Origin of the sequence: Rothia kristinae NBRC 15354, from assembly GCF_001570865.1 — a bacterium.
In the GTDB taxonomy this organism is placed as follows: Bacteria; Actinomycetota; Actinomycetes; order Actinomycetales; family Micrococcaceae; genus Rothia; species Rothia kristinae.
In genome coordinates this window covers 1-56,878 of the sequence record NZ_BCSM01000015.1, presented here as the reverse complement: position 1 = coordinate 56,878, position 56,878 = coordinate 1, and the positions used below count along the sequence as shown (strand labels likewise).

General features: G+C 72.3%; 50 protein-coding genes and 1 riboswitch (1 of these 51 cut by a window edge). Of the genes, 28 read left to right on the top strand and 22 right to left on the bottom strand.

Annotated elements, in window-relative coordinates:
* On the top strand, nt 1-1,654 hold the 3' portion of the coding sequence (locus tag KKR01S_RS09260; protein WP_280513757.1) for a thiamine pyrophosphate-binding protein. Its footprint begins 107 nt before the window's first position; 1,654 of the gene's 1,761 nt are visible here — the last part of the coding sequence; the start codon falls outside the window, past its left edge; its stop codon occupies nt 1,652-1,654.
* 118 nt (nt 1,655-1,772) lie between these two features.
* On the opposite strand, the gene KKR01S_RS09255 is transcribed toward KKR01S_RS09260, so the two are convergent.
* Together KKR01S_RS09255 and KKR01S_RS09250 are read right to left on the bottom strand one after the other, a co-directional pair.
* The gene (locus KKR01S_RS09255) at nt 1,773-3,824 is read right to left on the bottom strand and encodes a phosphatase PAP2 family protein (RefSeq protein ID WP_131800609.1); all 2,052 of its coding nucleotides are present in this window, start codon (nt 3,822-3,824) and stop codon (nt 1,773-1,775) included.
* A 200-nt stretch (nt 3,825-4,024) separates the two neighbouring features.
* Nucleotides 4,025-5,458, bottom strand: coding sequence for an MFS transporter (locus KKR01S_RS09250; RefSeq protein ID WP_081101680.1), 1,434 nt, complete (start codon nt 5,456-5,458; stop codon nt 4,025-4,027).
* A gap of 175 nt (nt 5,459-5,633) precedes the next feature.
* On the opposite strand from KKR01S_RS09250, the gene KKR01S_RS09245 reads away from it, so the two are divergent.
* From KKR01S_RS09245 to KKR01S_RS09220, 6 genes are all read left to right on the top strand, one after another.
* Nucleotides 5,634-7,241 (top strand): fumarylacetoacetate hydrolase family protein, encoded by a 1,608-nt coding sequence (locus KKR01S_RS09245; RefSeq protein ID WP_061225847.1) that lies wholly within the window; start codon nt 5,634-5,636, stop codon nt 7,239-7,241.
* Complete coding sequence (locus KKR01S_RS09240; RefSeq protein WP_081101679.1) at nt 7,220-7,951, top strand: GntR family transcriptional regulator; 732 nt, start codon at nt 7,220-7,222, stop codon at nt 7,949-7,951. The genes KKR01S_RS09245 and KKR01S_RS09240 overlap by 22 nt, the downstream gene beginning before the upstream one ends.
* An 11-nt stretch (nt 7,952-7,962) precedes the next feature.
* Nucleotides 7,963-9,489: an aldehyde dehydrogenase gene (locus KKR01S_RS09235; protein WP_061225846.1), complete on the top strand. Its 1,527-nt coding sequence runs from the start codon at nt 7,963-7,965 to the stop codon at nt 9,487-9,489.
* Between the two features lie 100 nt (nt 9,490-9,589).
* Complete coding sequence (gene hpaD / locus KKR01S_RS09230; protein WP_061225845.1) at nt 9,590-10,699, top strand: 3,4-dihydroxyphenylacetate 2,3-dioxygenase; 1,110 nt, start codon at nt 9,590-9,592, stop codon at nt 10,697-10,699.
* A gap of 9 nt (nt 10,700-10,708) precedes the next feature.
* Nucleotides 10,709-11,494, top strand: coding sequence for a 2-keto-4-pentenoate hydratase (locus KKR01S_RS09225; protein ID WP_061225844.1), 786 nt, complete (start codon nt 10,709-10,711; stop codon nt 11,492-11,494).
* Nucleotides 11,479-12,315: an HpcH/HpaI aldolase family protein gene (locus tag KKR01S_RS09220; protein ID WP_081101678.1), complete on the top strand. Its 837-nt coding sequence runs from the start codon at nt 11,479-11,481 to the stop codon at nt 12,313-12,315. The genes KKR01S_RS09225 and KKR01S_RS09220 overlap by 16 nt, the downstream gene beginning before the upstream one ends.
* 224 nt (nt 12,316-12,539) lie before the next feature.
* Here KKR01S_RS09220 and KKR01S_RS09215 read toward each other — a convergent pair whose 3' ends face one another.
* Both KKR01S_RS09215 and KKR01S_RS09210 read right to left on the bottom strand, forming a co-directional pair.
* The gene (locus tag KKR01S_RS09215; protein ID WP_061225843.1) at nt 12,540-13,487 is read right to left on the bottom strand and encodes a VanZ family protein; all 948 of its coding nucleotides are present in this window, start codon (nt 13,485-13,487) and stop codon (nt 12,540-12,542) included.
* An 18-nt stretch (nt 13,488-13,505) separates the two neighbouring features.
* Nucleotides 13,506-13,721: a hypothetical protein gene (locus KKR01S_RS09210; protein ID WP_061225842.1), complete on the bottom strand. Its 216-nt coding sequence runs from the start codon at nt 13,719-13,721 to the stop codon at nt 13,506-13,508.
* Nucleotides 13,722-14,128: 407 nt separating this feature from the next.
* Here KKR01S_RS09210 and KKR01S_RS09205 point away from each other — a divergent pair, with 407 nt between their 5' ends.
* Complete coding sequence (locus KKR01S_RS09205; RefSeq protein WP_058731178.1) at nt 14,129-15,664, top strand: APC family permease; 1,536 nt, start codon at nt 14,129-14,131, stop codon at nt 15,662-15,664.
* Nucleotides 15,665-15,675: 11 nt separating this feature from the next.
* On the opposite strand, the gene KKR01S_RS09200 is transcribed toward KKR01S_RS09205, so the two are convergent.
* A complete protein-coding gene (locus KKR01S_RS09200; protein WP_061225841.1) occupies nt 15,676-16,413 on the bottom strand; it encodes a TetR/AcrR family transcriptional regulator in 738 nt (245 codons plus the stop codon).
* A 117-nt stretch (nt 16,414-16,530) separates the two neighbouring features.
* Between KKR01S_RS09200 and KKR01S_RS09195 the strand changes: the two genes are divergently transcribed.
* The 4 genes from KKR01S_RS09195 to KKR01S_RS09180 all read left to right on the top strand — a co-directional run bounded on the left by KKR01S_RS09195 (nt 16,531) and on the right by KKR01S_RS09180 (nt 21,874).
* Nucleotides 16,531-17,976, top strand: coding sequence for a flavin monoamine oxidase family protein (locus tag KKR01S_RS09195; protein WP_061225840.1), 1,446 nt, complete (start codon nt 16,531-16,533; stop codon nt 17,974-17,976).
* Complete coding sequence (locus KKR01S_RS09190; protein ID WP_058731174.1) at nt 17,973-18,872, top strand: universal stress protein; 900 nt, start codon at nt 17,973-17,975, stop codon at nt 18,870-18,872. The genes KKR01S_RS09195 and KKR01S_RS09190 overlap by 4 nt, the downstream gene beginning before the upstream one ends.
* A 75-nt stretch (nt 18,873-18,947) precedes the next feature.
* Nucleotides 18,948-20,291: a 4-aminobutyrate--2-oxoglutarate transaminase gene (gene gabT, locus KKR01S_RS09185; RefSeq protein ID WP_061225839.1), complete on the top strand. Its 1,344-nt coding sequence runs from the start codon at nt 18,948-18,950 to the stop codon at nt 20,289-20,291.
* A gap of 74 nt (nt 20,292-20,365) precedes the next feature.
* Complete coding sequence (locus KKR01S_RS09180) at nt 20,366-21,874, top strand: amino acid permease (RefSeq protein ID WP_232238553.1); 1,509 nt, start codon at nt 20,366-20,368, stop codon at nt 21,872-21,874.
* A gap of 21 nt (nt 21,875-21,895) precedes the next feature.
* Here the strand turns inward: KKR01S_RS09180 and KKR01S_RS09175 are convergent, their stop codons facing one another.
* The 5 genes from KKR01S_RS09175 to KKR01S_RS09155 form a co-directional block, all read right to left on the bottom strand.
* Nucleotides 21,896-23,077, bottom strand: coding sequence for an ABC transporter permease (locus KKR01S_RS09175; RefSeq protein WP_061225838.1), 1,182 nt, complete (start codon nt 23,075-23,077; stop codon nt 21,896-21,898).
* A 177-nt stretch (nt 23,078-23,254) separates the two neighbouring features.
* A complete protein-coding gene (locus KKR01S_RS09170) occupies nt 23,255-23,887 on the bottom strand; it encodes an arsenic metallochaperone ArsD family protein (protein ID WP_061225837.1) in 633 nt (210 codons plus the stop codon).
* Nucleotides 23,888-23,902: 15 nt separating this feature from the next.
* A complete protein-coding gene (gene hchA, locus KKR01S_RS09165; protein WP_061225836.1) occupies nt 23,903-24,778 on the bottom strand; it encodes a glyoxalase III HchA in 876 nt (291 codons plus the stop codon).
* Nucleotides 24,779-24,914: 136 nt separating this feature from the next.
* A complete protein-coding gene (locus KKR01S_RS09160) occupies nt 24,915-26,414 on the bottom strand; it encodes an alanine/glycine:cation symporter family protein (protein WP_061225835.1) in 1,500 nt (499 codons plus the stop codon).
* 177 nt (nt 26,415-26,591) lie between these two features.
* A complete protein-coding gene (locus tag KKR01S_RS09155) occupies nt 26,592-27,062 on the bottom strand; it encodes a MarR family winged helix-turn-helix transcriptional regulator (RefSeq protein WP_311197652.1) in 471 nt (156 codons plus the stop codon).
* Nucleotides 27,063-27,164: 102 nt separating this feature from the next.
* On the opposite strand from KKR01S_RS09155, the gene KKR01S_RS09150 reads away from it, so the two are divergent.
* Both KKR01S_RS09150 and KKR01S_RS09145 read left to right on the top strand, forming a co-directional pair.
* Nucleotides 27,165-27,404 (top strand): hypothetical protein, encoded by a 240-nt coding sequence (locus KKR01S_RS09150; RefSeq protein WP_217995745.1) that lies wholly within the window; start codon nt 27,165-27,167, stop codon nt 27,402-27,404.
* A 153-nt stretch (nt 27,405-27,557) separates the two neighbouring features.
* Nucleotides 27,558-29,153, top strand: coding sequence for a Na+/H+ antiporter (locus KKR01S_RS09145; protein ID WP_058730936.1), 1,596 nt, complete (start codon nt 27,558-27,560; stop codon nt 29,151-29,153).
* Nucleotides 29,154-29,216: 63 nt separating this feature from the next.
* Here KKR01S_RS09145 and KKR01S_RS09140 read toward each other — a convergent pair whose 3' ends face one another.
* From KKR01S_RS09140 to nhaA, 4 genes are all read right to left on the bottom strand, one after another.
* Entirely contained in the window at nt 29,217-29,930 is a 714-nt protein-coding gene (locus KKR01S_RS09140) for a hypothetical protein (RefSeq protein ID WP_058730937.1), read from the bottom strand.
* Entirely contained in the window at nt 29,927-33,262 is a 3,336-nt protein-coding gene (gene lysX, locus KKR01S_RS09135; RefSeq protein WP_081101677.1) for a bifunctional lysylphosphatidylglycerol synthetase/lysine--tRNA ligase LysX, read from the bottom strand. The genes KKR01S_RS09140 and lysX overlap by 4 nt, the downstream gene beginning before the upstream one ends.
* A gap of 83 nt (nt 33,263-33,345) precedes the next feature.
* Nucleotides 33,346-34,518 (bottom strand): alpha/beta hydrolase, encoded by a 1,173-nt coding sequence (locus KKR01S_RS09130; RefSeq protein ID WP_058730938.1) that lies wholly within the window; start codon nt 34,516-34,518, stop codon nt 33,346-33,348.
* A gap of 216 nt (nt 34,519-34,734) precedes the next feature.
* A complete protein-coding gene (gene nhaA, locus KKR01S_RS09125; protein WP_058743535.1) occupies nt 34,735-35,988 on the bottom strand; it encodes a Na+/H+ antiporter NhaA in 1,254 nt (417 codons plus the stop codon).
* A 271-nt stretch (nt 35,989-36,259) separates the two neighbouring features.
* Between nhaA and KKR01S_RS09120 the strand changes: the two genes are divergently transcribed.
* The 6 genes from KKR01S_RS09120 (at nt 36,260) to KKR01S_RS09095 (ending at nt 42,116) form a co-directional block, all read left to right on the top strand.
* Nucleotides 36,260-36,820, top strand: a complete 561-nt coding sequence (locus KKR01S_RS09120) for a MarR family winged helix-turn-helix transcriptional regulator (RefSeq protein ID WP_058731611.1) — start codon at nt 36,260-36,262, stop codon at nt 36,818-36,820.
* Nucleotides 36,821-36,887: 67 nt separating this feature from the next.
* Nucleotides 36,888-37,331 (top strand): DoxX family protein, encoded by a 444-nt coding sequence (locus KKR01S_RS09115; protein ID WP_061225834.1) that lies wholly within the window; start codon nt 36,888-36,890, stop codon nt 37,329-37,331.
* 1,085 nt (nt 37,332-38,416) lie between these two features.
* Nucleotides 38,417-38,512: riboswitch (TPP riboswitch) on the top strand.
* Entirely contained in the window at nt 38,503-39,630 is a 1,128-nt protein-coding gene (thiM, locus tag KKR01S_RS09110) for a hydroxyethylthiazole kinase (protein ID WP_081101676.1), read from the top strand. It overlaps the preceding riboswitch by 10 nt.
* Nucleotides 39,627-40,352 (top strand): thiamine phosphate synthase, encoded by a 726-nt coding sequence (gene thiE, locus KKR01S_RS09105; protein WP_061225833.1) that lies wholly within the window; start codon nt 39,627-39,629, stop codon nt 40,350-40,352. The genes thiM and thiE overlap by 4 nt, the downstream gene beginning before the upstream one ends.
* Complete coding sequence (thiD, locus tag KKR01S_RS09100; RefSeq protein ID WP_061225832.1) at nt 40,349-41,263, top strand: bifunctional hydroxymethylpyrimidine kinase/phosphomethylpyrimidine kinase; 915 nt, start codon at nt 40,349-40,351, stop codon at nt 41,261-41,263. Before thiE ends, thiD begins: the two co-directional genes overlap by 4 nt.
* 148 nt (nt 41,264-41,411) lie before the next feature.
* Nucleotides 41,412-42,116, top strand: coding sequence for a TenA family protein (locus KKR01S_RS09095; protein ID WP_061225831.1), 705 nt, complete (start codon nt 41,412-41,414; stop codon nt 42,114-42,116).
* A 116-nt stretch (nt 42,117-42,232) separates the two neighbouring features.
* Here the strand turns inward: KKR01S_RS09095 and mmuM are convergent, their stop codons facing one another.
* A complete protein-coding gene (gene mmuM, locus KKR01S_RS09090) occupies nt 42,233-43,252 on the bottom strand; it encodes a homocysteine S-methyltransferase (protein ID WP_061225830.1) in 1,020 nt (339 codons plus the stop codon).
* A 206-nt stretch (nt 43,253-43,458) separates the two neighbouring features.
* Between mmuM and KKR01S_RS11495 the strand changes: the two genes are divergently transcribed.
* Together KKR01S_RS11495 and KKR01S_RS09085 are read left to right on the top strand one after the other, a co-directional pair.
* Nucleotides 43,459-43,983 carry an amino acid permease gene (locus KKR01S_RS11495; protein ID WP_217995744.1) on the top strand — a complete coding sequence of 175 codons (525 nt, stop codon included), beginning with the start codon at nt 43,459-43,461 and terminating at the stop codon, nt 43,981-43,983.
* Nucleotides 43,956-44,993 carry an amino acid permease gene (locus KKR01S_RS09085; RefSeq protein WP_217995743.1) on the top strand — a complete coding sequence of 346 codons (1,038 nt, stop codon included), beginning with the start codon at nt 43,956-43,958 and terminating at the stop codon, nt 44,991-44,993. Before KKR01S_RS11495 ends, KKR01S_RS09085 begins: the two co-directional genes overlap by 28 nt.
* A gap of 22 nt (nt 44,994-45,015) precedes the next feature.
* Here KKR01S_RS09085 and KKR01S_RS09080 read toward each other — a convergent pair whose 3' ends face one another.
* Both KKR01S_RS09080 and KKR01S_RS11490 read right to left on the bottom strand, forming a co-directional pair.
* Nucleotides 45,016-45,408, bottom strand: coding sequence for an AzlD domain-containing protein (locus KKR01S_RS09080; RefSeq protein ID WP_061225829.1), 393 nt, complete (start codon nt 45,406-45,408; stop codon nt 45,016-45,018).
* Entirely contained in the window at nt 45,405-46,157 is a 753-nt protein-coding gene (locus KKR01S_RS11490; protein ID WP_081101675.1) for an AzlC family ABC transporter permease, read from the bottom strand. Before KKR01S_RS11490 ends, KKR01S_RS09080 begins: the two co-directional genes overlap by 4 nt.
* Nucleotides 46,158-46,279: 122 nt before the next feature.
* Here KKR01S_RS11490 and KKR01S_RS09070 point away from each other — a divergent pair, with 122 nt between their 5' ends.
* From KKR01S_RS09070 to KKR01S_RS09060, 3 genes are all read left to right on the top strand, one after another.
* Nucleotides 46,280-47,974, top strand: a complete 1,695-nt coding sequence (locus KKR01S_RS09070) for an AbgT family transporter (RefSeq protein WP_318247408.1) — start codon at nt 46,280-46,282, stop codon at nt 47,972-47,974.
* Between the two features lie 291 nt (nt 47,975-48,265).
* On the top strand, nt 48,266-48,739 hold the full coding sequence (locus KKR01S_RS09065) for a hypothetical protein (RefSeq protein ID WP_131800608.1): 474 nt from the start codon (nt 48,266-48,268) through the stop codon (nt 48,737-48,739).
* A 126-nt stretch (nt 48,740-48,865) separates the two neighbouring features.
* Nucleotides 48,866-49,495, top strand: a complete 630-nt coding sequence (locus KKR01S_RS09060; protein WP_058731487.1) for a superoxide dismutase — start codon at nt 48,866-48,868, stop codon at nt 49,493-49,495.
* 231 nt (nt 49,496-49,726) lie between these two features.
* On the opposite strand, the gene KKR01S_RS09055 is transcribed toward KKR01S_RS09060, so the two are convergent.
* A complete protein-coding gene (locus KKR01S_RS09055; protein ID WP_244884136.1) occupies nt 49,727-50,653 on the bottom strand; it encodes an NUDIX hydrolase in 927 nt (308 codons plus the stop codon).
* Nucleotides 50,654-50,660: 7 nt separating this feature from the next.
* Nucleotides 50,661-50,978, bottom strand: a complete 318-nt coding sequence (locus KKR01S_RS09050; protein WP_058731489.1) for a putative quinol monooxygenase — start codon at nt 50,976-50,978, stop codon at nt 50,661-50,663.
* 70 nt (nt 50,979-51,048) lie between these two features.
* Between KKR01S_RS09050 and KKR01S_RS09045 the strand changes: the two genes are divergently transcribed.
* Together KKR01S_RS09045 and KKR01S_RS09040 are read left to right on the top strand one after the other, a co-directional pair.
* Nucleotides 51,049-51,570, top strand: coding sequence for an SRPBCC family protein (locus KKR01S_RS09045; RefSeq protein WP_058731490.1), 522 nt, complete (start codon nt 51,049-51,051; stop codon nt 51,568-51,570).
* A gap of 36 nt (nt 51,571-51,606) precedes the next feature.
* Complete coding sequence (locus KKR01S_RS09040) at nt 51,607-52,554, top strand: phosphoglycerate dehydrogenase (RefSeq protein ID WP_058731491.1); 948 nt, start codon at nt 51,607-51,609, stop codon at nt 52,552-52,554.
* Nucleotides 52,555-52,800: 246 nt separating this feature from the next.
* Here the strand turns inward: KKR01S_RS09040 and KKR01S_RS09035 are convergent, their stop codons facing one another.
* The 3 genes from KKR01S_RS09035 to KKR01S_RS09025 all read right to left on the bottom strand — a co-directional run bounded on the left by KKR01S_RS09035 (nt 52,801) and on the right by KKR01S_RS09025 (nt 56,190).
* On the bottom strand, nt 52,801-54,237 hold the full coding sequence (locus KKR01S_RS09035) for an MFS transporter (RefSeq protein ID WP_318247409.1): 1,437 nt from the start codon (nt 54,235-54,237) through the stop codon (nt 52,801-52,803).
* 134 nt (nt 54,238-54,371) lie between these two features.
* Entirely contained in the window at nt 54,372-55,040 is a 669-nt protein-coding gene (locus KKR01S_RS09030; RefSeq protein WP_061225824.1) for a GntR family transcriptional regulator, read from the bottom strand.
* Nucleotides 55,041-55,269: 229 nt separating this feature from the next.
* Nucleotides 55,270-56,190, bottom strand: a complete 921-nt coding sequence (locus KKR01S_RS09025; protein WP_061225823.1) for an AEC family transporter — start codon at nt 56,188-56,190, stop codon at nt 55,270-55,272.
* A gap of 419 nt (nt 56,191-56,609) precedes the next feature.
* On the opposite strand from KKR01S_RS09025, the gene KKR01S_RS11015 reads away from it, so the two are divergent.
* The gene (locus tag KKR01S_RS11015; RefSeq protein ID WP_165590123.1) at nt 56,610-56,783 is read left to right on the top strand and encodes a hypothetical protein; all 174 of its coding nucleotides are present in this window, start codon (nt 56,610-56,612) and stop codon (nt 56,781-56,783) included.
* The last annotated feature ends 95 nt before the right edge of the window (nt 56,784-56,878 follow it).

Below are 56,878 nucleotides of genomic sequence, written 5' to 3'. Positions count from 1 at the left end.
CGGGCTGATGGGCAACGGCAACTCCTTCTTCGTCGACGCTCTCGAGCGGCTCGGCCCCGGCGTCATCCCCGTGCGCCACGAGGTCGCGACCGTCGCCTCGGCGGATGCTTATCACCGGGTCACCCGCCGCCTGGCGGTGGCCACCGCGACCTACGGCGCCGGATTCACCAACACCCTCACCGCCCTGGCCGAGGCCGCGCAGTCGCGCACCCCGCTGGTCCTGGTGGTCGGGGACGCCCCCACCTCGGGGCTGCGCCCGTGGGATGTGGACCAGGTGGGTGCGGCCGCCGCCCTCGGCGCCCCGACCCTCGTGGTGGGGGCCGACGATGCCGGGGCGACGGCCGTGCGGGCTGTGCATAGGGCCCTGACCGAGCGGACCCCCGTGGTCCTGGCGATCCCCTACGACCTCGTGGCCGCCCCCGTCCAGGGTGACGGCGCCCGGATCCCCGACCTCGACCTCCCCGCGCACGCGCTGCCCGCCCCGGAGGAGGCGGCCGTGGAGCGCTTCGCCGACGCCCTGCGCGGGGCCGAGCGACCCCTGATCCTCGCCGGGCGCGGAGCCCGCGGCGCCGAAGCCGACCTGCGGGTCGTGGCCGGCCTGCTGGGCGCCGACCTCGCGACCACCGCCCCCGCCCAGGGCACCTTCACCCCCGCGGCGGGGGAGACCACCGGGTACCGGGACCTGGGGATCTGCGGCGGGTTCGCGGCGGCCGGCTCGGCCGAGCGGATCCGGGCGGCCGACGTCGTGCTGGTGGTGGGCGCGGGGCTGAACCAGTTCACGATGTCCTTCGGCCGCTCCTTCGGCCCCGAGGCGCAGGTGCTGCAGATCGACCTCGCCCCCGCCGCGACCCACCCCCGGGTGGACGAGCACCTGCGGGCCGAAGCCGCCCCGGCCCTCACCGCCCTGCGCAGCCTGCTGGAGGACGACGACGCCGCCCGCGGTCTGGTCGACTCCGGGTCCGCTCCCGACGCCGTCGTCGCCGATGCCGAGCCCGACGCCGACCCCGGCGCCGACCCGACCACCCGCCCGGACGGGGATCCGCTGGCCCCGGACGGCCGACTGGACCCGCGCAGCCTGATGCGCCGCATCGACGCGGCCCTGCCCGCCGAGCGGATCGTGAGCATCGACGGCGGACACTTCATCGAATGGGCCGTGACCTACCTGCCGGTCACGGCCCCGGACCGGATGATCATGCTCGGCACCCAGTTCCAGTCCATCGGCCTGGGGTTCCCGGCCGCCGCCGGGGTCAACGCGGGCGCGGGGGAGGCGGTCTCGGTGCTGGTCACCGGCGACGGCGGCGGCCTGATGGGCATCGCGGACGCGGAGACCTTCATCCGCACGGCCCGGCGCGGCGTCATCGTGGTGATGAACGACGGCGCCTACGGGGCCGAGATCCACCAGTACGGCTCCCGGGGCCTGGCGGAGGCGCCGATGCGCATCCCGGAGATCGACTTCGCCGGGATCCTCGGGGCCCTGGGCGCCCGCTTCCGGGTGGTGCGCACCCTCGAGGACCTCGCGGACTTCCAGCGCTGGGCCGAGGCCGGCTGCGACGGCGTCTACGCCCTGGACTGCCGCATCTCCGGGGACGTCATGGCCCCGCACATGCGGGAGGTCCTGGCCCAGGCGAAGGGCGCCCGCACCCGCCGCCCCTGATCCCGGCCAGGCCAGCGGTAACGGTTTCGGGACGGGTTCGTCGTTTCGGGACCGGAATATCCCGGCCCGAAACGACGAACCCGTCCCGAAACGCTGATGGGGGTGGGGTGGTGGGCCGCTAGGAGGCGCGGGTCCGACGACGCCGCACCAGCGCGGTCAGCAGCGCCCCGGCGAGGATCGTTCCGCCGGCGATCCCGAGGGTTCCGGCCGCATCGACGCCGGTGGAGGCCAGCCCGGTATTACTCGAGCCGTAGGTGCCGGAACCGTAACTCTCAGAGCCGTAGCTCCCGACGCCGCCCGCCGCGGAGCCGCCGGTGCCGCCGCCGTTCCCGGAGGTGCCGGTGAGGGTGAAGCCGGAGCCGTCGCCGGTCCCGCTGCCGCCGCCGCGGTTCCCGCCGTCACCGTCACCCGGCACGGGGGCCACGGCTGCACTCGCGGAAGGCTCCGGGCTCGCGGAGGGAGAGGTACTGGGCTCGGTGCTCGGCGAGGCGGTGGGCTCAGCAGTGGGAGCACCGGTCGGTTCGACGCTGGGCTCGTTGGTGGGATTAGCGGTGGGAGCGGCCGTCGGGGTCGCGGTCGGTCCCGCCGTCGGCTGCTGGGTGGGCTCGGCGGTGGGGGAGCCAGTCGGCTCGCTCGTCGGCGTCGCGGTGGGCTCCGCCGTCGGGGACGCGGTGGGCCCGGCGGTGGGTGTGGCCGTCGGCTCGGCGGTCGGCGTCGGGCTCGGGGCGGGGTCGCTGCGGACCACGCTGGCGCGGGCCTGGCCCGGGACCACCGAGGTCACGGTCCCGGCGGCATCCACGGTCACCTCGGAGCTCATCGCGGCGGGCAGGTCGATGCGCTGCCACCCGTCGGAGGAGGAGTCCAGGGCGTAGCCGGAGGGGATCTCCGTGGCGGCCAGGACCTGACGGCGCTGCTCTGCGGTCAGGGTCGGGAAGGCCGTGGCCAGCAGAGGCTCCGCGCCGGCGGGCACCCGCGGGGCCTGGCCGGTGGTGCCGACGGCCGGGAAGCCGTAGGTCATCCGGGCCCGGTAGGCCTGCAGGGCGGAGGCGCGATCGGTGACGGGTGCCGTGGAGACGGCGTCGGTGAACACGTTGCGGTACCCGCCGGAGTCGTTCGCGCGGGTCGCGTCGATGCACGCGGTGAGGGTCTGACCCAGTCCGGCCTCCTGGCACCGCTGGGTGAGGTAGTCGGTCAGCTCGGCGCGGGCCGGGGCCAGGGTGGTCTGGGCGTAGTCACCGGAGTACAGGGCCGTGGTGCCCAGGTGGCCCTCGATGCGCCCGCCCATCACATCCAGCGGGTAGTGCACGCCCAGCACGATCCGGTTGTTGCCGGCCTCGGAGGAGCGGGTCAGGATCTCCGGGCCGAGCTCCGGCAGCACCATGGCCAGGCCGATGCCGATGCCGTAGGCGTAGGTGGTGTGCCCGGAGGGGAAGGCCTGGGAGTGCCCGGCGAGCATCGCGTCATAGCTGGCGGTGTGCAGCCGACCAGTGGCCGGGTCCAGCCAGTCCGACACCCGGGTGGTGTTCAGGTCCGGGGCCAGCCCGCGCAGGTCGTTCTTCCCGCCGAGGCTGCGATCGCTCATGTAGGGGCGGGGGTAGTTGTAGTGCTTCTTCGCCGCCCCGGTGCTGATCGCGGAGCCGGAGTCCTTCACGACGGCGGTGGTCAGGGGCAGCTTCCCCTGGGCGACGCCGTCCTCCAGGTACCCGCCGAGCACCGGGCCCAGCGCGTCGGGCAGGGTCTCGGTCCAGTCCATGTCCGCGTCGATCAGCGCCCGGTGGGCCTGGGTGGTGTCGGCCGCGCCGCGGTGGTTGATGGCCGCGTACTGCTCGTCGTTGGTCTTCAGCACGGAGGCGCCGGCCTCGGTGACGCTGCCGCGGAAGGCGGTCCCGGCCGGGTCTGCGGCGTCGTAGGCCACCGGGGTCCACCACTGCTCGAACTCCGCCATGGGGGCGACGCCGTCCGGGGCGGTGGTCGCGGCGGCCGCGAGGGTGGGCGCGGAGGTCGCGGTGACGGCGGTCGGGGTCGCGGTGGTCTGGGTCGTGTCGTCGGCGGGTGCGGCCAGTGCTGGGCCGATCGCGGTGCTCAGGGCGAGGACGGCCAGCGCCCCGGCGGCGCCGAAGCGGCGACCGCGCGGGCAGGAGGCGGCGGTGCGGATGCTGATGGGTTGCATAGCGATGAGATTAAGCGCGGTCGGTGAACCGCATCACCAGCCTCGGTGAAGCCCGGGTGAACACCCCCGCCCGGCGGCCCCCGCCCACCCCCGGGAAGCGTATTCGGGACGGGTTCGTCGCTTCGGGACCGGAATATCCCGTCCCGAAGCGACGAACCCGTCCCGAACCGACGGTGCGAGGAGGAGAGGGTGGGCGCCGGTCAGCGGCCGATCATCAGCGGGCGGGTGGCCTGCTCCTCCTCGTGTCCGGGGCCCAGGGGGATGCCCTGCCGGTCCCGCATCATCAGGGTGGCCAGCGCCCCGATCGCCGTCATCGCCCCGAGGTAGATCACGATCGCCGTCGTCGTGCCGGTGGCCTGCAGGAGGTACTTGGCGATGGTGGGGGCGAAGGCTCCGCCGAGGATCGCGCCGATCGCGTAGGAGATGGACACCCCGGAGAAGCGCACCGAGGCCGGGAACATCTCTGTGTACGCGGCCGGCTGCTGACCGTAGGTGAACCCCAGGCCCACCGTGAGGATCGCCAGGCCGAGGAACAGCTTCACGGGGTCCCCGGTGTTGACCAGGGGGAACAGCGTGAGCACGCCGATCAGCTGCAGCGCCCACCCCAGCAGGTAGGAGCTGCGCCGCCCCATCCGGTCCGCTGCCCATCCGGCCATCAGGGTGAACGTCAGCCACGTCACGGCCGAGCCGGTCACGGCCAGCAGCACGGGTCCGCGGGCCATCCCCAGCGGGCCGTCGGGGTCCGTGGTGTAGTTCTGGATGAAGCCGCCGGTGGTCATGTAGCCGACGGCGTTGTTGCCGGCGAACATGAGTGCTGCGACCACCACCAGCGCCCCGTGGCGGCGGAACAGCACGCCGATCGGCGCGGAGCGCTTCTGGCGGCGGTCCGCGATCTGCTGGAACACCGGGGATTCGGCGACGCCGTGGCGGATCCAGTATCCGACGCCGATCAGCACCACGGACAGCAGGAACGGCACCCGCCAGCCCCACTGCAGGAAGGCCTCGCCCGGGGCGATCGCGCTCATCAGCGCGAGCATCCCGGAGGCCATGAGCAGACCCAGCGGCACCCCGACCTGGGGGCTGGCGCCGTAGAGCCCGCGCCGGTCCACGGGGGCGTGCTCCACGGACATCAGGGCGGCCCCGCCCCACTCGCCGCCCGCGGAGATGCCCTGCAGGATGCGCAGCGCGAACAGCAGGATCGGAGCGATCACCCCGGCGGTGTGGTAGCTGGGCAGGACGCCGATCAGCGTGGTCGCGGCTCCCATGCCGATCAGGGTGATCATCAGGACCCGCTTGCGCCCGATCCGGTCCCCGAAGTGCCCGGCGAGGAAGGCGCCCAGCGGGCGGAACAGGAAGCTCAGCCCCACGGTGAGGAAAGAGACGAGCACCGCCGCCTGGGGGCCCAGCGGCTGGAAGAACAGCTGCCCGAAGACGAGGCCGGCGGCGGAGGCGTAGAGGAAGAAGTCGTACCACTCGATGCTGGTGCCGATGATGGTCCCGGCGATGACGCGGCGCTGCTCCCGGCGCTGGTCGATGGTGCGCAGGGCGGCGGTCGTGGTGGTGGGGTCGTGGTGGGCGGCCTCGGATGAGACGTCCTCGGGCACGGGTGGGGTGTCGGGGGGTGTGGCGACCATGTCGGTGACTCCTTTGTCAGACGAGCGGCGGAAGCTGCGGATGAGCTGCATCACAGATCGGCAGCTTGCGCCAGATCATATACGGTGTGCGGCTCAAAGGGACCCTTGTCACACTCCGGCAGGATGATATACGATCCTGACAGATCCATCGGAGCATCCACAGGCAGGACCGCGCATGAGCATCGACCCCCGCAGCGACCGCGACGACGGCGCCCGCGATTCCGCCTCGACCGCCGTCCCCGTCCCCGAAGGCGCCCAGATCATCGCGGTGCACGTGGCCTACGAGTCCCGGGCCGCCCAGCGCGGACGGCGCCCCGAGCAGCCCTCCTACTTCCTCAAGCCCGCCGGCTCCCTGGCCGGTTCCGGCGGCGTCGTCGAGCGGCCCGAGGGCACCGAGCTGCTGGCCTTCGAGGGCGAGATCGCCCTGATCATCGGCGCCACCGCGCACCGCGTCGGCCTTGCGGAGGCCTGGGCGCACGTGGGGGCGGTGACCGCCGCGAACGACCTCGGCCTGTACGACTACCGCGCCGCGGACAAGGGCTCCAACCTGCGCTCCAAGGGCCGAGCCGGGTACACCCCGCTGGGCCCGGAGCTGATCGACGCCCGCGCCGTGGACCCCGCCGCGCTGCGCGTGCGCACCTGGGTCAACGGCGAGCTGCGCCAGGAGGACACCACCGCCGACGAGCACATGATCTTCCCCCTGGCCCGCTTCGTCGCGGACCTCTCCCAGCACCTCGTCCTGCGCCCCGGGGACGTGATCCTCACCGGCACCCCGGCCGGGTCCTCCGTGATCGCCCCGGGCGACGTCGTGGAGGTGGAGGTGGACGCCCCCGACGCCGCGGGGCACCCCACCAGCGGCCGGCTGAGCACCCGCGTGGTCGCCGGGCCCGGCGGCTTCGACGCCGCCCTCGGCTCCCTGCCGACGACGGATGAGAAGCAGCGCGAGGAAGCCTGGGGCTCCCGGGAAGCCGCGGGGCTGGTCCCCGACGACGCCGTCCCCGCCGAGTCCGCGACAGCCGAGTCAGCTCCGGCCGCGACCGCCCCCGCCGCCCCGGCTTCGGCCCGGCACCCCACCACCCCCGCCCCCCTGGACCCCGAGCTGCGCGCCCTGCTGGAGTCCACCCCCACCGCGGGACTCTCCGCCCAGCTGCGCGCCCGCGGCATCCACGGCATCGTCATCGAGGGGGTGCACCCGCTGACCCCGGGCACCCGGATGGTCGGGGTGGCCCGCACCCTGCGCTTCCTGCCCCTGCGGGAGGACCTGTTCGCCGAGCACGGCGGCGGGTACAACGCCCAGAAGCGGGCCTTCGACGCCGTGGGCGAGGGCGAGGTGCTGGTGATCGAGGCCCGCGGGGAGACCGGCTCCGGGACCCTCGGGGACGTGCTGGCCCTGCGCGCCCGCCACCTTGGGGCCGCAGGGGTGGTCACCGACGGCGGCGTCCGGGACTCCGCGGCCGTGGCCGGGATCGGCCTGCCCGTCTTCGCCGGCACCCGCCACCCGGCCGTGCTGGGGGAGCGGCACGTTCCGTGGGAGGCGGACACCGCCGTGGCCTGCGGGAACGCCGCCGTGCTCCCGGGGGACGTGCTCGTGGGTGACGACGACGGCGTCATCGTGATCCCGCGGGCCCTGGCCCGCGAGGTGGCCGAGGCCGCCCGCGAGAAGGAGATCCAGGACGAGTGGGTGGCCGAGCGGGTGGCCCAGGGGCATCCCGTGGACGGGCTGTTCCCGCCCGTCGGGACGTGGAAGGAGGCGTACCGGACATGGCGCAGCGAGCAGGGGTGACCGCCGTCGAGACCCCCGCCCCCACCGAGGCGGAGGCCGGGTTGAGCAAGGCCGAACGGGCCTACCGGTGGATCAAGGACCGCATCCACGGCACCTGCACCGAGCAGGTCTTCCCGCCGGGCCAGCGCCTGGTGCTGAGCACCCTGGCGGATCGGCTGGGCATGTCCGTGGTCCCGGTGCGCGAGGCCATCCGCCAGCTGGAGGCCGAGGGGCTGGTGACCTTCGAGCGCAACGTCGGGGCGCGGGTGGCCATGCGCGACGCCGCCGCGTACAGCGCCTCGATGCAGACCCTGGGCCTGCTGGAGGGCGCGGCCACCGCCGTCGCCGCCGAGCACCTCGCGGCCGAGGACCTGGACCGGGCCCGCGGCATCAACGACCGGATGGCCCGGCTGCTGGAGGACTTCGAGCCCGCCGAGTTCACCCGGCTGAACCACGAGTTCCACCGGGTGCTGTTCGACCGCTGTCCCAATCCGCGGCTGATCGAGCTGGTGGAGGCCGAGTGGGAGCGGCTGGGGCACCTGCGCGAATCCACCTTCTCCTTCGTCCCGGAGCGGGCCCGGGACTCCGTGGCCGAGCACGAGCAGCTGCTGGGCCTGCTGGAGTCCGATGCCGCTCCCGAGCGGATCGAGGCCGCGGCCCGGGCCCACCGAGCCGCGACCCTGGGCAGCTACCTGGCCCGCCAGCACCAACCGTCCAGCACCACCACCTGAGAGCAGGAGCCATGACCGAGAGCATCGAGCAGATCCAGCAGCAGGCCCGACCGGCGGACCTGCCGGAGGTCCTGCGCCACTACATCGGCGGGGAGTTCGTCGACTCCCTCGACGGGGAGACCTTCGACGTCCTCGACCCCGTGACCAACCGGCCCTACATCCGCGCGGCCTCCGGGATGAAGGCCGACGTCGACGCCGCCGTCGCCGCCGCGAAGGAGGCCTTCGAGCACGGCCCCTGGCCCGGGATGCTGCCGCGGGAGCGCTCCCGGGTGCTGCACCGGATCGCGGACATCGTGGAGTCCCGCGGGGAGGCGCTGGCCGCGATGGAGTCCTACGACTCCGGCCTGCCGATCACCCAGGCCCTGGGCCAGGCGCGCCGGGCCGCGGAGAACTTCCGGTTCTTCGCGGACCTGATCGTCGCCCAGCACGACGACGCCTTCAAGGTCCCCGGCCGCCAGGTCAACTACGTCAACCGCAAGCCCAAGGGCGTGGCCGGGCTGATCACCCCCTGGAACACCCCGTTCATGCTGGAGTCCTGGAAGCTGGCCCCCGCCATCGCCACCGGCAACACCGTGGTGCTCAAGCCCGCCGAGTTCACCCCGCTGTCCGCGTCCCTGTGGCCGGGGATCTTCGAGGAGGCCGGGCTGCCCGTCGGCGTGTTCAACCTGGTCAACGGGTTCGGTGAGGAGGGCTACGCCGGGGACTCGCTCGTGAAGCACCCGGATGTCCCGCTGATCTCCTTCACCGGGGAGTCCCGGACCGGGCAGATCATCTTCGCCAACGCCGCCCCGCATCTGAAGGGCCTGTCCATGGAGCTGGGCGGGAAGTCCCCCGCCGTCGTGTTCGAGGACGCGGACCTGGACACCGCGATCGACGCGACGATCTTCGGGGTGTTCTCCCTCAACGGCGAGCGCTGCACAGCCGGCTCCCGGATCCTCGTGCAGCGCGGGATCTACGACGAGTTCGTCTCCCGCTACGCCGCCCAGGCCGAGCGGGTGAAGGTGGGCCTGCCCTCGGAGAAGACCACGGAGGTCGGGGCGCTGGTGCATCCGGAGCACTTCGAGAAGGTCATGTCCTACGTTCAGATCGGCAGGACCGAGGCCCGGCTGGTGGCCGGCGGCGGACGCCCGGAGCAGTTCCCGGAGGGCAACTTCATCCGGCCCACGGTCTTCGCCGACGTCGCCCCCGAGGCCCGGATCTTCCAGGAGGAGATCTTCGGGCCGGTCGTGGCCATCACCCCCTTCGACACCGAGGAGGAGGCGCTGGCCCTGGCCAATGACACGAAGTACGGGCTGGCCGCCTACATCTGGACCAACGATCTGAAGCGCGCCCACACCTTCGCCCAGGCCACCCAGGCCGGGATGGTGTGGCTGAACTCCAACAACGTCCGGGACCTGCGCACCCCCTTCGGCGGGGTCAAGGCCTCCGGGCTGGGGCACGAGGGCGGCTACCGCTCCATCGACTTCTACACGGACCAGCAGGCCGTGCACATCAACCTGGGCGAGGTGCACAACCCCGTCTTCGGCCGGCAGGCCTGAGCCGCCCGGCATCCCTGCGGTCCGACGCCGCCCCGCCCGGGCGGCGTCGGGCCCGCCATCCTTCCCGACCCACCGACCATCACGAGCAAAGGCGCCGCAGATGAGCACCCAGGACACCGCCCCCATCCCCACTCCCTCCGTGCAGCCGCCGGACATCCTGCGCTGCGCGTACATGGAGCTGATCGTCACCGACCTGGCCAGGTCCCGGGAGTTCTACGTGGACCTGCTCGGCCTGGTGGTCACCGAGGAGGACGACGAGGCGATCTACCTGCGCTCCATGGAGGAGTTCATCCACCACAACCTCGTGCTGCGCCGGGGCCCGGTGGCCGCGGTGCGCGCCTTCTCCTACCGGGTGCGCACCCCGGAGGACGTCGACGCCGCCGAGGCCTACTACCGGGAGCTGGGCTGCCGGGTCGAACGCCGCCGGGAGGGCTTCGTCACGGGCATCGGGGACTCGGTGCGGGTCGAGGACCCGCTGGGCTTCCCCTACGAGTTCTTCCACGAGGTCGCCCACGTGGAGCGCCTGGCCTGGCGCTACGACCTCTACGGCGCGGGCGCGCTGGTGCGCCTGGACCACTTCAACCAGGTGACCCCGGACGTGCCGCGGGCCTGCCGGTACATGGAGGGCCTGGGATTCCGGATCACCGAGGACATCTCCGATGACCGGGGCACCGAGTACGCCGCGTGGATGCGCCGCAAGCCCACCGTGCACGACACCGCGATGACCGGCGGGAACGGGCCGCGGATGCACCACGTGGCCTTCGCGACCCACGAGAAGCACAACATCCTCTACATCTGCGACAAGATGGGCGCGCTGCGGATCTCGGACCGGATCGAACGCGGCCCGGGCCGCCACGGCGTCTCCAACGCGTTCTACCTGTACATCCTGGATCCGGACGGGCACCGCATCGAGATCTACACCCAGGACTACTACACCGGCGACCCGGACAACCCCGTGGTGCACTGGGACGTGCACGACAACCAGCGGCGGGACTGGTGGGGCAACCCCGTGGTCCCCTCCTGGTACACCGAGGCCTCCCCGGTGCTGGACCTGGACGGGAACCCGCAGCCGGTGGTGGACCGCGAGGCCGCCTCGGAGCTGGAGGTGACCATCGGCGCGGACGGCTTCTCCTACACCCGGGCCGACGACGAGGCCGGCACCTACCGGGGCGAGGCCGCCAAGGGCTTCAAGATCGGGAACCAGCTGTAGGGGGGCGTCATGCTGGATGAGAGGACCCGCGAGCAGATCGCGCAGCAGCTGCACCGGGCCGGCGAGGATCGGCGGCCGGTGCCGCTGCTGACCGCCCGCTACCCGGAGATGACCGTCGAGGACTCCTACGCCGTGCAGCGGATCTGGGCCCGGCGGCAGGAGGAGGCCGGGCGGCGCAGGGCTGGGCACAAGATCGGCCTGACCTCCAAGGCCATGCAGGAGGCCACCGGCATCGACGAACCCGACTACGGGGTGATCTTCGATGACCAGGTCCGCGACTCCGGGCACGTGTTCGCCTGGGAGCGGTACACGCACCCGCGCATCGAGATGGAGCTGGCCTTCGTCCTGAAGGACGACCTCGTCGGTCCCGGGGTGAGCATCTTCGACGTCCTGCGCGCCACCGAGTACGTCGTCCCCGCCCTCGAGGTCTTGGACTCCCGCATCGCGATGGAAGGCCGCACCATCGTGGACACCATCGCGGACAACGCCGCCCTCGGGGCGATGGTCCTCGGCGGGAGCCCCGTCGCCCCCGAAGCCGTCGACCTGCGATGGGTCGCCGGGACCCTCTCCCGCAACCAGGAGATCATCGAGACCGGGGTGGCCGCCGGCGTCCTGAACCACCCCGCCAATGGGGTGCGCTGGCTGGCCGATCGCCTCGCGGGGCACGGGGACCGGCTCGAGGCCGGGCAGATCATCCTCGCCGGCTCCTTCGCCCGACCCCTGTGGGTCCATCAGGGCGACACCGTGTACGCCGACTACCGAGAGCTGGGGACCATCACATGCCGTTTCGAGTAGAGCTCCCGCCGACCCTCGCCGAGCGGCTTGCGGCCCGACCCGGACAGAGTGCGGCGGACGGCGTCGAGCCCGGCCCGGGCGGCGTCGCACCGGAGGCTCCCGCGCCCCTGGCCGGGATGTGGGTGTGCTCCGGGTCCCCGACGGTCGCGGAGATCGCCGGGGCCGCCGGGATGGACTGGGTGCTGATCGACGGCGAGCACTCGCCCATCGGCCTGGAGACCATCACCGGGCTGCTGCGCGCGCTTGCGGCCTATCCCGCGACCCCGGTGGTGCGGGTCCCGGCCCTGGATGCGGTGGTGATCAAGCAGGTGCTGGACGCCGGGGCGCAGAACCTCCTGGTGCCGATGGTGGACACCGCCGAGCAGGCCGCCGACGCCGTGCGGGCGGTGCGCTACCCGCCGGCCGGGGTGCGCGGGGTGGGCTCCGCCCTGGCGCGGGCCTCCCGGTGGAACGCGGTGCCGGAGTACCTGGCCCGCGCCGCGGGGCTGGTGTCCCTGACGGTGCAGATCGAATCCGCCGCGGCGGTGGAGCAGGCGGCGGCGATCGCGGCCGTCGAGGGCGTGGACGCACTGTTCGTGGGTCCGGCGGACCTGGCCGCGTCGATGGGGCTGCTGGGTCAGCAGGGCCACCCGGAGGTGGTGGCCGCGGTGCACCGGGTCTTCGACGCCGCCCATGCCGCGGGCAAGCCCGTGGGGGTGAACTGCTTCGACCCGGAGCGGGCGCGGGAGTACGCGCGGGCCGGAGCGGACTTCCTCTCCGTCACCGCCGACGTCACCCTGATGATGCGCGGCGCCCAGGAGGCCGCGGCCTCGCTGCGCTGACCCGGTGACCCGGCTCTCTCGTTCCCACCCTTCCCGTGGGAGACCCCCGACCCGGCGCTTTCGTTCCCACCCATCACGCGATCCGGCGCATCTGTTCCCGAAATCGTCGTTTTCGGGAACGGATGCGCCGTCTCGCGTAGGCGGAGGGGGTGGGAGGGAACGAGAGCGCCGTCTCGCGGGTGCAGCCGGGGCCGGGAGGGCATGAGAGCGCCGGGTCGGTGGGCTCAGGGGAGCGGCTGGGAACCGGAGCGCCGGCTCGGGTGCGGGGGAGTGGGCTCCGGCAGCTCCCGCGCGTCCACCAGCTCCGCTCCGGCCAGGGCATAGGAGAGGCCCCGGTGGTTCCGGGTGGGGATGACGGCGATCAGGGCGGCCAGGATCCACAGTCCCAGCGCCAGCGTGAGCACCGCGGTGCCGATGCCTTCCGCGGCCGCCGCGGCCTCGGCGCGCACCGCCACGTACACCCCGGCCACGCTCAGCGCCCGCACCAGGGACCGCCACAGCGGCAGTCGGCGCGACCCCGAACCCTCCACCGCCGCGTGCGGGGTCCGGCGCACCGGGGCCAGCCACACGGCCTTCTGCCCCGCCGAGGCTCGCGTGCCGGTCACGGCGGGGACCAGGACCCACAGCAGACCGGGCAGCAGCACCGTCGTCGTCCCCTGGATCCCGGCGGAGGGTCGCTGCCATCCGGTGACGTGGAAGAGCATCGCCGTGGCCGTGGAGGCGGCCAGCGTCACGACGCCGATGCCCAGCCAGTCCAGCAGCATCGCGAACCACCGGCGCCACACGGTCACCGGGCGGGGCACGCGGCGGGTCGCGGCCAGCTCCGCGGAGGACGGCATCCACGCCAGGAACAGCGGGGCCACCACCGCGCCGATGAGGGCGCCGGTGGTATTGGCGATGAGGTCATCGACGTCGGCCAGCCGGTAGGCGCACGGGTAGAGGAACCACAGGCCCGTGTACTGCGAGGACTCGATGAGCAGGGAGCCGAGGAACCCGGTGACGGTGGCGGTGAGCCAGCTGCGCTTGAAGAAGCCGCGCACCAGCATCCCCCACGGCAGGAACAGCACCACGTTGAACACCACCTGCAGGGTCACCCGCGAGGTCAGCATCCCGGTCGTGGACAGCCCCGCCGTCTGGGTGCGGATGTCCTGCAGGAAGTGGAAGGGGACCAACTGGATCGCCGAGCCGCCCTAGCAGTCCAGGCTGCCCGGCTCCGGCAGCGGCAGCATGGTGTACGCGAACAGCCCGGCCGCGTAGAGGCTGACCGCGAGGCTGCCGATGATCCGGCGCAGCGGCGGGTGCCCGTAGCGGCGGTACTGCCACACGAGCAGGGGGATGAGGACCGCGAGGAACAGCAGGGTCCCCGCACCCAGGCCGATCCACAGCGGCCAGATCCATTCCTCCACGCGCGCATCTCCTCGGGGTCTCGACGTCGGCCGGTGCGGACCCCCACGCTACACGCGGGTTCGGCCCCTCCCGACGCCGACCTGCCCCCTTCCCAGCACCTGCCGATGCCGAGACGGCGCTGTCGTCCCCGAATCCCGCCGGAAGGGGAACGGAAGCGCCGGCTCGCGGGGAGGGGCCACGGGTGATCGGGTTCACGGATCGACGCCGCCGGGGGTAGGGTGGCACCCAACAAAACGAAAGGCGTTCGTTATCTGGTGGCCGCTGCCGGATTCCGCACCCTGATCGTCCGCGACCCTGACAAGGAGCGCCCGTGAGTTCACGACCCCGTCGCGAGGTCCCCATCCACACCTCCACCTCCCCGGCGGTCTCCCGGCGCCTCCGCTCGAGGAGGGAGGCCCCCGTCAGCATCCCGGGTGAAGGGACGGGCCGCGCCGGCGATGCCGAATCGCAGGTCTCGGGCAAGGGTCTCAGCGTCGGGAAGGTCGGACTGCTCGGGGCCGCCGTCGTCGGCATCTCCGTGATCGCTCCCGCCTACACCCTGGCCGGGGCGCTGGGGCCCACGGTCTCCGTCGTCGGGGTGCACCTTCCGGCGATCTTCCTGCTCGGCTTCGTGCCCATGCTGCTCGTGGCCGCGGGCTACCGGGAGCTGAACAGCGCGATGCCGGACTCCGGAACCACCTTCACCTGGGTGACCAAGGCCTTCGGGCCCCGGATCGGATGGATCGGCGGGTGGGGGCTGCTGGCCGCGACCGTGCTGGTGCTGTCCAATCTCGCGGGGATCGCCGTGGACTTCTTCTATCTGCTGCTCGGGCAGATCTTCCGCAGCGACGCCATCACCGGCCTCTCCGGCAACGTGGCCGTCAATGTCCTGACCTGCCTGGTGTTCATGGCCGTCACCTGCGCGATCTCCTACCGCGGCGTGGAGGAGACCCAGCGCTTCCAGTACGTGCTGGTCGGCTTCCAGCTGCTGATCCTCGTCGTCTTCGCCACTGCCGCCCTGGTGCACGTGGCCCACGGCACTGCCTTCGACGGGCACACCCCCTCCATCGAATGGTTCAACCCCTTCGGCGTCGGCTCCTTCTCCGCCTTCTCCGCGGGCATCTCCCTGTCGGTGTTCATCTACTGGGGCTGGGACACCGCGCTGACCCTGAACGAGGAGGCCAAGGATCCGCAGAAGACGCCGGGTCGGGCCGCGCTGCTGGGGATCAGCGTCGTCGTCATCCTCTACCTCCTGGTGGCCTGCGCGACCCTGGCCTACTCCGGCACCGGCGACGGCGCCCTCGGCCTGTCCAACCCGGAGATCCAGGAGAACGTGTTCGCTGCGCTGGCGACCCCGGTGCTCGGGCCGCTCGGGGTGCTGATGTCCCTCGGAGTGCTGATGTCCTCGATCGCCTCGCTGCAGTCCACCATGGTCTCCCCGGCGCGCACCATGCTGGCCATGGGGTTCTATGGCGCTCTGCCGCGGCGGTTCTCCCGCATCCACCCCCGCTTCCAGACCCCCAGCTACGCGACCGTCACCTCCACGGCCATCGCCGCCGGGTTCTACACCGTGATGCGCGTGGTCTCCGAGAACGTCCTGTGGGACACCATCTCCGCGCTGAGTCTCATGGTCTGCTTCTACTACGGCCTCACCGCTCTGGCCTGCGTCTGGTACTTCCGCCGCCAGGCCTTCCGCTCCGTCGGGGCGTTCCTGCGGATGCTCCTGGGGCCGCTGCTGGGCGGGGTGCTGCTGCTGATCTTCTTCGTGCGCACCACCGCGGACTCCTTCGACCCGGCCAACGGCTCCGGATCCGAGCTGTTCGGGGTGGGCCTGGTGTTCATCCTCGGCGCGGGGATCCTGCTGATCGGGGTGGTGACCATGCTGGTGCTGTCTCGGACGATGCCGGCCTTCTTTCGCGGGGAGATCGAGGTCGCCCCGGGTGCGGTGGACCGCCCTGAGTGACCCGCGCCGCCTCAGCCGAGGATGCGAGTCAGGCGCCGTTCCAGGCCGGTGAGGATGCCGTCCAACCCGATCTCGAAGGCCTCGGTCGCCGCCGCGGGGCCTCCCGTGGTCTCGTACAGGCCGTGCACCCGCGCCATCACGGGAAAGCGAGAGCTCAGGGCGCCGGGGGCGAAGATGTCCTGCGGTGCGGCGGCATCCAGTGCGCTGCCCAGCAGGAACGCCTCCAGGGTCTCCACCACGCGCAGCACCAGCGGCTCCGGCCACCCGGCGGCGAGGAAGCCGCGGATCACGGTCTCGTACATCTGCAGAGTCTGCGGGGCCTGGGCCACGGGGGTCAGGGCCAGGGCCGCCACCATGGAGGGCTGGGCGGAGAACGCCCGGAAGTAGGAGCGGGCCCAGGCTTCCGCGGCATCGCGCCAGGCTGCGGCCCGCGCGGCGGGATCTGCGAGCGGGGAGGCGGCGGTCTCCACCTCCGGTGCCTCGGGGCCCGCCCCCGCGGCCAGGCCCGCCAGGGCGGAGGCGTCGATGCCGCGCGCGACGTCGTCGGAGATGCGCGCGAGCACCTCGTCCTTGGAGCCCACGTGGTTGTACAGGGAGGAGGGGGCCACCCCGAGCCTGCGCGCCAGCATCGTCATGGTGAAGCCCTCGCCCACGGATTCCAACAGGTCCCGGGCGGCGGCGACGATGCGCTGCGGGTCCAGGACGGTGCGGGTGGGGCGGCCGCGACGGCGCGGGGGCTTCTGGGTCACGGCCTCGACCTTACCGCCGTCGCCGTGCCGGACCGGGGTGACGCGGGGCGCATCCGCAGGCTACACTGAAAAACGAACAGCATTCGTTTATAGGCCGCGTCGCGAAAGGTCCCCGTCATGACGTCCAGCACCCCCACCGCCCATCCGGACTGGCCCACCCGCGAGGTCGACGTCGTCGTCATCGGCGCCGGTCCCTCCGGCCTGAACGCCGCCCGGGACCTGAAGAGCGCCGGGAAGAGCGTGGCCGTGCTCGAGGCGCGCCAGCGCGTGGGGGGCCGCACCTGGTCCAAGGAGGTGGACGGGCACTTCCTGGAGATCGGCGGCCAGTGGATCTCCCCGGATCAGACCGCCCTCCTGGAGCTCGTGCGGGAGCTGGGCCTGCGGACCTACTCCCGCTACCGCGACGGCGAGTCCGTCTACCGAGCCCCGGACGGCACCGTCACCCGCTACACCGGCGAGATGTTCCCCGCGTCGGAGCAGACCCAGGCGGAGATGGCCCGGCTCATCGGAATCCTGGATGACCTCGCCGCGCAGATCGGGCCGCACGAGCCCTGGGCCCATCCCCTGGCCCGCGAGCTGGACACCATCAGCTTCCACCACTGGCTGCGCGAGCAGTCCGCGGACGAGGAGGCCTGCCAGAACATCGGCCTGTTCATCGCCGGGGGGATGCTCACCAAACCCGCGCATGCCTTCTCCGCGCTGCAGGCCGTGCTCATGGCCGCCTCCGCCGGCTCCTTCTCGAACCTCGTGGATGAGGACTTCATCCTCGATGAGCGCGTGCTGGGCGGCATGCAGTCCGTGTCCACCACCATCGCCGAGCAGCTCGGGGAGGATGTGATCCTGGAGCACCCCGTGCGCGTGCTGCGCTGGCAGGAGGAGGGCACCCACCCCGTCCTGGTGGAGGCGGAGCACTTCACCGAGGACGGCGAGGCCGACGGCGGCGGGGTGCTCGTGCGGGCCCGTCGCGCCGTCGTCGCCGTGCCGCCGAATCTCTACGAGCGCATCTCCTTCGTCCCGGCGCTGCCGCGGCGCCAGCAGCAGATGCACCAGCACCAGTCCCTCGGCCTGGTGATCAAGGTCCACGCCGTGTACGAGACCCCGTTCTGGCGGGACAAGGGCCTGTCCGGCACCGCCTTCGCCGCGGACCACCTGGTGCAGGAGGTCTACGACAACACCCACTGGGATCCCGCCACCGGGCAGGAGCACGCCCGGGGCACCCTGGTCGGCTTCGTCTCCGACGAGAAGGCGGACGCCATGTTCGAGCTCACCGCGGAGCAGCGCCAGGCCGCGATCCTCGATGCCATCGCCGAGCTGCTCGGCGAGGAGGCCAAGCACCCGGTGGTCTACTACGAGTCCGACTGGGGCGCGGAGGAATGGACCCGCGGGGCCTACGCCGCCAGCTACGACCTCGGCGGACTGCACCGCTACGGAGCGGACCAGAACGCCCCCGTGGGCCCGATCCACTGGTCCTGCTCGGACATCGCCGCGGAGGGCTACCAGCACGTGGACGGCGCGGTGCGCATGGGCCGGAAGACCGCCCGAGAGATCCTCGAGCAGCTGTGAGGTACGTCGTCGGGTACACCCCGAATGCGCGGGGACGCGATGCCCTGAACCTCGCCGTGGCGATGGCCCGCTCCCTGGACGTGGGCCTGGACATCGCCTACGTGGTGAAGGTCGAGGAGACCTTCTCCCGCGCGCTGAAGGGCGGCGGGAACTACACCCAGATGGTCGAGGCGCAGGCCAAGCGCTGGCTGACCGAGGCCGCCCAGCTCATCCCGGACGACGTCGACGCCTCCTTCCACCTGCACCGTGCGGCCAGCTCCGCCACCGGTCTGCTGGAGCTGGCCGAGATCCGCGGCGCCGGGGCCGTCCTGGTCGGCGGAGCCAAGGTCAGCACCTGGCGCCGCCACGGCATCGGTTCCGTCTCCAACGCCCTGCTGCACCGGGCCACCCTCCCGGTGATCCTGGCCCCGCGTGAGGCGGATCCGCAGGAGCGCCTGACCCGGATCGACTGCGCGGTCAGTCCGGAGGAGGACGGCATGGGGCTGGTCGCCGAAGCCGTGGCGACCATGAACCGCACGGGTCTGCCGCTGCGGCTGGTCACCCTGGTGGACGAGACCAAGGAGACCAGCCGCGGGGCGCGGGCCACCGTGGAGGACATGCTGCGCCGCAGCCCGGTGCAGCCAGAGGATGCGGATCTGCTGAGCGTGGAGGTGGGGGTGGGCCGGTCCATCCCGGAGGCCGTGGACTCGGTGCACTGGGGGACCGGCTCCCTGCTGCTGGCCGGATCCTCCAAGCTCGCGGAGGCGGGGCGGCTGTTCCTCTCCTCCACCACCTCGAAGATCCTCACGGCCCTGCCCATCCCCCTCGTGGTGGTCCCCCGGGATTATCAGCCCGGCCGCAACGGCTCCACCGCCCTGCCCTGGACGGGCGCCCTGCCCGCCATCCGGCGCGACTAGAATCACACCCGGGGGCGGCGCTGCCGCCACCCGCCCACCGACCCCTCGGACCTCCGAGAGAAAGAAGTGCGTTCCTTGTCTGAGATCACCTACCGCCTGCCGCAGGAGATCCGCCTGACCGGGGAGTTCCCCGGGCCCAAGTCCCGGGAGCTCACCGAGCGCCGCGCCCGGGTGGTGCCCGCCGGTGTGGCCTCCTCCACCCCGGTGTACGCGGCCGACGCCGACGGCGGCGTCGTCGTGGACGTGGACGGCAACTCCCTGGTGGACCTGGGCTCCGGCATCGCCGTGACCTCGGTGGGCGCCTCCGCCCCGGCCGTGGTGGACGGGGTGCGCGAGGCTGCAGCGCACTTCACCCACACCTGCTTCATGGTCACCCCCTACGAGGGGTACGTGGCCGTCGCGGAGCAGCTGAACGAGCTGACCCCCGGGGACCACGAGAAGCGCACCGTGCTGTTCAACTCCGGTGCCGAGGCCGTGGAGAACGCGGTGAAGATCGCCCGGGCCGCGACCTCCCGCAACGCCGTCGTCGTGTTCGACCACGCCTACCACGGGCGCACCAACCTCACGATGGCCCTGACCGCGAAGGCCGCCCCGTACAAGGCCGGCTTCGGGCCCTTCGCCCCGGAGATCTACCGGGTGCCGATGAACTACCCGTACCGGGAGGCCGCCCCGATCGGCGGGAAGGAGGCCGCGGAGCGGGCCATCCAGCAGATCGAGAAGCAGATCGGCGCGGAGAACGTGGCCGCGGTGCTGATCGAGCCGATCCAGGGCGAGGGCGGGTTCATCGTCCCCGCGGATGGCTTCCTGCCGCGCCTGTCCGAGTGGACCCGGGACAACGGCGTCGTGTTCATCGCCGACGAGGTGCAGGCGGGGTTCTGCCGCACGGGGAAGTGGTTCGCCGTGGATCACGAGGGCGTGGTCCCGGACCTGGTGACCACGGCCAAGGGCATCGCCGGCGGGATGCCGCTGTCCGCGGTGACCGGGCGGGCCGAGCTGTTCGACGCCGTGAAGCCCGGCGGGCTCGGCGGCACCTACGGCGGCAACCCCGTCTCCTGCGCCGCGGCCCTGGGCGCGATCCAGACCATGCGGGACTGGGACCTCAGCGCCCGCGCCCAGGCCATCGAGGCGCAGGTGCGCTCCGTCCTTGAGCCGCTGGTGGAGGAGCTGGACATCGTCGGCGAGTTCCGCGGGCGCGGGGCCATGCTCGCGCTGGAGCTGGTCTCCGACTCCGCCTCCAAGACCCCGCACCCCACGGCCGCCAAGGAGATCGCGTCCTACTGCATGGACCGCGGGGTGATCGTGCTGACCGCCGGCACCTACGGCAACGTGATCCGGCTGCTGCCGCCGCTGGTGATCGGGGAGGAGCTGCTGGGCCGGGCCCTGGAGATCCTGGCCGACGCCATCCGCGCGGCGGCCTGATCGGCGTTCCCGTTCCGTAACAGGACAGGAGGAAGCTGGGAGGATCACCTCCCGCCGACCTGAGGAGCACCGCTATGGCCGATTCGCCGCGCACCAATCCCTACGACGATCCGGTCTCCCCGCAGACCTCGATGGGCTCCACGGTCCACCGCCCGCGCGGCTCCCGGCGCGCCCCCGGCGGGCAGGCCCCCGGCGACGGCGCCCCCGAGAGCGGCGCCCCTTCGGCCCCGCGCAAGCTGCGCTCGCGCCACGTCACCATGATCACCCTGGGCGGGATCATCGGGGCGAGCCTGTTCGTGGGCTCCGGCAACGTCATCCGCTCCGTGGGTCCCGCCGCCGTGCTGTCCTACCTGCTCGGCGGGCTGCTGGTGTTCCTGGCGATGCGGATGCTGGGGGAGATGGCCGCGGCCCGGCCCGCCATCGGCTCCTTCATGGAGTACGCCCGGGTGGGGTTGGGCGACTGGGCCGCGTACCTGGTGGGCTGGCTGTACTGGTACTTCTGGGTCGGGGTGCTGGCCTACGAGTCCGTGCTCGGCGGGGAGACGCTGCACGGCTGGTTCCCCGTGCTGCCCGCCTGGGCGGGGTCCTTCCTGCTGCTGGCGCTGTTCGTCGGCACCAACATGATCTCGGTGCGCACCTTCGGGGAGGTGGAGTTCTGGCTGGCCAGCATCAAGGTCATCGCGATCGTCGTGTTCCTGGTGGCCGGGCTGCTCTTCGCCCTCGGGCTGTGGCCGGACACCTCGATGAGCGTGTCCAACCTGTGGGCCCACGGCGGCTTCGCCCCGCACGGGTACAGCGTGGCCCTGACCGGGGTGGCGCTGGTGATCTTCTCCTACTTCGGCACGGAGATCGCCGTGATGGCCGCCGCCGAATCCGAGGACCCGGCCAAGGGGGTTCGGCAGGCCACCTCCACGGTGATCTGGCGGATCCTGCTGTTCTTCGTCGGCGCCGTCCTGGTGATCACCATGGTCATCCCGTGGGACGAGCTGCCCGCGCCCACCGACGTCGCCCACGCGCCGTTCACCCTGGTCTTCGCCCGGCTGGGCCTGCCCGGGGCCGACGTCGTGATGCAGCTGATCATCTTCACCGCGGTGCTCTCGGTGCTCAACTCGGGGCTGTACTCCGCCTCCCGGATGTTCGCGGCCCTGGCCCAGCAGGGCTTCGCCCCGCGGATCGTCGCCCGCCGCTCCCGCACCGGGGTGCCCGTGTTCGCGCTGCTGGCCTCGACCATCGGCGGGGTCATCGCCACGATCGTGAACTTCGCGGCCCCGGACTCCGGTGTCTTCGACTTCATCATGAACTCCGCGGGTCTGGTGGCGCTGTTCGTGTACGTGTTCATCGCGCTGACCCAGATGAACCTGCGCCGCCGGATGACGCCGCAGGAGCGGGACGGGCTGCAGCTGAAGGTGTGGTTCCATCCGTGGCTGAACATCCTGCTGATCGGCGGCGTCGCCTTCGTCCTGATCGTGATGCTGTTCAGTCCGGACGGACGCACCCAGGTGTGGACCAGCCTGATCGCCACGGGTGTGCTGGTGGCCTGCTGGCCGCTGGTGCGCCGTTCGCTCACCCGCCGTCGGGCCTGATGAGGCGGGCGAGGCGGGTGCTCAGGCGGCGATGCCCTCCTCGTCCTCATCCACCGGGATCTCCTCGTCCACCACGCGGGTGCGGTGGATGGAGAACCAGTGGGTCAGGCCCATCAGCCCGCCGACCACCACGAGCCACAGCCCCAGGCGCAGGATGTCCCACCAGAAGGGCTGGCCGGGGAAGTACACGAGGGTCTGCACCGCGCGCAGCCAGGCCGCGCCGTTCCAGAAGGTGCTCAGCCCCTGGAAGAAGGCCGGGGCGGTGTGGGCGCTGAAGATCCCCGTGGAGCTGGTGAAGTTCAGCATCACGAAGCACATCACCAGGAACGGCGTGGTCCAGCGGTGCAGGATCGGGTGCAGGGCCACCCCGAGCAGGGAGATGGTGCTCACGTACAGCCAGGACAGCATCAGCACACCCCAGCGGTGCCCGGGGATGGCCTGCATGATGTCGGCGACGACGATGGTCACCAGCGCCGCGATCACGAAGGACACGGCCACGCTGATCAGCAGGCGCCCGAGGTAGCTGACCTTGGCGGTGGCCGCCGCGATCGCGACGGCGGAGGAGTACCCGCCCACGCTCAGGGCCACGAGCATGAAGAAGATGCTCTGCCCGCTGGTGTCCTGCCCGCTGGTGGGCACCACGTCCACGGTCTGCAGGGGCAGGTGCTGCCGGAAGGCGACCGGCCCGAGGACCTGCTGGGCCACCTCCTTGTCCGAGGCGGAGGCGGCGGTGGCCACGTAGAGGGCGGCCTGGTCCTCCCCGGGGGCGTAGGCGGCGACGACGTCGCGATCCCGGACCAGCTGCTGGGCCTGATCGGCGGTGCCCACGGTGCGTACCTGCAGGTCCCCGTCCGCGGCGTCGTTCAGGGACTGGGCGAAGGCCGCGGTCTGCTCGCCCTGCCCGACCACCGCGACGGGCAGGTGGTGGGGGCTGGGGGCGTGGAAGGCGCCGAGGTAGGCCAGGGCCATGCCGGTGCCCAGGAACAGCGGGGTGATCAGGTGCGTCAGGAGGGTCCTCCAGAACTCCCCGGAGCGGAAGGGCCCGCGGATCCGCCGGCGGGAGCGGCCATGGGCGGCCGCGGAGCTGGTGCGTCGGGCGGAGGCGGGGGAGGAGCCGGGGGTCTGGGGGGAGCGCTCCGGCAGGGGCCGGGGTGCCGGGCTCTGGGGTGCGGCGGGGGCGTGCAGGTCGGTGGCTGCGGACATGCGGGTGCTTTCGACGGTGCGAGCGGGACGAAAATACATCGTGCCACTATATAAATGGTCGAGCAACCCCCTCGCCCCCTCCTCCGCACAACTGGAGATGCCTCTCATCTCGGGACGCCACGCGTCCCGTGATGAGAGGCATCTCCAGTTCTGCGGTGAGGAGGGAGGGTAGGGGGGTCAGTGGGACCCGCAGCCGCAGGAGCCGCCGCAGCAGCCTCCGCCCTGCTGGGCGTCCGCCTCCGCATCCGCCTCCGGGAGACCATCCCCGACGTCCCCGCCCATGAGGTTGCGTCGGTTCCCGATGTCGGGTCCGCCCCGCGGGGTCTCCCGCACCCCGGCCAGGGTCGCGGCGAATCCCGCGGGTCCCTGGGTGCCGGCGGCACCCGCACCACCCGCGGCGATCCCGGCGCCGGCGATCCGCGCCCCGGCTGCGGGGCCGCCCGCCCCGGGCATCCCGACGGCGCCCCCGCCGGGTCCGCAGGCGGCGCCCGTGGAGGAGAAGCGGGGGTCCTTGCGCTTCGGGACCCGGGCGCGGGCGAAGCGGCGCATCTGCTCGGCGGTCGGATACGTCCAGGAGGCCACGATCTGCGGGCCCAGCAGCGTGATCGGCAGGACCTGCTCGCCGGAGGCCGCGACCATGTCCGCCACGTGCTCGCATTCCTCGAAGGCCCAGTCGTGCGTGCCGCGGCTGTACACCGTGATCGGCAGCCCCTCCTCCAGCAGCTCCTCCGCGGCGTCCAGGAACGCCTCCCGCTCGGCGTCCTCGGGCCCGCCGTCCGGGATGAACACCTCCACCTCGGTCAGATCCATGCTCGTCTCCACATCTCAGTCCCGCGCGGCGGCCTCGTCGAGGAGCACATCCGCGGCCAGCTTGCCCAGGGCGTGGGAGGCCAGCGGCGAGTCCCCGGTCAGCAGGTTGCGGTCCCGGTGCACGGCGCCGGTCATGTCCTCGTTGAGCACCTTCAGCCCCTGCTTGCCCAGCTCCTCGGCCACCAGCCAGCGCAGGTGTCCCGGCAGGTAGCCGATCTCCACGTTGGGGCCCTCATCCAGGGCATCCGGGAACACGGTGATCTCGTACCCGGCGAAGTGGGACTCCTCCCGCCCCAGCCCCGAGGCCAGCAGCGCGGCGGGCCCGTGGCACAGGGTGATCAGGGTGCGCTGGCGGTCCTGCACGAAGTCCAGGACCTGCTGCACCAGCTCGGACTCGGGCAGGTCGTTGACCGCGCCGTGCCCGCCGGGGATGAACACACCCAGGTAGTCCGAGTCCTCGCCGAGCTCGCTCTCCACGAGGTCGGAGAGCTTGCGCGGGTTCTTCAGCTGCTGCTTGAACCGCTCGAAGGTGTCCTTCACGGCCTCGTCCTCGGCGGGCATGGCCCACAGCTCCAGCTTCACCGGGGCGCCGGTGATGGTCGCGATCTCCACCTCGAAGCCGGCGTCGGCGAGGTGCTTGAGCGGCAGCAGCATCTCCACGGGGTGGTTGCCGGTGGAGAAGAACCTCCCCTCCTCGGTCATCAGGTACCGCTCCTCGGTGCCGATCATCAGCACCTTCCAGCGGCCCCCGGTGTACTCGCCCTCGTGCTCGACGCCGTCGAAGTCGGTCCTCGGCGGGACGTACTGGGACAGGGAGTAGGGGGAGGGGAAGAAGGCGTCGTCCTCGGCCGGGTCGGCCTGCGGGGTGCGGTCCTGATCCTGCTCGCTCACGGGAGCCTCCTGCCGGTCATCGTGTGCTTCGCACCCTGGTCAACCCGCGATCCCGCGCCGGTATTCCCCCGGAGACGACGCCGCCCGGCCTCCCCGGGGAGGCGGGGAGCCGGGCGGCGTCGGGAGGAGCGGGAGCTCACCCGCGGCGGGCGCGGGCCTTCTTCGCGGCGTCCTGGTCGATCCAGAACTGGCGGGTGGTCACCTCGTCCTCGCCGTCCCAGACCTCCAGGTTCTTCAGCCACGGCTCATCCGAGGCCCGGAAGATCGGCTCCTGGCCGCTGCGCCGCTGCCGCTCGTAGTTGCGCAGCACCCGCGCGGCCACCCCGGACAGCGCGCAGATCGCGATGAGGTTCAGCAGCGTCATGACGGCCATGAACACATCCGCCAGGGACCACACCAGGTCCAGGGCCACCACGGTCCCGGTGAACACGCACACCAGCACCAGGAGGCGGAAGACCTGCAGGACCCACCGCTTCTCGGTGAGGAACTCGATGTTGGACTCGCCGTAGTAGTAGTTGCCGATCACCGAGGAGTACGCGAACAGGAAGATCGCCACGGTCAGGAAGTGCACGGCCCATCCGCCCAGCTGCGCGGCCAGGGCGTTCTGGGTCAGGGAGGCGCCCTCCGCGGAGTCCCCGAAGGCGGGTTCGGACAGCAGAACGATGAACGCGGTGATGGAGCAGACCACCAGGGTGTCGAAGTACACGCCGAGGGACTGCACGAAGCCCTGCTTGGCCGGGTGGGACACGGCCGCCGTCGCCCCGGCGTTCGGCGCCGAGCCCATGCCGGCCTCGTTGGAGAACAGCCCGCGGCGCACCCCCTGCATGATCACGCCGATCACGCCGCCGGTCACGAACTCCCGGATCCCGAAGGCCCCCTCGAAGATCTGCGCGATCACGTGCGGGACCTCCCCGAGGTTCATGACCACCACGATCAGCCCCAGCAGGATGTACAGGATCGCCATGACGGGCACGAGGATCTGGGTGACCGCGGAGATGGAGCGGACCCCGCCGAAGATGATCAGCGCGGTGATCGCGGTCAGGATGATCCCGAGGATGACCTTCAGGGCGGTGGAGGAGGCGAACTCCGGGGCCACCCCGTTCAGGGATTCGGACACGGCGTCGGCGATGGAGTTGGACTGGACCATGTTGAACACGAAGCCGTAGGTCACGCAGATGATCACCGCGAACAGCACGCCCATCCACCGGGCGTTCAGCCCGCGCGTCATGTAGTACGCCGGCCCGCCGATGTAGGAGTCCTTCCCGTGGTGCTTGTACAGCTGCGCGAGCAGCGACTCCACGAAGGCGCTCGCGGCGCCGATCGTGGCGATCAGCCACATCCAGAACACCGCGCCGGGCCCGCCCACGGTGATGGCGATGGCGACGCCGGCGATGTTGGCGGTGCCCACCCGGGAGGCGGCGGAGATGGTGAAGGCGCGGAAGGAGGAGATCTGCTTGCGTCCGTCCGCGCGGGTGCCGCTGGGCTCCCCGATGACGCGGAACATCTCGCCGATGCTGCGCACCTGCACCGCGCGGGTGCGGGCGGTGAGGAACAGTCCGGCGGCGATGAGCACGGCGAACATCACGTACCAGATGTACTCGCCGACGGTCGCGACGACGCTCTGCAGGGAGTCCATGGCGGGCCCCTTTCGAAAGGTGCGGTGGGTGTGCGGCGCCGACCGCGGAGCCGCAGGGGGCTCCACCGGGTGCGATGCCGCGGGGGTGGCCCCGGACCGGCGCGCGCATGAGGTATGGGCAACAGGGTACCGGCTCCCGGTCCGTTGGGTGACCCTCGGGGGTCGGCCTCCGGCGCCTCAGGTCTCCTCGTCGGGAGCCCGACGGGCCGCGGCGATCAGCCGGGTCATGCTGCGGTGCAGCTGCCGGACGTCTGCCAGGGACAGGTCCAGCCGGCGCATCATCCGCTCCGGGATCTCCTCGGCCTGCTCGCGCAGCTTCCGTCCCGCGTCGGTGAGGCCCAGCAGCACGGAGCGCTCGTCCTCCGGGTCCCGCTGCCGGTGCACGTAGCCGATCTGCTCCAGGCGGCGCACCAGCGGGGAGAGGGTGCCCGGATCCATCCCCAGCATCCCCGCCAGCGTCTTCTGGTTCATCCGCTCGTGCTCCCACAGGGCCAGCATCACCAGGTACTGCGGGTGGGTGAGGTTCAGCGGCGCCAGCACGGGGCGGTAGGCGGCGATGACGCTGCGGGAGGCCAGGGCCAGGGCGAAGCAGACCTGGCTCTCCAGGGCGAGCGGATCCCCCGGCGTCATCTCCTGCTCGCTGTCCACGGCGCTCCTCCCGCTCTTCCGGTCGCGGCACCCATGCTAGACCAGCGCACCCCGCACCAATGATTGGGGCACCAATGATTGGTGTACCCTGGGTGGGAATCGATGCGCGAGGGCATCGAGACGCGAGACGAGGAGGACCTCATGGACAAGCCCACCGGCAACGACTCCTTCGGCTGGGGATTCCGGCTGGGCAACCGCATCCTCTGGCTGCTGCTGCATGTGGTGGGCCCGGCCCAGGGCAGCTCCAGCAGCGACCCCCAGCTGCGCACCCAGCGCGAGTATGAGCGCCGCCGGGAGCTGCACCGGCGGTGGAAGGAGACCCGCGGGGCCGGCGGGAGCTGAAGCGGACCGAGCGAGCCCTGAGGGGAAGGCCGGAGCGGAAGGCCGCGTCCGAGCCCCGAGGCTGCTCCCACCCGCACGGGCGATCCTTCCTCTAGAGTCATAGCGTCCCGCGCGCCAGGCGCGGGCTCGCACACCGATCGTGGGGAGGCCGCCGTGCTGGGAGTGGAGATCGTCATCGCCTTGGGAGTGGCGATCCTGCTGGGGCAGATGACGGCCACGCGCGTGCGCCTGGCCCCACCCATCGTGCTCATGGTGTTCGGGGTGGCCATGAACCTCATCCCATCGCTGCGCCAGGTGGGGCTGCCCGCGGAGATCGTGCTGGTGGTGTTCCTGCCGATCCTGCTGTACTGGGACTCCCTGAACACCTCGGTGCGCGAGATCCGACGGGTCCTGCGGGGGGTGATCCTCAACGGGACCCTGCTCGTGGTGTTCACCGCCGCCGCGGTCGCGCTCGTCGCTCGCGCCTGCGGACTCAGCTGGGGCACCGCCTGGCTGATCGGCGCCGCGGTGGCCCCGACGGACGCCACCGCCGTGTCCGTGCTGGGTCGCGGCCTGTCCCGCCGGGCCACCACCGTGCTCAAGGCCGAATCGCTGATCAACGACGGCACCGCCCTGGTGGTCTTCGCCCTGGCCGTGGAGGTGGCCAGCGGGGAGGGTCACATCACCTGGGGTCACGCCAGCGGGATGTTCGCCGTCTCCTTCCTCGGCGGAACCGCGATCGGACTGGCCGTGGGCTGGCTGATCGGGCAGGTGGCCCGGCGCATGACGGTGCCCGTGTACATCAACGTGCTCATGCTGCTGACCCCGTTCCTCGCCTACCTCGCGGCCGAAGCCGTGGAGGCCTCCGGGGTGCTCGCCGTCGTGGTGTGCGGGCTCTACTTCTCCCAGATCGCCCCGCGACACTTCTCCGCCCGGTCCCGCCAGATCGCCAATCCGTTCTGGTCGATGATCACCTTCCTCATCAACGGCGCCCTGTTCGTGCTCGTCGGCGCGCAGCTGCCCTCCGCGGTGGGCGGCCTGCGCTCGGATGGGCTGTGGCATGCGCTGGGGGTGATCCTCGCCGTGTACGCGACCACCGTGGCGGCTCGCTTCGTCTTCCTGCACGTGTCCATCGGGCTGATCCGGCTGCTGGACCGCCGCCCCATCCAGCGGACCATGCGCACCACCTTCCCGGAGCGGGTGGTCAACGTGCTGGCGGGGTTCCGCGGGGCCGTGTCTCTGGCGGTGGGTCTGTCCGTGCCCCTGACCCTCGCCGACGGCTCCGCCTTCCCCTCTCGGGATCTGATCGTGCTGGTGGTGGCCGGCGTCGTCGTGCTGTCCCTGGTGGTGCAGGGGGTGGTGTTCCCGGTGGCGGTGCGCTGGGCCGTGCGGGACCAGCCGGAGGACGACGACGCCGGGGGCGCGACCGAGCGGGCCTGGATCCGCACGCACCGGGAGCTGCTCGCGGTGCTGCCGGAGCTGGCCCGTCAGAATGGGATCTCCGATGAGGTGCTCGGGGAGTTCCAGCGTCGTTACGAGCAGATCCGCCGCCCATGGGAGGAATCCGCGGGGGACCCGGAGGCGCGGGAGGTGCTGGAGGAACGGCGCCGGCAGCAGCGGCGCATGCAGCTGGGCGTGCTGCGGCACAAACGGGCCGCGATGGTGCGCCAGCGCGACGAGGGCCTGCTGGATGACGAGGCCCTGTCCGAGATCATGCAGCGCCTGGACATGGAGGAGCTGCGCCTGACCGGCCCCGCCGAGATCGAGTAGGGGCCGACGGGGCCGGCGGGAGCGGGCCGCCCGGACGGGAGTGGGCCGGGCCGGCGTCGTCGGCTACAGCACCCCGCGGGGGTCGATGAGGAAGCGACCCAGGGCGAAGTACTCCGCGGCGTCGGAGATCAGCACCAGACCCAGCAGCCCGACCCCCAGGGGCAGGAGCACGTTGAGCACCGGGCGGAAGCGCTCCCACCAGCCGCCCACCGTGCGGGCGACGGCGCGGTGCCGGTTGGCCAGCACCGCCAGGCACAGCACGAACAGCGGCGCCTGGGAGACCACCGCCCAGATGATCTGCCCCGCGATCACGGCCCACAGCGGCTGATCCCCGGACAGCCCCACGGCCACGATGAACGGGGGGTCCGTGGTCACGATCGCCACGAAGCCCACGGCCACCGCCAGCAGCCCCCAGGAGCTGCGGTTGCGCTCCGGGCGCGGTGGGCGGTTCCGGCGCCGCCACGCCCAGCCAGCCCAGCCCAGGGCCACCAGGCCCAGGAGCAGCTCGACGCCGGCGGCCCCCGCCCCGGCGCGCAGCCAGTGCCCCCACGGGATGTCCGCCAGGGACCTCCCGAACACCAGGGACAGCGCGATCCCCCAGGCGATGGTCCCGCCGATGAGCACCGCGCCGAAGCCGAACACGGACCGGCGCACGGCCCGGGCGGCGTCGGGGGTTGTGCGGGCGGCCATGAACACCGCGGCGATCAGCAGGGGCCCCGGATCGAAGCCGCCCAGGGCCAGGCCCGCGCAGGCGGCGAGGTACGCCGGGATGCTCATGCCGAGCTGACGGACTCGGCGCCGGCGGTGCGCCCGGCGGGGCGGGCCCCGGGGGCCGGGCGTACGAACGGGAAGGCCAGCACCCCGCGGATCGGGGCGTCGGTGAGCATCATGATCAGCCGGTCGATGCCGATGCCCAGCCCGCCCGTGGGCGGCAGGCCCGTCTCCAGGGCGGCCAGGAAGTCCTCGTCGATCTGCATCGCCTCCGGGTTTCCGGCGGCGGCCTTGAGAGACTGCTCGGTCAGGCGGCGGCGCTGCTCCAGGGCGTCGGCCATCTCCGAGTAGGCGGTGCCCATCTCGGTGCCGTTGATCACCAGGTCCCACCGCTCGGCCAGCCCGGGGATGCTGCGGTGCGGGCCGGCCAGCGGCGAGGTCTCCACCGGGAAGTCGCGGTAGAAGGTCGGGCGCACCGTCTTGGCCTCCACCAGCTCGCCGTACAGCTCCTCGATCACCGCGCCCGGGCCCATGTCGTCCCGGACGTGGATCTCGTGCTCGGCGGCCAGGCGCATCAGCACCTCGAAGTCCGTGTCCAGGTCGATGCGACGGCCCACGGCCGCGGAGACCGCATCCAGCACGCTGACCACGGGCCACTCGCCGGAGACGTCGGTGAGCACGGCCGGGGTGCTCGGATCCTTGGGGTGCTCCCCGTGGCGCAGCGGCAGCTGCTCGGCGTCGAACACCGCGCGCGCGGCGCTCTTGATGATCCGCTCGGTCAGCAGGCGCATCGCGTCGTAGTCGGCGTAGGGCTGGTAGGCCTCCAGCACCGTGAACTCGGGGTTGTGGGTGGCATCCGCCCCCTCGTTGCGGAAGTCCCGGCCCAGCTCGTACACCGGGCCCATGTCCCCGACTACCAGGCGCTTCAGGTACAGCTCCGGGGCGATGCGCAGGGTTAGATCCACCCCGTAGGCGTTGATGAAGGTCTTGAAGGGCCGGGCGGAGGCGCCGCCGTGCACGGTGTTGAGCATCGGCGTCTCCACCTCCAGGAAGCCGTCCGCATCCAGGGTGCGTCGGATCGCCCGGATGGTCTGCGCTCGCACGCGCAGGCGCCGGGACTCCTCCGGGTTGACGATCAGGTCCACCGAGCGGCGGCGCAGCCGGGCCTCCGGGTCCGTGAAGGAGCCGAAGGGGATGGGATGCAGGCACTTGGACAGGATCCGCCAGGACTCGGCCAGCAGGGACGGGGTGCCGGTGCGGGAGGCGCCCAGCCTGCCGCGGATCAGCACGTGGTCCCCGGTGTCCGCCCAGCGCACCCGGCGCAGGGACTCCTCGCCGAGCACTGCGCGCTCCAGCATCGCCTGGATCGTGTGCCCGTGCTCGGTCAGCTCCAGGAACGCCACCCCGCCGTGGCGGCGGATGGACCGGATCCGCCCGACGACGGCGGCCGTGGTCCCCGCCGGCTCCTGCGCGAGCATCCGGGCCAGCGCGGACACGCTCACGCCCTGACCGTCGCCCTTCGGGTAGGGCTCCAACCCGGCCGCGCGCATCTGCTCCAGGTGCGCGATGCGGTGGCGAGTCTGGTCGCTCCACTCCGGGGTGAGGTCATCGGCGCCCACGCGCTGACGCTCCAGCTCCCGCAGGGCGGCGAGGTTCTCCGGGGACAGCCTGGGGTGCGCGGGGGTCTTGGGCAGCAGCCACTGCGGCAGGAAGCCCTCCGCAACCCCGGAGGCCAGGGCCACGTTGACGGTGGACAGCTTGGAGTCCAGGCACAGGTAGCGCGGGACCCATTCGGGGTGGAAGCGCTGGTTGAACTGGTACAGCCGCTCCAGCTGCAGGAACCGGTCCAGCACCCCCAGCACGGAGGAGTTGAAGCGGGTCCAGGCGCTGGCGCCGAACTCGTGGGAGCGGGCGAAGGTCTCCCGGAACATCGCGAAGTTCAGGGACACGCGGGTGATGCCCAGCTCCTCGGCCTCCCCCAGCAGCTTCGCGATCATGAACTCGGTGGTGCCGTTGGGGGAGTCCGGGGAGCGGCGCATCACGTCCAGGGAGATCCCGGAGGCCCCCCAGGGGACGAAGGAGAGCAGGCCGACGGCGGCGCCGTCGGCGGTGTGCGCGGTGACCAGCAGGCAGCGGGCATCCGCGGGATCGCCGAGGCGGCTCAGCGCCATGGAGAAGCCGCGCTCGGTGTCCCCGTGGCGCCAGGAGTCCGTGTGCTCGATGACGGCGCGCAGCTCCTCGTCGCTGAGGTCCCCGTGGCGGCGCACGCGCAGCGTCATCCCGGCCCGCTCCAGGCGGGCGACGGTGTGGCGCATCTCCGTCATGGAGGTGTTGTTCAGGGAGAAGCGCTCCGGGTGGATGATCGCCTCGTCACCCAGGGGGATCACGGACATGCCGGTGCGAACATATGCGGGGGCGCCGGCCTTGGAGGCGCTGATCACGGCGGGGATCCAGCCGTAGGTGCGCGCCTCCTTCTTCCACTCGCGGATCGCCGCGTCCCAGGAGGCCGGATCCCCGATGGGGTCTCCGGCGGCCAGGGACACCGACCGGATCACCCGGTAGGCCACGGCGGCCCGCCCGTCCGGGGAGAAGATCACGGACTTCTCCCGCCGAGTGGCGAAGTAGGACAGGGAGTCCTGCCCGCCGTATTCGTGCAGCAGCCGGCGCAGGTGCATCTCCCGCTCCTCGGTCCAGGAGTGCACGGGCTTGCCGGAGCGCAGGAACACCCAGATCGCCGCGATCGCGACGACGCCGTAGATGGTGGTGATGGTCTGGACCTGCCAGCGCTGCACGTGCGGCAGGCTGTGGATGGCCCACCCGGTGTTCACCCCGAGGGCCCGCAGCATCAGGGTGCCGAAGTGCGTCCAGGAGCTCACCGGCAGCACCAGCCAGGAGGCCACCAGGGCGAGGAGGAAGCCGCCGCCGAGCACGGCCAGGGCCATCCCGTAGGAGGAGCGCAGGGTGCGGGCGGGGAAGGCCCGCCGGGCCCGCACCAGGAGCACGGTGAGCACCACGCCGATGATCACGCTGATCGCGTTCGCCCCGATGGCCACCCACAGCCCGGAGGGCGGCTCCTCCTCGAGGGTCCAGGGCAGGGAGATCGTGGAGACCAGGGCCAGCGCGGAGCCGGCGACCTGGAAGAACAGGGCCGCCCACAGCCCGGCCCGCTTGCGCCGCATCAGCGCCCAGAAGATGACGATCGAGGCGACCGTGGCGATCAGGCTGCGCTCCACGGGCAGGTTCAGCACGTAGGCCGCGAACTCGATGAAGCTGAAGCCGCCGCGCAGCGGGGTGCCGATCAGCAGGGCGATGTTGACGATGACGGCCCCCGCATACATCCACGTCAGGCAGCGGGCCGTGCGCTCCCCGGGTGCTGTCTTCACGGTGCGGGTCTTCATGGCGGTGTGGCTCCTCGGTGGCGGGTGCGGATCGGCCGCGGTGAGCGGTGCGGCGGTGCGGTGGGTGAGCGGGGGCGTTCGGCTCAGGTGGCAGTGGGGGCGAAGTACGGGCTGGTCCGGCCCAGCCACTGCAGCCCCTGCTCCATCCCGGGCAGCCACACATCCAGCCGGTGCCCGCCCACGGGCACGGTGTTCACGGACAGGGAGGTGGGTGCGCGCACGGAGCGGCGGAAGGCCTCGGCGGCCGGCCAGGAGAGGGTGTCGTCGGTGGAGGAGTAGTAGTACAGCGCGACGTCGGGGGCCTCGTCGCGGGCGATGCGGGCCAGGTCGTACTTGGGGTCCCGGGCCTCGGTCCACTGCTGCGCGCCGGTGTAGATGGGGCTGAAGTACCCGGACTGGATCATGGCGGTGCCGAACAGGTCCGGGTGGCGCAGGGTGAGCATGGCCGAGCACCAGCCGCCGGCGCTGTAGCCCTCGGTGGACCAGGCGCGGGGGTCGTCGATGGTGCGCAGGTTCTGGCGCAGCCACGGCACCACGTCCCGGGTCACGTAGCTCTCCGCCTTGGGGGTGCCCATCCCGTGCACGGGGCGGTCCCCGTCCACGCACTCGCTGTCGTAGCTGCCGGGGGAGACGTTGGGCACCACGAAGATCGCCTCGCGCATGCTGCGGTTCTGCGCGGCGTCGGCGATCATCTGCCCGTAGTCCACGGATTTCGAGTAGGTCGCGGGGGAGCCGGGGAAGCCGGTGAAGCCCAGGATCACGGGGTAGAAGCGGTCCGGGTGGCTGAGGTAGGAGGCGGGCAGCCAGATCATGAGGTCGTTGGCCTGCCCGGTGACGGGGCCCTTGAAGTGGAAGGTGAGGTACTGCCCGTCCTCGGCGTCGCGGTCCAGCAGGTGCCCGAACTGCGGGTTGTCCTCCGGGTGGGACTGCAGCTCGGTGGGGGTCTGGCGCACGGTCGCGGGGGTGGTCACGGCCGCAGGTACCGCGCCGTAGTGGGTGGTGGTGGCCGCGGGGGCGGGACCCGCGGTGAGCTCATCCCAGCTGGTGTACCAGTTGTTGTCCCGGTTCAGCAGCGCCGCGACGCTGGCCAGGGCGAGTGCGGCCACCAGCACCAGGCTCACGGCCTGCACGAGGTAGCGCAGCCAGCCGGTCCGGCGCATCCGCGGCGGCAGGAACACGGCGAGGAGGAAGACGACGACGGTCACCGCCAGCAGCGTGCCGATGAAGCCCAACCCGGTGATCTCGAAGGCCTTCACCCGTATCCTCTCCCCGTGGTGCGAGGGCCGGCGGAACGCGCGCGGCCCGAGGGGCAGGATACGAGAGATTCATGGGAATTTCCCGCACGAGACGCCCCCTCAACCTCTATCTCCGCCCGCCCCTTCCGCGCCGAGTCATCGATTCCGACGGATTTTCGGCCGGATTCTCGTCGGAATCGATGATTCGGCGCGGGGGGGTCAGGCGAGGAGGGTCAGTCAGGCGCGGGCCCGGCTGCGGGGGCCGAGGACGGCGGCGCCGGCCAGGGCGGCCACCGCGGAGCCGGTGAGGATGCCGATCTTCGCGGCGTCGTTCAGGGCCGAGCCGGGCTCGAAGCCCAGCTCCGCGATCAGCAGGGAGACGGTGAAGCCGATGCCGGCCAGCAGGGACACCCCCACCACGTCCAGCCAGCGCAGGGACGGGTCCAGGCGGGTGCCGGGCAGGCGGGTCACCAGCCAGGTGGCTCCGGTGATGCCCACGGCCTTGCCGAGCACCAGCCCCAGCACCACGCCCAGGCCCGCGGGGGAGGTGGCGGCCTCGGCGAAGCCGGACCATCCGCCCACCGCGACCCCGGCGGACAGGAACGCGAACACGGGCACGCACACCCCGGCGGACAGGGGGCGCAGGTGGTGCTCCATGGCCTCGGCGAGGCTGTGCCCGGCGTCGTCGGGGGTGCGCCGCCCGGGCAGCACCGGCACGCACAGGCCCAGCAGGACCCCGGCGATGGTCGCGTGGATCCCGGAGCCGACGAACAGCGCCCAGACGAGGAAGCCCAGGGGCAGCAGGAGCAGCCAGGTGGCCCCCACGCGGCGCAGGAACACGGCCTGCAACCGCTGGGCGAGCAGGGCGTAGGCCAGCAGCGGCAGCACGGCCAGGCCCAGGTAGAGCAGGTGCACCTGCTCCGTGTAGAACACGGCGATGATGGTGATGGCCAGGAGGTCATCCACCACGGCCAGGGTCAGCAGGAACAGCCGCAGCGCGGAGGGCAGGTTCCGCCCGATGACGGCGAGCACGGCCACCGCGAAGGCGATGTCCGTGGCGGTGGGCACGGCCCAGCCGCGGGCCGCCTCCGCGGGGGAGTCCGGCATCATCGCGGTGACGCCGAGGAAGATCAGGGCGGGTACGATGACCCCGCCGACCGCCGCGGCGACCGGCACGAGGGCCTTGCCCGGATCCCGCAGGTCCCCGTCGAGGATCTCCTTCTTCAGCTCCAGGCCCACGAGGAAGAAGAACACCGCCAGGAGCCCGTCCGAGGCCCAGTGCCCGAGGGACAGGTGCAGGGGCAGAGGCCCGAGGTCGACGTCGAGATGGTGATCCCGGACGCCGAAGTAGGTCGGGGCGAGGCCGGAGTTGGCCAGGATGAGCGCGGCCAGGGTGGCCAGCAGCAGGAGCGCCCCGCCCGCGGCCTCGCTGCGCAGGAGGGAGCCGAGGCGGGAGAGGAGGGCGGGCGGCGTCGGGGAGTCGGCGGTCATGGTGCTCGCTTTCGCGGTCGGCGTCCGCTGGGGACGGGTGAGACGAGGATGCGCGGGGTCGCCCTGCGCCGCAGGAGACGTCCGCGCATGCCGACCAGACTTCCCGGCACACCGACCAGCGAGCTTACCGAATCTCGGGGGCGTGGACCAGGGCCGACGGCGGGAGGGCGGGTCGTGCCCGGGGAGAGGCGTGCGGGACGGGGTCCGGGTGCTGGGGCATAATCGAGGGGCGCGCAGCAGCGGAGGATCACGAGCAGAGGGGAGCGGCGCTATGGCCACCGGCGTGGGTGAGGGCAGCGATCGGGAGCCCCGGTGGCTCAGCCCCGAGGAGCGCGACGCCTGGCTGTGCCTGTCCGCGATCATGTTCCAGCTTCCCGGTCAGCTGGAGAACCAGCTGCAGCGGGACTCCGGCCTGGGCTTCGTGGAGTACATGGTCCTGGCGATGCTCTCCGAGGCTCCGGAGCAGCGGCTGTCCATGTCCGATCTGTCCGCGCAGACCTCCACCCGCCTGGCTCGGCTCTCCCGGGTGGTCAAGCGACTGGAGGAGCAGGGCTTCGTGCGCCGCTCCACCTCCACCGTGGACCGTCGGGTGACCCTGTGCCACCTGCTGCCGGTCGGGCGCGAGGTCCTGGAGGCCGCGGCCCCCGGCCACGTCGAGCAGGTGCGCCGCTCGGTGTTCAACCACCTGACCCGCCGCCAGGTGACCCAGCTGGCCGGCATCGGCGAGGCACTGCTGGGCGGGAAGCCCTCCGCGGTGATCAACGCGCAGCTGGAGCGCGGGCAGCATCCGCGCCTGGGGGAGGCCTGCCCGGGGGGCGACGCCGAGAGGTGACGCCCCGACGTCGCCTTCTGTGACGAACCCCTAGCGGAAATTTCATTGATCGGTAAAGTAGCCGACTATGAGCTACCGCAACGAGACCTCGACTTTCCGCGCCTCCTTCGGGCTGTTCCTGCTGCGTGTGGTGCTCGGCATCGTCTTCCTGATGCACGGCTGGCAGAAGATCCACACGTGGACGGTGGACGGCACCGCCGCGAACTTCGCGCAGATGGGCGTGCCTGCCGCCGAGCTGTCCGCGGCCTTCGCCGCCTACCTGGAGTTCATCGGCGGCATCGCCCTGATCGTGGGGCTGCTCAGCCGCCTGGCCGGGCTGCTGCTGGGCCTGGAGATGCTCGGCGCGATCTACTTCGCCCACGCCTCCGCCGGGTTCTTCGCCAGCGACGGCGGCTACGAGTTCGTGCTGGTCCTGGCCCTGGGTGCGCTGGCGCTGGCCTTCACCGGGCCGGGCCGCCTGGCGATCTCCGGGGCCTTCGAAGGCCGTCCTGGGGCGAGCCTGCTGGCCTGAGCGGACCCTCCCCGGCGGGGCAGCGAATCCGCCGCATCCGACCGCCGCTTCCGTCCGCCGCGCAGGGCGGCACCCTGATCCTCGCATCGGGGTGCCGCCCTGCGGTGCGTCTGGGGTCAGAACGGTCCGCCGTCATCGGCGTCATCGACGCTGCGCTCCCGACATCGGATATCGAGCATCGGGCGGCGGCGCGGTGCACACCGGTGGAGAAGGTTATCCACAGGTGTGTACAACATTGTGAACAACTCGAAGACGTCTGCGAGTGCCGATGCGCGCATGTCTTCCGCGCCCGCCGCGCCCCGCCCGCTGCGGGCCCTCGGCCCCGGCAAGGGTGTTCGAACGGTGACCCACCTCGCACGAAACACACCGCTGTCATTTCACAGCGCCTGTGGATGGGACGGTGGAGAATCGGATACCCGCACCCCCGCGTCCGCGGTGCGCGCCCGGTGCGGGCCCGGTGCTCGGCCGGCGGGGTTCTCCGGGTCTCTCTGGGGGATCTCGGTGCTCCGAGGGCGTCTGGCTACCGGGGGCATCCCCCGGAATTCCGCGGAAGATCGGGGATCCGGGGGCACGTCTGGGGGCGAGGAGGGTTCCGTGGCTCGGGGGCCGCGCCCTCGGTGACGCCCCGATCCCCGGCCGCGCGCCTCCCGCTGATCGGATGCCGCGCTGCGTCGCCGTTATCCACAGCCGTCCACACCCCCGACGTCGGAGGCGGCCCGCCGTCGACCCGTTGTGCACGGAGTTTTCCACAGGTGGGGATATGTCGGGGGATGAGGGGACCGGATCGGTGTGGAACGGGCCCGCAGGGGCGCGTCGTCGGGAACCACATCGGTGTGAGTTCTCCACGGGTGTGGACAGCCCCTGTGGACAACCCGGTGGACACCCCATCCCCACCCACCCCACTCATCCCGCCCGCCCCCGCTCATCCCAGCGTTTCGTCCCGGCCGGAGGCGGGCCCATCCCCCTCACCCCCGATGTCGCACGGCGGCGCTTCCGCGGTGATGCGTACTACAGTGAGGCCTGAGTCGGTCGCGAGGATGCGGCCTGACCTCCCCTGCGGCCGTCGCACCGGCGCCGCGCGGGGAGCCCGTGACGAGGGGTGCCGCCCGTGGGCGGCTGAGAGCAGACCCTTGGAACCTGATCTAGCCAGCACTAGCGAAGGGACGTCACCATGACGCACTTCACCACGTCCGGAGACCCCCGGGAATCCCGGAACCTCCCGAACTCCCAAGCCCCCGACGCCGCATCGCACCGCGGCCCCGATACCCCCGGCTCCGCCCCCGCCGGGGAGGCGTCGGCCTCCGACCTTCCCGCGCGCGTGGCCGCGGCCGTGGATGCCGTGCGCGCTCGCGGCCCCCTGGTCCACGCCATGACCAACTCCGTCGTCCGGGAGATCAGCGCGGACGTGCTCCTGGCCGTCGGCGCGTCCCCGGCGATGGTGGACCACCCGGAGGAGGCCGGCGTCTTCGCGGGCCTGGCCGACGGCGTCCTGGTCAACGTGGGCAACCCCTCCGACGAGAACCTGCTGGCCTACCGCCGCGGCATCGCCGGCGCCCGGGATCACGGGGTGCCGTGGGTGCTGGATCCGGTGGCGGTCGGCGTGCTCGAACCGCGCACCGGCTTCGCCCGGGAGGTCCTCGAGCTGTCTCCGGCGGCGATCCGCGGCAACGCCAGCGAGGTTTCCGCTCTCGCCGGGAGGGGCGCGGGCGGCCGCGGGGTGGACGCCACGGACACCGTGGAGTCCGCCCTGGAGGCGGCCCGCGCCCTGGCCGAGCGCATCGGCGCGGTGGTGGCCGTGTCCGGGGAGCGGGACCTGATCGTCTCCGCGCACCGGGTCACCCGCCTGGTCAGCGGGCACCCGCTGATGCCCCTGGTGATCGGCACCGGCTGCGCGCTGGGCGCGGTGGTCGCCGCGTACCTGGGAGCCGTTCGGGAGGTGACCGGCACGGGCGGCGGGCAGGCGAAGTCCGCCTCCGACGGCCAGGACGCCGGATCCTCGCCAGAGGTCGGGCCGGAGATGGGCGCTGGACCTCGGTCGGAGGCAGGATCCTCGGCGGGGACCGGCTCTTCTCAGGGCTCACAGTCCCCGGATGCCGCCGCGCCGGGCCGGGAGACGCCCGTTCGCCTCGATGCCCACGACGCCGTGCTGGCCGCCCATGCCCACCTGGGGGCGGCCGGGATCCTGGCCGGTCGCGAGGCCAGGGGGCCGGGCTCCTTCCGCGTCGCGTGGCTGGACGCGCTGCACGCACTGGACGGCGCCGGCATCGTCGAGCTGGTGGGGATGGAGGAGCTGGCATGATCCCGGAGGGCGTGGACCCCGCGCTGTACTTCATCACGGACACGGCCCTGTGCGGCGGGCCGGAGCGGGTGCCGCACGTGGTGTACGAGGCCGTGGCCGGGGGTGCGGGGATCGTGCAGGTGCGGGATAAGCACGCCGACGACGCCGCATTCCTCGCCCTGGCCCGCGCCTGCCGGGACGCGGTGCGCCGGGCGGAGGACGCGCTGGGGCGCACCGCCGCGCTGGTGGTCAACGACCGCGTCGGGGTGGCCGAGCGCTTGGGGTTGCACGTGCACGTGGGGCAGTCCGACGCCTCCCTGGCGGTGGCCCGCCGGGCCGTGGGCCCGGAGCGGATGGTGGGCGTGTCCGCCTCCACCGCGGAGGAGGTGCGCGCCGCGGCGGAGTCCGGGGTGGCGGACCTGGTGGGGATCGGCCCCGTGTGGGCGACCCCCACCAAGACCGACGCCGCAGCGCCCCTGGGTCCGGAGGGCCTGGCCGCGCTGGCCGGTCCGGCGCGGGCCGCGGGGCTGGTCGCGGTGGGCATCGGGGGGATCCGGGCGGATCGCCTGCCGTTGCTGCGAGGGGCCGGGGTGGACGGGATCTGCGTGGTCTCGGCGATCGCGGCGTCGGAGAACCCCCGGGCTGCGGCTCGAGAGCTGCGGGCCGCCGCGGTGGACGAGGGCGTGCTGGCCGCGGCGGGCAGCGCCGCCCCGGCCGCGCGGAGCGAGGGAGCGGCGTCGTGAGGCGCCCGGCGGTGGCCCTGAGCGTGGCCGGCTCCGATCCCTCCGGCGGGGCCGGGATCCAGGCGGATCTGAAGACCTTCCACGCGCTCGGGGTGTACGGCACGGCGGCGATGACGGCCCTGACCAGCCAGAACACGACGGGGGTGCGCGGGGTCCACCCGGTGCCGGCGGACTTCGCGGTCAGCCAGGTCGAGGCCGTGCTGGATGACCTCCCGGTGGATGCCGTGAAGACCGGGATGCTGGGGCAGGCCGAGGTGGTGGAGGCGCTGGCGCAGCTGTTCCGGCGGCGTCGGACGCAGCTGGGGACGCTGGTGGTGGATCCGGTGATGGTCGCCACCAGCGGCGATCCCCTGCTGGCCGAGGAGGCCGAGGCGGCGCTGCGGGAGCTGCTGGTGCCGCTGGCGGACGTGATCACCCCCAACCTCCCGGAGGCCGCGCGCCTGCTGGGCGGCGGGGCGGGGGAGGCCCCCGCGGCCGATGATCTCGCGGGGATGCGGGAGCAGGCGCTGGCCCTGCTGGAGCTGGGGCCGCGGATGGCGCTGCTCAAGGGCGGGCACCTGGACGACGACGCGGCGTCGGAGGGTCGGGCCGTGGACGTGCTGGCGGTGCGCGACGAGTCCGGGGCCCCGGCGCGGACCGTGGAGCTGTCGGCCCCGCGGGTGCCGACGCGCAACACCCATGGGACGGGGTGCACGCTGTCCTCCGCGATCGCGGCCCACGCGGCCCGGGCGGCATCGGGCGAGGCGGCAGCGGGTCGGCCGGCCCTGGGGGACGCCCAGCTGGTGGAGGCCGTGCGGGAGGGGAAGCGGTTCCTCTCCCGGGCCCTGCACGACGGCGCCGCCTGGCGGCTCTCCCGCACACCCCAGGCGGGGCACGGGCCGGTGGACCACCTCTCGCAGGTGCTGCGCTGAGCGCGGCGCGGCTCACCGGGGGGCGTCGCTGGTGGACCGCTTCGTGCGTTCGGAGCTGGATCATCCGGTCCCGGATGCACGAAACGGTCCCGGAGCTGGGGTCGGAGGAGCGGAGATGACGAGGAGACGAGGAGAAGATGGGGACGCGATGGAGCTGAGCGTGCTGGACGAAGGCCGCTGGGGCGCGGGGGAGCACACCGGGCACTGGTGGGCGCAGGCCCGGACCATCCGGGAGCGGGTGCTGCGCCTGCCGTTCCTGCGGCAGCTGGCCGACGGGAGCCTGGATCCCGGGGCGTTCGCGGAGTACCTGCAGCAGGACGCCTTCTACCTCGCCGAGTACTCCCGGGCCCTGGCCCTGCTGGCCGCGAAGGCGCCGTCGGCCGGGGCGGGAGCGTTCTGGGCGGGCAGCGCGCACACGGCCGTCGAGGCCGAGCAGGCGCTGCACGGGCAGCTGCTGTCCGACCCGCTGCTGGCGGATCTGCCGCGCCCGCAGGCCCCGAGCCCGACGACGCGCGGGTATATGCACTCCCTGGTGGCGGCCTGCGCGGTGCGCCCCTACGCGGTGGGGGCCGCGGCGGTGCTGCCCTGCTTCTGGATCTACGCGGAGGTGGGCCTGGCCTTATCCGGCGGGGCGCAGGAGGTGGCGGAGCATCCGTTCCGCCGGTGGGCGGCCGAGTACGGCGACCCGGAGTTCGCGGCGTCGGCCCGGGGCGCGGTGGCCCTGGTGGAGGAGGCGGCCCGCGAGGCCTCAGCCCCGATGCGCGAGCAGATGCGGGAGGCCTTCCTGGATGCCTGCCGGTGGGAGGAGCTGTTCTGGGACGCCGCCCACCGCCGGGAGGTCTGGACCCGCTGACCGGTCCTGTCGCTCATCCGGTTTCGGGACGGGTTCGTCGTTTCGGGACCGGAATATCCCGTCCCGAAACGACGAACCCGGCCCGAAATCCCAGACGCGGGCGGCGGGCGGGGCGCTCAGGGGTGGGTGAGGGCGGCCCGGATTCGCCGGATGTCCGAAGGGGTGGTCCGGCAGCAGCCGCCGATCAGTCGGGCGCCCGACGCCGCCCACGCGGCCGCGGCATCGGCCGGGGAGGCCGGGCCGGGGGCGGGCTCCCAGGATTTGGTGACCGGGTCGTAGCGCTCCCCCGAATTGGGGTAGGCCACCAGGGGCTTGGCCGTGCCCCGACGCAGCGCCCGCAGGGCCGGGGCCACGCGGGGGATCGGCAGGCAGTTGACCCCCACGGCCACCACCTGCGGGGACTCCTCGAGCAGGGCGGCGATCTCCGGCAGGGCGGTGCCGTCGCACAGCACGGGCGCGGCGTCGTCATCAGCCCGGGGCCCGCCGCCGCCCGGCACGGACGCGGTCCCGCCGTCGGAACCGCCCCCGTCGGCCTCAGCCTCGCCGTCGGACGCCTGCCGCACGGACAGGCTCACCCACGCCCGGGCGTCCGGGAACTCCTGCGCCAGCTGCCGCACCAGGGCGCGCACCTCGCCGACGTGCGGCATGGTCTCCAGGGCCAGCGCCTCCGCACCCGCCCCCAGCAGGGCCCGCAGCCGCGGTCGGTGGAAGTCCCGGAACTCCTCCTCGCTCAGCTGGTACCGCCCCGTGTACTCGGAGCCGTCCGCCAGGTACGCCCCGTACGGTCCCACGGACCCGGCCACCCACCCGTCCGACGCCGCCGCATCCCGTGCTTCGCGTGCGAGTGTGACGGCGCGTTGCAGCAGCGCGTCAGCTTCCCACGCAGACCATCCCGCCGCGGTGAAGGCCGGTATGTTCGCCTGGTACGTGTTCGTTGTCGCCACCTGGGCACCGGCCCGGTAGTACGCCTCGTGCACGGCTCGCACCGCTTCCGGATGCTCAGCCAGCGCCGTCGCGGACCACAGGGGCGTGGAGGTGTCCACCCCCAGGCCCTCCAGCTCCGTGGCCATCGCGCCGTCCAGGATCAGGGGCGCGGAGGCCTGGGTCAGGGCGGTGGGGAAGGGCTGGCGGGGCATCGCGGCTTCCTTTCGGGGACGGTGCGCAGGTGCTCCCGACGCGGCGCGGGAGGGTTCTGCACGCACCCTACGCCGATGCCGCCCGGATCGTCCCGCCGCGAGTCCGCGGTGCGTTCGCCGTGAGTCCGCAGCGCGTCGGCGGCAGGCAGCCGAGCCGGAGATCGGCGCGGCGGCGGGACAGGCAGGTTCGGAGAACGGAGAGCAGGATGAGCTCAGAGCGGGCCCCCGAGGGGGCCGGGTCGTCGGGAGTCAGCGCCCCAGAGATCGCCGGCGCGACGCCGATGTCCGATCCGGTCGGGCCGGGGGAGGCGGCCCCTGAGGCGGCGGCCCCGGGGGAGGGGACGGCCCTGCACCGCGGGATGACCCAGCGGCACCTGCTGATGATCTCCCTGGGCGGGGTGGTCGGCACGGGCCTGTTCCTCAGCTCCGGGTACACCATCTCCCAGGCCGGCCCGGCCGGCACCATCCTGGCCTACGGGGTGGGTGCGGTGCTGGTCTACCTCGTGATGATGTGCCTCGGGGAGCTGTCCACCGCGATGCCGTGGACCGGCTCCTTCCACGTCTACGCCACCCGATTCCTCGGCCCGGGCACGGGATTCACCGTCGCCGTGCTGTACTGGCTGACCTGGACGGTGGCCCTGGGCAGCGAGTTCACGGCCTCCGGGCTGATCTGCAGCGGTGGCTGCCGCAGGTTCCGGTGTGGGTGTTCTCCGCGGCGTCGATCCTGCTGATCGCCGGGATCAACCTGTGCTCGGTGCGCATCTTCGGGCGCACGGAATCCTGGCTGGCCGGGGTCAAGGTGGTGGCGATCGTCGCATTCATCCTGCTCGGGGCGGCGGCGATGGTCGGCCTGCTGCCGCTGCACGACGGCTCTGCGGCGCCGTTCTTTTCCGAGCTCACCGCCGACGGCTGGTTCCCCCACGGCCTGCCCATCGTGTTCACGACGATGCTCGCCGTGGACTTCGCGTACTCCGGGACCGAGCTGATCGGCGTCACCGCGGGGGAGGCGCAGAATCCACGGCAGGCGGTGCCGCGGGCGATCCGCGCGGCCCTCTGGCGGCTCGTGGTCTTCTTCCTCGGGGCGATCACCGTGATCGCCGCGCTGATCCCGTACCGGGAGGCCGGGGTCGTGGAGAGCCCGTTCGTCACCGTGCTGCAGCGGATCGGCGTCCCGTATGCCGCGGACGTCATGAACCTGGTGATCCTCACCGCCATCCTCTCCGCCGCCAACTCCGGGCTGTATGCCTCAACCCGCATGCTCTGGTCGCTGGCCCAGCAGGGCATGGTGCCGCGCTTCCTCGGCGTCACCACCGGCCGCGGGGTGCCGGTGCGGGCGACCCTCGTGAGCCTGGTGGGAGGACTGCTGACCCTGCTCTCCTCGGTGCTCGCTCCCGGCAGCGTGTACCTGGTGCTGGTCTCCATCTCCGGGTTGGCGGTCATGCTGGTGTGGGTGGCGATCTGCGCCTGCCAGCTCGTGTTCCGATGTCGCTACCTCGCCGCGGGCGGGCGCCTGGAGGACCTGCCCTACCGCACCCCGGGCTACCCGGTGGTCCCGGTGCTGGCGCTGGTCCTGACCGCCGCCTCCTGCGTGCTGATCGTGTTGGACCCGGAGCAGCGGCCCGCCCTGTTCTGGACGGTCCCCTTCGTCGCGATCTGCTACCTCACCTGGTTCCTGGTGGGCAGGGCCCGACGCCGCGCGGAGACGGGGAGCGGAGAAGCGGGGGAGGCGGCGGTCGGCTGACCCGCGCCGTCGGCTCCCGGGCTCACGCCACTCCCAGCGCTCGCAGGCCCGCGCAGACGGCCATCGCCAGGACCACGCAGGCCAGCATCGGGGCCTTGAGCAGGGCCGCCAGGATCCCCGTGCCCGCCCCGATGATCCGCGCCGGACCCACGACCTCCTGGCCCTCGAAGAGCATGGTCGTGGCCGCCACCGCCACGATCAGCACCACCGTCGCCCGGTCCATCCACAGCCGCGCCGGTGACTGGCTCAGCTCGTGCGGGGACACCGCGGTCGCGGTCTCCCGGGCGAGTTCGGCCTCGTCCTCCTGCGCCGTCGTGCGGGCGGACAGCGCGCCGATCTTCACCCCCAGGATCCGCATCAGGTAGGTGCCGCCGGCCAGGCCCGCCAGGGCCGCCAGGAACGCCGCCGGGCTCATGCCGCACCTCCCGCCGTCGCGCGGCCGTCCCCGGCGTCGGGCCGCCGACGACGCCGGGCGAGCACCTTCAGGAAGGCGGCCGCCGGGATCAGCGCGAGCAGGGAGGCCACGGCCCCCAGCCCCAGCGGCAGCACGGGGGTGGCCGCGACCGCCAGCAGCGCGCCGCCGGCCGCCGTCACCCCCAGGAAGGGGCTGCGCAGGTCCTGGACCACCAGGCAGAACAGGATCACCGGGAACGCCGCGTCCAGCCCCAGCCGGTCCGCGTCCACCACCGATCCCAGCAGCTGGCCCAGGGCGGCGCCGCCCACCCATGCCGGGAACAGGACCACCGCCATCAGGACGAAGCGCTGCCACCGCTCGGTGCGATCCGCCCCTGGGCGCGCGAAGGCCGCCGTCTCGTCATTGGCCAGGTGCGCCGCCAGGTACTGGCGCACACCCCGCGGAGCGTACTCGCCGATGCTCAGCCCGAAGGCGAAGTTCCGGGAGTTCACCAGCAGGCCGCCCAGCACCGCCAGGATCGGGGCGCCGCCGGCGGCCACCACCCCGACGAAGGTCAGCTCCGCAGCACCGCCGATCGCCAGAGCCGCGAGCATCACCGTCTGCCACAGGGGGAAGCCCGAGGCCTGGGACAGCGCTCCGTAGGACAGGCCCACAGCCACCAGGGTCACCCCGATCACCGCGCACTCCCTGCGCTGGGCAGGAGCGACCGCCGGGAACCACGGTCGGCCGGAGCTGGGCACGGATCTCATATTTCGTATCGTGCTATATCCACTGGCCGCCGTCACATCGGGGCGACGCCGCCCGGCCCCGATCCAGGCCCCGGCCCCGATACCGCGCCGTCACCTGCTCGTGATCCGCAGGCGGTAGGGTCGTGAGCCACATCGCACGCACCCGCCGAGACCCGGAGATCGCCATGGCCGACACCGACACCGACACCGCGCAGACCGCCCCCACCCGCGGGGCCGGAGACCGTCTGCTCACCGCCGTGGAGAAGCTCGGTAACAAGCTGCCCGAGCCCTTCACCCTGTTCATCATCCTGTTCCTGATCACCGGCGCCATCTCCACCGTCATGGCCCTGAGCGGGGCCGAGGTCACCATGCCCGGCTCCGACGAGAAGCTCGCCATCAAGGGCCTGTTCACCGGGGAGGGCATCGCCTGGTTCACCTCCACCATCGGGGACAACTACATCGGATTCCCGCCGCTGGTCACCGTCGCCACGATCCTGCTCGGCATCGGCATCGCGGACAAGACCGGCTTCCTCTCCACCGCCATCCGCCTGGGCATCGGCAACGCCCCGCGCTGGCTGCTGCCCTACGCCGTCGCGTTCGTGGGCGTGTCCGCCTCGATCATGGCGGACTCCTCCTTCCTCGTCGTCCCGCCGCTGGCCGCCCTCGCCTTCAAGGCCGTCGGTCGCCACCCGGTCGCCGGGCTCCTGGGCGGCTTCGCGGCCGTCAACGCCGGGTTCTCGACGGCGGTGCTGCCCACCACCCTGGATGCGCTGTTCGCCGGGATCACCAACGCCGTGATGCCCAACGTCCCCCAGGTCGCCCAGACCGCCACCACCGTCACCCCGCTGTCCAACTACTGGTTCAACATCGCCTCGTCCCTGGTGCTCACCGTCATCTGCGGGTGGCTGATCGACAAGGTGCTCGAGCCGCGCCTGAACCGGCAGCAGGTCCCCCAGGAGGAGAGCGGCGACCCGGTGGATCCCGCCCAGCCCACCACCCGGCAGATGCGCGCCGTCGGCGGGGAGGACGCCTTCGTCCCCGCGGACCAGTTCGACCAGACCGGGCCCGTCACCGCGCAGGAGAAGAAGGGGCTGGTGTGGGGCGCCGTCGCCCTGGCCGTCGTCGGGATCGCGATGATCGTGTTCGCGCTGCTGCCGGCCTCCCCGTGGCGCAACGACGACGGCGGATTCCTCCCCAAGTCACCGCTCATGGACTCGCTGGTGTTCATCATCTTCGCGCTGTTCGCGGTGGGCGGGTACGTCTACGGGCGCGTGGCCGGGGTGGTGCGCGGCATGAAGGACGTGCCGACCATCATGGGCCTGGCGCTGAAGGACCTCATCCCGTTCCTCGTCATCGCCTTCGTCCTCGGGCAGTTCGTGGCCCTGTTCAACTGGTCCGGGATCGGCTCCTGGACCGCCGTCAAGCTCGCCACCGGGCTGCAGGACGCGGGGATCACCGGCTTTCCGATCGTGGTGCTGTTCATCCTGCTGTGCTCGCTGCTGAACCTGTTCATCACCTCCGGCTCCGGGATGTGGACGCTGATGGCGGCGGTGTTCGTGCCGATGTTCGGACTGCTCGGGTACGAACCGGCCTTCGTGCAGGCCGCGTTCCGCATCGGCGACTCCGCGACCCAGGTGGTCACCCCGCTGTCGCCCTACCTGGTGATCATCCTGACCATGCTGCGCAAGTACGAGCCGAAGGCCGGCCTGGGCACCGTGATGGCCCGGCTGGTGCCCTTCGCGATCCTGTTCTGGATCGGGTGGTTCATCGTCCTGTGCGTCTTCTACTTCTTCGACCTGCCCCTGGGCCCGGGCGCCGGCATCATGATCGGCGGGTGAGCCGGGCGTCGGTCCGACTCCGGCGTCCTCGCCGACGCGAGGCGGGGCTTTCGTTCCCACCCGGGCGCCTTCTCCGAGGCGAGGCGGCGCTTTCGTTCCCACCCCTTCCGCGACCCGGCGCATCCGTTCCCACCCCTTCCGCGACCCGGCGCATCTGTTCCCGAAAATCGGTTTTTCGGGAACGGATGCGCCGGGTCGGCGTCGGGAGCGTGGGGTGCGGGAACGGATGCGCCGGGTCGGTGCCGGGTGGGCGAGACCCGGGGCGCCGTCGTCATGGTTAGCCTGGTGCGCATGGGAGCAGAAGCGAGCACTCCGGACGCCGGGCATGACTTCCCCGTGGAGGATCCGTTCCGGTGGTGTGTGCGCTCGCCGATCCTCAAAACGGTGCTGGTGGTGATGGTCGGGGTGCTGGCGGACGCGGCGGCGAGGACGCTCACGGCCTGGACCGGATCGGTCTGGGCGGACCAGATCACGCTGTGGGTCCAGTGGTGCGCGGGTGCCTATCTGCTGACCCGCATCTTCCGCGCGTCGGATGAGTCGAACCTGCCGCGGCCGTGGTGGAAGATGACCGGGCATCCCACGGCGAGCTTCATGATCGGCCTGCTCCTGCTCCTCGGCGTGCTCACCGGGAACGGCTGGTACTTCGCCCGCCCGCTGCCGGAGCAGCTCATCCTGCTGCTGCCCACCGCGCTCGCGGTGCTGTACCTGCACTCCTCGTATCGGATGGGCGGGTTCCGCATCGGGGCGCCGAGCGGGACGCGCTGAGGGCGCCGTCGTCATCCCGGGACACCTTCCGCTGGTGGCGGAAGCCCCCGGGGGCCCTGGTGGAGCGCGGGCGGCGGCGCTAGCCTGGGAGGCGGTTCTATAAGCTGGATCACCGAAAGGATCGACATGGCTGACCAGTACACGCTTCCCGATCTCCCGTACGACTACGCCGCCCTCGAGCCGCACATCTCCGCGCGGATCATGGAGCTGCACCACGACAAGCACCACGCCACCTACGTCAAGGGCGCCAACGCCGGGCTGCAGAAGCTCGAGGAGGCCCGCGCCAACGGCGACCTCGCGTTCGTGAACCAGCTGGAGAAGGACCTCGCTTTCAACCTCGGCGGCCACGTCAACCACTCCATCTTCTGGAACAACCTCTCCCCGGACGGCGGCGACAAGCCCACCGGTGAGCTCGCCGCGGCGATCGACGACTTCTTCGGCTCCTTCGACGCGTTCAAGAGCCAGTTCACCGCCACCGCCACCGGCATCCAGGGCTCCGGCTGGGCCGTGCTCGCCTGGGACTCCATCGGGCAGCGCCTGAACCTGTTCCAGATGTACGACCAGCAGGCCGGCAACATCCCGCTGGCGCAGACCCCGATCCTGCAGCTGGACATGTGGGAGCACGCCTTCTACCTGGACTACCAGAACGTCAAGCCGGACTACGTCAAGGCCTTCTGGAACATCGTGAACTGGGCTGACGTGCAGCAGCGCTTCGACCGCGCCCGCACCCAGACCCAGGGCCTGATCGTTCCGTAAGGTCCCCGCGTCCGTCCCCGTGACGACGTCGGAGCCCCGCCCCGCCGAGCCGCGCGCTCGGTGGGACGGGGCTCCGGTTCTTTAAGGGGCGACCCGGGGGCGGTGCCGCGGACCGGATCGTGCAGCGCGGGCCGGATGATCCGGCACCGGACGCACGATCCGGTACGGCGGGTGAGCGCCGGGGTCAATGGCGGCTGACGGCAGTGCCCGGTACCCGCGGCGTCGGCCGGGTTACTGCGGGGGCGGGGCGGAGTCGGCGAAGGCCAGGGAGTCGTCGTAGCGGTACAGCCGCGGGGGGCGGTGCGGGGTGCCGGTCAGGCGTCGGCCGGTGTCGATGACGGCGCGGGAGGCGGCCACCCGGCGTCGGAAGTTCGCCGGGTCCAGGGACCGTCCCAGGATCGCCTCGTAGACCTCGCGCAGCTGCGCCAGCGTGAACTCCTCGTCGAGGAAGGAGTGCGCGACCCGCGAGTACTCCACCTTGGCGCGCAGCCGCGTGAGCGCGTAGTCCACGATCTCCCGGTGGTCGAAGGCCAGGCGCGGCAGCCGGTCCACCGGGAACCACCGCACGTTCTCCTCCTCGAGCACCTGCGCCGCCTGCGCGGAGGGCACCGACGCCCAGTACACCACCGAGACCACGCGCTCGGCCGCGGCATCCTCCTCCGCTGATGCCCGCGACGCCGTCTCGGAGCCCGACGCCGCCTCGGCATCGTCCCCCGGGGCGCGGGCCTGTCCCCGGTGCACCCGACCGAAGGCGTAGAGCTGCTCCAGGTAGCCGGGAACCAGCCCGGTCGCGTCCCGCAGCATGGAGGCCGCGGCCTCCTCGAGGGACAGCTCCGGGGGCAGGGGGCCGCCGGGCAGGGCGAACAGCCCGCGGTAGGGCGCGCGGATGCGCCGCACCAGCGGCAGCCACAGCCGCAGCCGACCGTCGGCCGCCGCGGACCCAGCCCCGGCCGCGCCGGTATCGGACGCCGACGCCGCGGCATCGGCCGCCTCGCCCCCGGTCCCGGCAGCACCAGCCTCAGCAACCCCGGCCGCAGCCTCGTCGGGCCGCAGAGCCAGGATCACCGTGGAGACGGCCAGCTGCACCGGGGCCGACGCCGCCCCGACCGGCCCACCTGCCCCGGCCAAGCCGGGCGCCGTCCCCGCCTCATCGCTCACAGCTTCGCTACTTCTTCAGCTCGCCCATCTCGTCCCAGCCGTCGCCGTCGACCTGCCGGGAGATGATCTTGGGCGTCTGGGTGATCAGCGGGTACAGGTCCTTCATGGCCTTCTGGAAGTGCTCGGAGTTCACGTGGGCCTCGGCGGCGTCGTCTTCGAAGGCCTCCAGCAGGACGTACTCGTTAGGGTCCTCGACGCTGCGGTTCCACAGGAACCACTTGTTGCCGGGTTCCGCGCGGGTGGCTTCGGTGAACTCCCGGACGTGCTCCATCCAGGTGTCGGCGTGCTCGGGCTTCACGGGGAAGCGGACGACGATCGAGATCATGGGGTCCTCCTCGGGTCGGTGATGGTCTCCTTCCATCGTGGCACGCCCGGCCCGTGGGACAATGGGGCGCATGAGCACCGCCACACCCGCGCCGCTGGTCCACTTCCTGCCGACCCACCGCGACGTCGTCAGCGCCCAGACCGTGCTGCCGGGGGTGGAGGCTTCGCAGGTCTGGGATCTGGTGTCCCGGCCGCGGCGCCACGCCGAGCTCGACGGCGGCGGGAACGTCCGCGGGCTGATCGACGGCCCGGAGGCTCCGGAGGTCGGGCAGAGCACCGTGCAGCGCATGCGCCTATACGGCATCCCCTACCGGATGCGCGCCACCGTCATCCGCCGGGAGCCCGAGCGGACCTTCGCGTGGGTCATGCCCGGCGGGCACACCTGGGCCTGGGAGATCCTCCCCGCGGGGGACCCGGAGGGGGACAGCGCGGAGGCGATCACCGTGCGCTGCACCTTCGACGCCGCGGCGGCCCGCGTGCTCGGCCTCCCCCTGGCCCCGCTGTATCGACTCGACGGCGGATTCGCCCGCAACCGCCGCTCCATCGCCCTGTCCCTGGCCCGCCTGCACCGGACCTTCCCGCCACGCGGCTGACCTCTCGGCGGCCCACCCGAATCAGAAGGAGCACCCATGAAGATCCTGCTACCCATGTCCATCGAGCTGGATGCGCAGACGCTGCCCCTGGAGCCGGGCGACGTCGTCGCCGGGTACGACCCCACGCAGCCGGTGCGCGAGGAGGACGCCGACGCCGAGGTCCTGGTGGTCTGGGGCAACACCGACGACCAGCTCGCCGACGCCGCACAGCGCCTGACCGACCTGAAGCTCATCCAGGCGCTGCTGGCCGGGCCGGACCAGATCAAGAAGGCCGGCTTCGGCGAGGATGTGGTGGTCTGCGCCGGCATCGGCCTGCACGACCGGACCGTCTCCGAGCACGCCCTGGCGCTGTCCCTGTCCCTGGTCCGCTTCCTGCCCGAGCTCGCCAGGCGCCAGGAGCGCCGCGAGTGGGCCTCGGAGCTTGGCGGGGCGCAGCCGCTGCACCCGGAGGGCGCGCCGATCACCACCCTGCTCGACGCGCACGTGACCATCTGGGGCTTCGGCTCCATCGGGCAGACCCTCGCACCGCTGTTCACGGCCCTGGGCGCGAAGGTCTCCGGCATCGCCCGCTCCACGGGGGAGCGCGCGGGGTATCCGGTGGTGGCCACCGAGGAGAAGAACGAGCTGCTGGCCCGCACGGACCTGCTGGTCATGATCCTGCCCTCCGGTGAGGCCACCGCGGATTCCCTCGACGCAGCGGTGCTGAAGACCCTCCCGGATACCGCCTACGTGGTCAACGTCGGCCGCGGGTCCACCGTGGACGAGGCCGCGCTGATCGAGGCCCTGGAGGAGGGGCGGATCGCGGGGGCCGCGATCGACGTCGCCAAGACCGAGCCGCTGCCGGCCGAGGACCCCCTGTGGGGCGCCCCGCACCTGATCATCACCCCGCACGCGGCCGGCGGGCGCCCGGTGGGCGCGGAGGAGCTGATCGGGCACAACCTGAAGGCCCTGCGCGGCGACGGCGAGTTCCGCAACCGCATGTAGCCGCCGACGCCGGGTCCCACTTCCGCGAGACGGCGCTCTCGTTCCCTACGCGGGCGCCCCTCTGCAACGACCCGGCGCTCTCGTTCCCTGCACGGGCACCCTTCTCACGCGAGACGGCGCATTCGTTCCCGAAAACGCGATTTCCGGGAACGGATGCGCCGTCTCGCGGAGGGGTGGGAACGAGAGCGCCGCCTCGCCGACGTCGACGTCAACGGGGACGCCGACGCGACCAGACCCCCCGGCGGCTCAGCGCGCCGTGGCCTCCGGGGCGCCGGCGGCCGGGACCGACATCGTGCGCGGGGCCTGGGCGGCGGGCAGGTGACGGCGGTAGAAGGCCACCGCGATCCCCAGGCACAGCAGCGCCACCACGGACCCGCCGGCGAACATCAGCGGGTAGGTCAGCCACGTGTTGAGCATGGCCAGGGTCGCCGGGATGAAGAAGCCCAGGTAGGTCAGGGAGTAGTACACGGCGGTCAGCCCGGCCAGGTCCTCCGGTCCGGCGATGCGCTGCACCTCCTGCAGCCCGGAGACCAGCAGCATCCCGTAGGCCAGCCCCAGGGCGGCCGCGGCCAGGATGGCGACGGCGGGGTCGTGGGTCGCGGCGGCCCAGGCGGCCAGGCCCATGCTGGGCACGGTCGCGGCCAGGCCCACCACCACGCCGCGGGCGGAGCCCGGGTCATCCAGCTTCTTGCCGACGGACTGGATGCCGATGCCGAATCCCAGGGCGATCAGGCACAGCAGCCCGGAGAAGCCGACGTCGAGCCCGTGGGTGCGCGAGCCCATCAGCCCGGGCAGCACCGCGTAGGCGCAGCCGGCGCAGCCGAAGACCCACGGCGCCATCGGCACCACGACCCACAGGAACCGCCGGTGCGTGGCGGCCGGGATCTTCAGGTCCTCGGCCAGCGGCGCCGGGGTGGCCTGGCGGGCGTGGGTCTCCGGGGCGCGCAGCACCATCAGGAAGCCGATCGCGGTGACGAGCAGGTGCACCAGGTACGGGGTCTGGGCCTGCAGGGGGCCGAACTGCGCCAGTGCCGCGGCCACCGCCGCCCCGAGGCCGAAGCCGGCGGTCAGGGCCATGGAGGAGCGGCGGGCGCCGGCGGACTCGTCGGCCTCGGGGTCGTAGGGTGCGCCGGAGAGCTCCTTGATCCAGGAGCCGCCCACGACCATCACCAGGCCCAGGGCCAGGCCGGAGAAGATGCGGCCGAGGAACAGCACGGCGGGGGAGGAGGTTCCCACTCCCAGCAGGATGGAGGCGATCATCGCCAGCACCGGGGCCGGGACCATCAGGGGGCGCCGACCGTACCTGTCGGACATCGGGCCGCCGATCAGCAGGGCGGGGATGATGCCCAGCACGTAGGCGCCGAGCAGCACATCCACCGCGCCGGTGGACAGCCCATCCAGGTCCTTGTACATGATCAGCAGCGGGGTGAACTGGTTGCCGCCCCAGGCCACGGCGAACAGCGCGGCGGCGACCTTCAGCCAGTGCGGGATGCGCGGGCGGGCCGCACCCACGGGCACGACGGCGTTGGCCGAGGTGGCGGGGTGGTTCAGCTCGGGGCGGGCGGTGCCGGCGGGGCGGGCGCCGTCGGCCGCGTCGTGGGCGGCGGCACCGGTCTGGGGATCGGCCGGCGGCGTCGCGGCGGCGGTGACGTCGTGGGTGGTGGCGGCGGTCTCGGCGGACACGCGGGTTTCCTTTCGGGGCGGCGGTGCGGTGGGGGATGGCCGACGACGTCGGCGGCCGGGTCCCGCGCGGGCGGCGCGGGAAGTGCGGGGGCGCCGTCCCGGAAGACGGCAGGGCTCGGGGTTCGGGGCGGGGATTACGGGGCGCCGAGCAGGCGCTCGTGCACGGTGGTCAGGTGCTCGGTCAGCGCGGTCTCGAAGGCTCCCGGGTCCCCGGCCCGCACGGCGTCGAGCAGGTTCCGGTGTCCCGCCAGCACGGTGGCGGAGCGACGGTCGTCGCGCCAGACGGCGCGGGCGGACATGCGCCGCTGCCGGTCCGCGAGGCTGAGGTAGAAGGTGGTGATCAGCTGATTGCCGGCGGAGGCCACCAGGTGCTGGTGGAACTGGGCGTCGGTGGCGACGAAGTCGTCGTGGTCCTCGGCGCGGCGGGCGGCGTCCTGCCGGTCCAGGATCTCGGCCAGCTCCGCGGCCACCTGCTCCTGCTCCCCGGCGGCCACGATCTGGCGCACCGCGTGGGATTCCACCATGATCCGGGCCTGCACGACGTCGCGGATCTCGTGGGGGCCGACCTGCCGGATCAGGGCGCCGCGCTTGGGGTAGAGGGTCATCCACCCTTCGGTCTGCAGGCGGATGAATCCCTCGCGCACCGGGGTGCGGGAGACCTCCAGCGCCGCGGCGATCTCGCCTTCGGAGATCAGCTCCCCGCCCTCGAGGTCGTGCTCGAGGATGCGGGTCTTGACGTGCTGGTACACCAGGTCCGCCGCGGAGGCGCCGGTGGGGCGGGCGGGAGCGGTCTGGGCGGTCATGGGAGCCTTCCGGGGGATCGGCCCGACGAGGTCTGGTGAGCCTCACGAGCACAACTTAGATACAAGTTGCATCATAGTCTCATCGCGCCGCGAAGCAACCCCCGCCTCACCGACGGGATCGCCTCCGCTGTCCGGCCGGTTCCGCGGCCCTGGGTGCGGCCCCTGGGTGCGGGGCCCTGGAGCCGGGACGCTGAGGGGCCCGGCCGCCGGCAGGCGATGCCCCGCGGCGTCAGGCCATGAGGGCTGAGATGACCAGCAGGGCGGGGACCGAGGCGAGGGTGGACAGCAGCACGATGTCCCGGGCCAGGGAGACCTGCTGGTCGTACCGGGAGGCGAAGTTGAACAGGTTCTGCGCCGTCGGCAGCCCACCCAGGACGGTCGCGGCGAACAGGTCGTGCGGGGCCAGGTGGAAGGCGAAGCGGCCCAGGAGGTAGGCCGCCACCGGCATCATCGCGACCTTCAGGCCCACGGCCAGCAGGGTCTCCGTCCGCTGGCCCGGCACGGCGAGCGGTCGGCTGCCGCGCAGGGACATGCCGAAGGCCACCAGGATCAGCGGGATGCCGGCCTCGCCGAGCAGGCGCAGCGGCTCGTGCACGACGTCGGGGACCGGAAGCCCCAGCAGGTTCACGATGATCCCGGCCGCCGAGCCGAGGATCAGGGGGTTGCGCAGCGGCTGGGTGGCGATGGTCCTCAGCCTCACCTGCCCGCGGGAGACGACGTCGAGCACGGCCAGGCACAGCGGCGTGGCGAAGATCAGCTGGAACAGCAGGATCGGGGCGACCTGGGCCAGGTCCCCGAAGATGTAGGTGGCCACCGGCAGGCCCATGTTGTTGGCGTTGAGCAGCCCGGCCCCGACGGCGCCGACGGTCACCCGGGCCACCCCGCGGCGCAGGATGAGTCCGGCGACCAGCGCGTAGAGGCCTGCCATCGCGGCGAAGCTGATCGCGGCCACCGGCAGGCGCCCGGAGAAGATGACGTGCAGGTCCGTGCCGGCCAGGGTGGTGAACATCAGGGCGGGCAGGGCCACGAAGAAGGCGAAGCGGTTCAGCTGCCATCCGGCGCCTTTGCCGAGCACCCCGGAGCGCTCCACGGTGTAGCCGATGCCGACGACGACGCCGATGATCGCGAACCCCTCGAGCACCCCGAGCATGGGCGGCCCCTTTCCTCCTGGTGAGCGCGGCGACGTCGGCTCCTCGCCCTCGAGTCTAGGGGCGCGGGGTGTGGGCCTGCTGCCGCGTTGAGAGGGAGGCGCGATGCCGCTTCCCGCGCTGCCCCGTCCTCGGGTCCTGACTGCGCCGGGTCTCAGACGTCGGTGTCGGTTTCCTCCTGGAGAGGACGACCTACCCTGAAGAGTCCCAGACCCGTACCATGTCTCTCAGCACTGATGACCAGGGCCGACATGCCAGTGTCGAAGAGTGACGACGTACGCTGCGTTCGGATGCGCCTTCCAGGGCGACGGAGGATGATCTTGTTGCCGGATCTTCTGCAGAGAACCCCGGGTTCGTTGTTCGCTCCTGAGGTCAGGCGCTTTCCTGGCGAGGCCTCGCGGCGCCAAGAGATGGAAGGGGCGTGATGGACCTGGGCTGGTTCGATGCGCTCACCTTCATCTGCGCCGCGGCCATCATCATCAGGAATCGGGTGTGCAAGAAGAAAGGTGTCGAACCGATCGATCATCGACTGTTCAGGAAGGTCGTTCCCTGGGGTGATCCGCGGATTGTCGGCTCTTCACGAATGAGGGTGTAGCGCGGGTCTGAACCCTCCGGCTTCGAGCAGCGACCGAGCGATGTAGTGGGTGAGGTTGCGGAAGCCCAGAGCGGAGCCGCGGAGGTGTTCGAGTC

Coding starts and splice junctions, on each gene's coding strand:
- KKR01S_RS09255 (WP_131800609.1), bottom strand. CDS start 3,824: ATGCAACCCATCAGCATCCGCACCGCCGCCTCCTGCCCGCGCGGTCGC.
- KKR01S_RS09250 (WP_081101680.1), bottom strand. CDS start 5,458: ATGGTCGCCACACCCCCCGACACCCCACCCGTGCCCGAGGACGTCTCA.
- KKR01S_RS09245 (WP_061225847.1), top strand. CDS start 5,634: ATGAGCATCGACCCCCGCAGCGACCGCGACGACGGCGCCCGCGATTCC.
- KKR01S_RS09240 (WP_081101679.1), top strand. CDS start 7,220: ATGGCGCAGCGAGCAGGGGTGACCGCCGTCGAGACCCCCGCCCCCACC.
- KKR01S_RS09235 (WP_061225846.1), top strand. CDS start 7,963: ATGACCGAGAGCATCGAGCAGATCCAGCAGCAGGCCCGACCGGCGGAC.
- hpaD (WP_061225845.1), top strand. CDS start 9,590: ATGAGCACCCAGGACACCGCCCCCATCCCCACTCCCTCCGTGCAGCCG.
- KKR01S_RS09225 (WP_061225844.1), top strand. CDS start 10,709: ATGCTGGATGAGAGGACCCGCGAGCAGATCGCGCAGCAGCTGCACCGG.
- KKR01S_RS09220 (WP_081101678.1), top strand. CDS start 11,479: ATGCCGTTTCGAGTAGAGCTCCCGCCGACCCTCGCCGAGCGGCTTGCG.
- KKR01S_RS09195 (WP_061225840.1), top strand. CDS start 16,531: ATGACGTCCAGCACCCCCACCGCCCATCCGGACTGGCCCACCCGCGAG.
- KKR01S_RS09180 (WP_232238553.1), top strand. CDS start 20,366: ATGGCCGATTCGCCGCGCACCAATCCCTACGACGATCCGGTCTCCCCG.
- KKR01S_RS09175 (WP_061225838.1), bottom strand. CDS start 23,077: ATGTCCGCAGCCACCGACCTGCACGCCCCCGCCGCACCCCAGAGCCCG.
- KKR01S_RS09170 (WP_061225837.1), bottom strand. CDS start 23,887: ATGGATCTGACCGAGGTGGAGGTGTTCATCCCGGACGGCGGGCCCGAG.
- KKR01S_RS09160 (WP_061225835.1), bottom strand. CDS start 26,414: ATGGACTCCCTGCAGAGCGTCGTCGCGACCGTCGGCGAGTACATCTGG.
- KKR01S_RS09150 (WP_217995745.1), top strand. CDS start 27,165: ATGCGCGAGGGCATCGAGACGCGAGACGAGGAGGACCTCATGGACAAG.
- KKR01S_RS09140 (WP_058730937.1), bottom strand. CDS start 29,930: ATGAGCATCCCGGCGTACCTCGCCGCCTGCGCGGGCCTGGCCCTGGGC.
- lysX (WP_081101677.1), bottom strand. CDS start 33,262: ATGAAGACCCGCACCGTGAAGACAGCACCCGGGGAGCGCACGGCCCGC.
- nhaA (WP_058743535.1), bottom strand. CDS start 35,988: ATGACCGCCGACTCCCCGACGCCGCCCGCCCTCCTCTCCCGCCTCGGC.
- KKR01S_RS09120 (WP_058731611.1), top strand. CDS start 36,260: ATGGCCACCGGCGTGGGTGAGGGCAGCGATCGGGAGCCCCGGTGGCTC.
- KKR01S_RS09115 (WP_061225834.1), top strand. CDS start 36,888: ATGAGCTACCGCAACGAGACCTCGACTTTCCGCGCCTCCTTCGGGCTG.
- thiM (WP_081101676.1), top strand. CDS start 38,503: ATGACGCACTTCACCACGTCCGGAGACCCCCGGGAATCCCGGAACCTC.
- thiE (WP_061225833.1), top strand. CDS start 39,627: ATGATCCCGGAGGGCGTGGACCCCGCGCTGTACTTCATCACGGACACG.
- KKR01S_RS09095 (WP_061225831.1), top strand. CDS start 41,412: ATGGAGCTGAGCGTGCTGGACGAAGGCCGCTGGGGCGCGGGGGAGCAC.
- mmuM (WP_061225830.1), bottom strand. CDS start 43,252: ATGCCCCGCCAGCCCTTCCCCACCGCCCTGACCCAGGCCTCCGCGCCC.
- KKR01S_RS11495 (WP_217995744.1), top strand. CDS start 43,459: ATGAGCTCAGAGCGGGCCCCCGAGGGGGCCGGGTCGTCGGGAGTCAGC.
- KKR01S_RS09080 (WP_061225829.1), bottom strand. CDS start 45,408: ATGAGCCCGGCGGCGTTCCTGGCGGCCCTGGCGGGCCTGGCCGGCGGC.
- KKR01S_RS11490 (WP_081101675.1), bottom strand. CDS start 46,157: ATGAGATCCGTGCCCAGCTCCGGCCGACCGTGGTTCCCGGCGGTCGCT.
- KKR01S_RS09065 (WP_131800608.1), top strand. CDS start 48,266: ATGGGAGCAGAAGCGAGCACTCCGGACGCCGGGCATGACTTCCCCGTG.
- KKR01S_RS09060 (WP_058731487.1), top strand. CDS start 48,866: ATGGCTGACCAGTACACGCTTCCCGATCTCCCGTACGACTACGCCGCC.
- KKR01S_RS09050 (WP_058731489.1), bottom strand. CDS start 50,978: ATGATCTCGATCGTCGTCCGCTTCCCCGTGAAGCCCGAGCACGCCGAC.
- KKR01S_RS09045 (WP_058731490.1), top strand. CDS start 51,049: ATGAGCACCGCCACACCCGCGCCGCTGGTCCACTTCCTGCCGACCCAC.
- KKR01S_RS09040 (WP_058731491.1), top strand. CDS start 51,607: ATGAAGATCCTGCTACCCATGTCCATCGAGCTGGATGCGCAGACGCTG.
- KKR01S_RS09030 (WP_061225824.1), bottom strand. CDS start 55,040: ATGACCGCCCAGACCGCTCCCGCCCGCCCCACCGGCGCCTCCGCGGCG.
- KKR01S_RS09025 (WP_061225823.1), bottom strand. CDS start 56,190: ATGCTCGGGGTGCTCGAGGGGTTCGCGATCATCGGCGTCGTCGTCGGC.